Below are 42,742 nucleotides of genomic sequence, written 5' to 3'. Positions count from 1 at the left end.
TAATTCCACTGCTTTTTTAATAAAAATAAAACTGCGCCACAGCCTTGGCAGGCCATCGCGCAGCGATTTTGTTCAATCGGAATTTCAGGAGGTGTTTTTATGCCACAAATGAATAAGGGAGGAAAATTTATTTTCGGGAAATCACTCATTCGGACGGATGGAACATTGCGGATTCCACCGCAGGCAATGGAAGAATATCACATTGCAGATGAAGGAAAAGTATATCTTTTTACCGGAAGTAAGATTACCGGTGGCTTCTGCGTCACCCGGAAAGGCCTTTTGCATCCGTCAAAACTTGGTCACATTTTGGACGATACTCCACCGTTGCTTGACTACTCAGCAGGTTCTGGCGAATTTATCAAATACAAGGGGCGTTCCTACTGCTGGGTAGAGATTTCACAGGAGGGGCAAATTCTTCTTACGAAGAAAATGATGGATTTTTTGAAGGTGAGACCCGGAATGGAGCTGCTCTCTATCCGCAGTAGCGACATCGCGTTTACGATGGGAGCTAAAGGACCGCTATTGGAAAAAGCAGAAAACTATGATGGTGAAATTCCGCTTTTTTAAGTGTAACAATTTGAATTTGTGGAGGATAACTATTGTGGATAAAGCAGTTATTTATATACATGGAAAAGGTGGTAATGCTGAAGAAGCTATTCATTACAAACCGCTCTTTAGTAATTGTGATGTGATTGGTCTCGACTATACTGCACAGTTTCCATGGGAAGCAAAAGAAGAATTTCCATTACTTTTTAATTCAATTTATAGAAACTACAAGACTGTTGAAGTAATTGCCAATAGCATTGGAGCGTATTTTGCTATCAATGCCTTATCAAATCAGCAAATAGAGAAAGCATATTTTATTTCGCCCGTTGTAGATATGGAAAGGCTTATTGCTGATATGATGATTTGGGCAAATGTTACAGAGGATGAACTCAAAGAGAAAAAAGAAATTCAGACAACCTTTGGAGAGACTCTTTCATGGGATTATCTTTGCTATGCAAGAGAAAATCCTATTATATGGGAAATCCCAACGCACATTTTGTATGGTGAAAAAGATAATTTTACCGCTTATGGAACGATATTTGAATTTGTACAGAGGACTAATTCAACACTTTCTATTATGAAAAATGGAGAGCATTGGTTTCATACGGATGAACAAATGAAATTTCTTGATGAATGGATAATAAAATCTTCCAAATAAATTCAAGTTTTATTGATTAGGAAATTGGGGAGTTATGCATTTTGTAAAGGGGGATCTATAAATGAAAACGTGTTGTTTGGTATGGGAAATTCCTGTAATAGAGGGAGAACATTATAATCCAATTATGAATGTCATTTATATGCAAAAAGCAAAGAAATTTTTGAATCAACTAAATCGATATTTTCAGGATGAGAATATGGATTGGAAGTGTGTTTTAGACCGTTCAGCATGTACTTATAATGAGATTTTTTCCAGTGAAAATCAAGCAGTTATTTTTGTTCCGGAAGCTAAAACAAGACAATGGTTATATAAAAAAGAAATTCAGGCTGTAAGTATTCCAAAATATTATTTGGATTTTGCAGAATATAATGAAGGAAAGTTGGATAAAATAGCAATTTTTTTTATGAACTTAAAAAATGATATACAATAGATTTACTTGTTATGGAGCAATGATATGTTTTGAAGGTAGAAAAAATTACAGGGAAAAGAAAGAAACCAAAGTAAAAAGCCGATGCAGGACTTTTGAATCCAGTATCGGCTTTATTGATCTTACAGAGGTTTTGAAAAATTTACTTTTAATGGTTCATCAATGCTTTGATATTTGGGGCTGTGTGGATTTTTTTCGATACAGCAGGAATAACATAAACAATAGAATTACTGGAAAAATAAGTCCGAATCCCATGCCGATCCTAATATTATTTCCGGCATTCTGGGTGATACGACCAACAATTCCAGGTCCAATGCTGCCACCTAAATCTCCTGCCATGGCAAGAAGAGAAAACATAGCCGTTCCACCTGTTGGAAAAGTTTTTGAGGAAATACTGATTGTTCCAGGCCACATGATTCCAACTGAAAATCCACATGCAATACAACCGATAAGTCCGATAATCGGGCTGGATGACAAAGCGGCAAGTAGATAACAGACAACGCATAATATGCCTGAACCACTCATAAACTTCATTAAATCTAACTGTTCTCCATATTTTCCAAAAATTATACGGCTGATTCCCATTGTTACTGCAAACATACATGGACCTGCTAAATCTCCCAGGGCTTTTGACAATCCCAGTGCAGCTTCTGCATAAGCAGATGCCCATTGAGCCATTGCAAGCTCAGAAGCTCCGGAACAGATCATCAGACATATTGCAACCCAGAAAAATGGTCTGGAAAACAGATTCTTAATTCCCATTCCGGAACCATTGTCAACCAGAGGTTCAATAGGACAGGTCATGAAGTTATAAGTATTAACTGCAGGAATGATTGCCCATATTACGGCGAGCCATTTCCAGTTGTCTATTCCAAATATCAGGAAAAATAAGCTGGAAATCAAAATTGTCCCAACAGCTCCCCAACAGTAAAAGGAATGGAGCAGACTCATAGTTGCTTCTTTGTTTTCAAATGGACAGGCCTCGATAATAGGGCTGCAAAGTACTTCTATTAAACCACTTCCGATGGCATAAACAATAACACTACATATAATTCCAATAAAAGGATCAGGTAAAAAATCAGGTAAAAATGCCAGTCCAAGCAGACCCAGTGCAGAAAATATTTCTGATGTAACAATGCACACACGATATCCGATATGATCTACGAATTTGGCACAGAACAGGTCAACCAGAAGCTGTGTGAAAAAGAAGAAAGTGGATATCAGAGCAATGTTACCGAGAGAAATATGGTAGTCACTGTGAAATTTCAAAAAAAGAAGCGGTGCGAAGTTTGCAGCAATAGCCTGTGTGATAAAGCCCATATAACAGGCAAGTTTTGTCTTATGGTAGTCAGCTTTTTTTATAGAATTCCCCAATTTAAAAATCATAAGAATACCTCTTTTCTTTTTTTGCTTGATTATATAGCAAATATTAGATATATACATTGAATTAAATTGTAGAAATACTGTATAATATCGTAAAAAAGAAAGAATGTGATATGGAGATGGATTATAATAAAATATATAATAAGATACTTACAGACGAGGAGTTCATGGAAATTAAACAGCATGGAAGTAGTGACTATCCATTCCAGTATTATTATGATAATCTGGAATTGTTTGATTTTCATTGTATTGAGTGGCACTGGCACAGAGAATTTGAGTTTTTATATGTGGAGTCCGGAGAAGTTACATGCGGAATAGGAGAAAAACAGATTATATTGTCAGAAGGAGAAGCAATTTTTATTAATTCTAAAATATTGCACCGCTTTTACGCACCATCAGGTGGTATCATTCCTAACTTTGTATGTATGCCGGAATTTATTGCACCGGAGAACAGCCTGATCTATAAGAAATATATCTTGCCAATCATTTCATCGAATATATATTTCCAGCGTTTTCAGACTGATGAACTATGGCAGACAAAGATTATACAAACTATGATAAAAATAATGGAAATACAGGGAAATGAGAAAATAAGAGAACTTGCTACTTTGGCATTGATGCAGGATTTATGGCTGACTTTTTATGAAAATGTAAAGTTATCTGATAAAGGAGATGTACAGACAGTTGATGAAGTTGCACAGAAAAGAGTGCAGTTAATCATGCAATATATACATGAAAACTATAATCACAATTTGTCTCTGGATGAAATTGCTTCACATATAGGAATCAGCAAAAGTACTGCACTTAATTTGTTCCACCGGTTTTTACATACTACACCGGTTAATTATCTGATAGGATATCGACTTCAGGCAGCTTCCTGGTTATTGAAAAATACGAATAAAAAAGTAAAAACGATCGCCTATGAAAGTGGATTTCATAACGTTGATTATTTTTGCAGATTGTTTAAAAAACGTTATCATTTAACCCCATCAGAATATCGCTGCACATGTTTAAAATTGTTGTCGGCAGATCCGAGTCTTCAGACCCATAAATAAAGCCGATGCGGGACTTTGGAATCCTGTATCGGCTTTGTTAATTTGCGAAGATTTTGAAAAATTTATTTTACTGGTTCATTAGTGCTTTGATGTCTTCTTCCGGTGTGGTGATAGGTGCAATACCATAATTTTCCACCAGATAGTTCAGAATATTAGGAGACAGGAACGCCGGAAGAGAAGGACCAAGACGGATGTTCTTGATACCCAGGTGTAAAAGTGTCAGCAGGATACAGACTGCTTTTTGTTCATACCAGGAGAGAACGAAGGAAAGCGGAAGCTCATTTACAGAACATCCAAATGCATCCGCAAGTGCCACAGCAACCTGGATTGCACCATAAGCATCATTACACTGGCCCATATCCATCAGTCGTGGCAGACCACCGATTTCTCCCAGCTCAAGATCATTGAAACGGAATTTTCCACATGCCAGGGTGAGAACGATACTGTCAGAAGGTGTCTGTTTCACGAATTCCGTATAATAGTTTCGACCCGGTTTGGCACCATCACAGCCGGCAACCAGGAAGAAATGGCGGATAGCGCCTGATTTTACTGCTTCTACTACAGTATCTGCATGGGACAGAATGGCTGCATGTCCGAAACCGGTTGTTACTTTCGTACCGCCGTTGATGCCTGTGCGTGTCTGATCTTCTTTGTAACCACCCAGTTCCAGTGCTTTTTCAATAACCGGTGTGAAATCTTTCTTCTCGTCGATATGAACAGCGCCTGGGAAAGCAACCACTTCTGTTGTAAATACTCTGTCAGCATAACTGCTTTTTGGCGGCATCAGACAGTTGGTGGTGTAAAGGATCGGAGCCGGAAGATGATCAAACTCTTTCTGCTGATTCTGCCATGCAGTTCCGAAATTTCCTTTTAAGTGAGAGAATTTCTTTAAGAGTGGATAGGCATGGGCAGGGAGCATTTCACCGTGGGTATAGATGTTGATTCCTTTTCCTTCTGTCTGTTCAAGTAAAAGCTGCAGATCCTTCAGATCATGACCGGTTACTACAATAAATGGTCCTTTTTCTACGGTAAGTGTAACTGCAGTCGGTTCCGGTGTTCCATAGGTTTTGGTATTTGCCTTGTCAAGAAGTGCCATACATTTCAGATTGATTTCCCCTACTTTCAGTACAGTAGGAAGCAGTGTATCCATACTTTCTTCATAACCAATCTTAAATAATGCTTCGCAGAAGAAACGGTTTACTTCGGCATCTTCATAATTCAGAACATTTGCATGATAAGCATAGGCTGCCATTCCGCGAATCCCGAAAAGAATAAGGGACTTCAGGGAGCGGATATCTTCATCTGCATTCCACAGCTGCTGCATGTCATATTCGTCTGATTTACCGCAAGGTGACTGACATTTACTGCAACCAGGAACCAGTCTTTCTTTTTCTGCTCTGACTTTTTGTATCATATTTTCGATTGCTGCATCGTCAAAACTCACATTTGTAACGGTAGTAAACAGTCCTTCAATTATGATCTGACTGGTACTTTTGGAAATAGCTGCTGCGCTATCGACAGCCCTTGCCAGACCGATCAACGCACCTGTCAGCTCATCCTGTAATTTGGCAGTGCCTGCCTTTTTTCCGCAGACACCTGCATTTCCTGTGCAGCCGGTGCATCCCACTGTCTGTTCACACTGATAACAAAACATTTTTTTATCCATTGTCGTATCCTCCTTTATTCTATAATATTTCCATCAATACCTATGGTTATAACCTGCCAGGGAATGAATTTTCCACTATTCTGAAGTGCTTTTCTGGTTGCCATCTCAAGTCCGCCACAGCATGGAACTTCCATTCTTACAATCGTCACACTTTGAATATCGTTATTTTGGATTATTGCAGTCAGTTTCTCGCTATAATCCACCTGATCCAATTTAGGACAGCCGATTAATGTTACCTTATTTCGGATAAAATCCTGATGAAAGCCTGCGTAAGCGTAAGCAGTACAATCGGCTGCGATTAAAAGCTTTGCGCCGTTAAAATATGGGGCACTGACAGGTGCCAGCTTAATCTGTACCGGCCAGTTTTGAAGATTGGATACCTGACCTGTGGTTGAAGATGTTTTTTCTGATTTGGGTATTTCTGATCGCTGAATCTGCATGCTTTTAGACCCGGGACAGCCGGCATGAGCAGTTATTGCCTGATTTTTGGCAAATATTTTTTTCTGTGCTTCTTTCACAGCCGCTTCATCATATTCAGGTGCTTCCCGTTCCTCAAAGGAAATGGCACCTGTGGGACACTCCGGGAGGCAATCCCCCAGTCCGTCACAGAAATGTTCTCTCACCAATTCTGCTTTTCCATTAATGATATCAATGGCACCTTCGTGGCAGGCATCTGCACAGGCGCCGCAGCCATTGCATTTTTCTTTATCGATTCGAATAATCTTTCTTATCATTTTACCTCCGTCAATAGATTTAACTTTTGTTTCTGTCAGCATTATAGTATGATAAATACAACTTGTATGTTTGATTTCCAACAAGGAGGAATGATTTTGAAAAAATATTTACCCATTCTAAAAAACAGTCCATTCTTTACAGGCCTTACTGATAACGAGATATTATCTATACTGCATTGTGTAAAAGCAACAGCAGTTTCCCAAAAACGAGATTCTTATATTTTCAGAGCAGGAGATTCTACTGAGGTAATGGGACTTGTGGTGTCTGGCTGTGTTCTTGTTATTCAGGAAGATCTTTGGGGGCATCGGAATATTCTGTCGAAATGTCATACCGGTGATTTCTTTGGTGAGCCATATGCAGCAAGCCCGGGTGCTGTTCTGAATGTCAGTGTGGTGGCAGATACGGATTGTGAGATTATTCTGCTAAATGTCCAAAGGCTTCTGATTTCCTGCCCGACTGCATGCGAACACCATCAGAAGCTGATCCGCAACCTGGTCAGTGTTCTGGCAAATAAGATACTGATCCTGAACGACAAAATCACACATGTGGGCAAGCGAACGACAAGGGACAAACTATTGTCCTATCTGTCGGCAGAGTCTATCAGACATTCGTCGTTATCCTTTGATATTCCCTTTGACCGGCAGCAGCTGGCAGATTATCTGTGCATTGACCGTGCGGCAATGTCTACGGAGATATCAAAGTTACAGAAAGAAGGTTATATAAAAACAAATAGAAATCATTTTGAATTGACTGTTTGTAATAATTCGGATTCTGAAATAAAAGTGTGATATCCATCATGAAAATTTGTGTATTACAGTTATGTCAAGCGGATATTCGCAATTGAAGCAGGGGACTTACTTGATTTGGTTAAACTTTCGTGTGACAAACGTAGCTGTCTGTGATATTATGAAAGTGATATAAGCGAAAATGACTTTTGCAGAAACGAAAGTATCTTTAAATGATATTTACAAATATACTTCCTCTAATGGCTTAAAGGGAAGTTTTATGGATACGGAACGGTATGAGTACAAATGAGCAGGAAGCAGTAATGTCAATGCTGTATGGACTTCAGAAGTAGGAGAACAGTTCGAACATATGTATCGGCTGTTCTTTTTTTGTTTTCAGGCATTAATGCGGTAGTATTTTCTATAATAAGTGTTGGGAGATTATATGAAAAAGTTTAAGGCAAACGATAATAAGAGTGAAGAACATGAGATCAACTACAGACAATTCAACAAAAAGCTGGAACTGCTGAATCAGATCCTGTCTCTGATATCAGACATCAATCAGGCATCAGATGAGAAAGAAGTGAAGGACTGTATTCCTGCATTGCTTCAATACACCGGCGAATATACAGATGCAGACAGAGTATATATTTTTGAACTGATGTCTGAAAAACAGGATTATTACAGCAATACCTTCGAATGGTGCAGAGAGGGGATCGTCCCCCAGATTGACAATCTGATTCGTATTTCTGCCGATAGTATGCCGGTGTGGCATGAGAAATTTCTTCGTGGAGAAACTATAATTATTCATGATCTGGAGAAAATATGTGAAACTATGCCTTCGGAATATGACATTCTGAAGGTTCAGGATATTCATTCTCTGCTGGTTTTACCTTTGTTTGCAAATACGCAGTTGAGCGGTTTTATCGGTCTGGATAATCCGGATCTGGTTAATCCCGGTGTTTCCATATCGCTTCTTTCCAATGCAGGCGGACATCTTGCCAGTACATTGAACAATCTGCGCATGTTCAGGATGCTTGAGGAAAAACAGAAAACACTGGAGAGCAATCTGGAGGAACTTCAGAAGGAGAAGCATATCCTGGAAGCTCTCTGCGTAGATTATACCTCATTTTATTTATGTGATCTGGCAAATGATACTCTGGAAACGATCAAACAGAGCATACTTTCCAATGGTACAGAGATTGATGAGATGACGGAGCAGAAATCCAGTTATACCTCCAGAATCAGATATTATTATGATCATTACGTAATCCGGGAATCAGCACCGGATTTCCTCCGGAAGATGGAACGTCACGCTCTCATAGAGTATCTGCAGAATCACAAGCGTTTTGCGTATCGTTATCAGTCAGTGAAAAACCATGCCGGACATGAGTATTTTGAATTACAGGTGATCCGCCTGGAGACAGGCAACAGGGATGATTATAAGATCATTATGGGATTTCGCTATATTGATGATATTGTGCAGGAGGATATGAAAAAGAAGCAGCAGATGGAAGAGACTATGGCTGACCTGAAACTGAATAATGAGATTATCTCTGCAATCAGCAAAATGTACCGGATCATTTACCGGATGGATCTGATCCATGATACCTATGAGGAGATTTCCAGCCAGGAATCCATGCACCGTCTGACCGGCAGAAGTGGAAAGACTTCTGTTCAGTTTACAAAAGCCAGAGAAAAATTCATAGCCCCCGAATTTCAGGAAAGAATGAGAGAATTTCTGGATGTTTCCACTCTGGCAGAGCGTCTGAAGAACAGAGAGGAGGTTTCCACAGAATACAGAGCCATAACCGGAGTCTGGTATCAGGCAAGATTTATTGTAAAGCTTCGAAATGAAGCAGGGGAAGTGACTAATGTTCTCTATGTGACGAGAGATATTAATGACCAGAAAATATCTGAGCTGGAGAGCCGGGAAGAACTGAGAAGAACCGCTCAGGAGGCAGAGAAAGCCAATCTGGCAAAGACAGATTTCCTGAGGAGAATGAGCCATGATGTCCGTACACCGATCAACGGGATCCAGGGCTGTGTGGATATTGCGGACCGTTATCCGGATGATCTGGAGCTTCAGCAGGAAGCACGTACCAGAATCAGGACTGCTTCCAGTTATCTTTTAAATCTTGTCAATGATGTGCTGGATATGAATAAGCTGGAATCCGGCAATATACAGCTTGAGAGAAAGCACTTTAATCTGCTGGAACTTTTGCATAATACGAATGAAATCATCAGGATGCAGGCAAATGAAGCTGGTGTTAATTATTATGTAGAAGCTGGAGAAATCATCCATACACAGCTGATAGGAAGTCCGGTACATTTCCAGCAGATATTGATGAATATCGGCAGCAATGCAGTAAAATATAATCATGATGGCGGTTCTGTGACAGTTACCTGTCGTGAGATTTCCTATACGGATACCATTGCGGAATATGAACTGACCTGTACAGATACCGGGATCGGCATGAGTGAGGAATTTCAGAAAAGGGCATTTGAGCCTTTTGCCCAGGAGGGGCAGTCAGCCAGAACAAAATATGCAGGTACCGGTCTGGGTCTTGCCATTGCCAGAAAACTGACAGAACTGCAGGAAGGAACTCTTTTCTTTGAGAGCATACAGGGAAAAGGAACCAAATTTATTCTCCATATTTCTTTTGAAATCTCTGCAGAGGAACCGGAAAAGAAATCTCATATGTATCAGAACTGTTCAGTAGAGGGGATTCAGGTTCTGCTGGTGGAAGACAATGAGCTGAATATGGAAATTGCTGAGTTTCTGCTGAAAGAAGAAAAAATGATAGTGACAAAGGCATGGAATGGACGGGAAGCCGTAGAAATCTTTGAGAATTCAGAGCCCGGATACTTTGATGTGATTCTGATGGATCTGATGATGCCACAAATGGGAGGTCTGGAAGCTACCCGCAGAATCAGAAAAATGGATCGAGAGGATGCGGAATCTATCCCCATTTTTGCTATGACAGCCAATGCCTTTCTGGATGATATTGCACAGAGTAAAGCAGCAGGAATGAACGAACATTTTTCAAAACCCCTTCAAATGGAGAAAGTGATAGATACCATACGATTTTATTGCACAGCCCGATGAGAAACAGTTGGAAGAAAACATAACGAGGAAAATTCAATGAAAATAAATAGTACAGCTGCTAAACATATTAAAAAATACTGCTATATTATAGGACTTCTCTCTTTCCTGATCGCATTTTTTGCGTGTAGTCAGATGCTCCGATATCAGGAAAAGGAAAAAAAAGCATCGGGAACTTATATGGCACAAAGCACGATAAGGAGAGTCAAGGCAAAGCTGGACAATTATATAATGATTTCTGATTTTCTGGGAAATTATATCATTGATGGATCGGATATGGATGAAAACACTTTTTCAGAACTGGCAGAAAAGATTCCTAATGAGGAAGGTGTGGTAAAGGCGTTTGAGCTGGCACCGGAAGGAATCATAACCGAAATCTATCCTATGCAGGGAAATTCAGAGGCTCTTGGACTGGATGTTCTGAGGGAACACGAACGGAAAAAAGATGCAGTTCTGGCTAAGGAAACCGGGGAATATACACTTGGCGGTCCCTATCAGTTAAAGCAGGGAGGAACCGGAGCATTACTTTTTAAACCGGTTTATCGAACCGATAATTTCGGAGAGAGTAGTTTCTGGGGATTTGTACTCCAGGTAATTGACTGGGATCGTTTCATGAGTGATATAAATCTGAAATCTTTAAGTGAGGCAGATTTCAGTTATAAGATCTGGTCTTATGACAGAAGCAGTGGAGATAAGGTTATTCTTGCCCAGAGTCAGGATGATATGCCGGAAAACAGCCTGACGATAGAATGTGAGATCCCGAATAACACATGGTATTTTGATATTGCGCCTTCCAATGGGTGGACTCCGGTTTCTCAATGGATTCTTTCCATAATTGCTTCTTATATATTCTCGTTGCTGATCGCTATGGTTTTTTATCAGATATCCAGCAAAAAACACAGAGAAAAACAATATGCTGCTGAGCTTGAGAAAGCGGCAGAACTGGCGAAAAGTGCCAATGAAGCAAAAACACGATTTCTGTTTAATATGAGCCATGATATCCGGACGCCAATGAATGCGATCATAGGTTTTTCCGGATTACTGGAAAAGAACCTTCAAAACGAGGAAAAGGCAAAAGAATATCTGGGAAAGATCTGTTCTTCCGGAAATCTGCTGATGACGATTATTAACCAGATCCTGGAGATAGCCCGTATTGAAAGCGGCACTACAGCTCTGCAGCTGAAAGCAGAGGATATAAACACATTATTTCATACGGTAAACACAGTATTTGAGGAAGATGTAAGGAAGAAGAACCTGCAGTATTCGGTAGATTTGGATGTATATCATACCTTTATCCTTTGTGACAGGGTGAAACTTCAGGAGATAATGCTGAACATCATCAGCAATGCGATAAAGTATACGTCAGATGGGCATGGGGTTCATGTAAAGATATATGAGAAGGATTCAGAGGATCCCCGGAAAGCCCGGCTCATTTTTACCTGTGAAGATACAGGCATTGGCATGAGCGAGGAATATCTTCCACATATCTTTGAAGAATTTTCCAGAGAGCATACAACCACAGAGAACAAGGTCGCTGGTACAGGACTGGGTCTTCCTATTGTAAAATCCATGATCGAGTTGATGGGAGGAAGTATCCGGGTAGAAAGTACGCAGGGCGCCGGGACAAAATTCACTGTAGATATTTCTTTTGATACAGCATCAGAAGAGGATGTATACAGGAATCAGATATCTGAACAGCCGGATGCATTAAAGAGGATGGAAGGAAAACGTATTCTTCTTGCAGAAGATAATGATCTGAATGCAGAAATTGCGATAGAACTGCTTGCGGAACAAAAGATTATTGCAGACCGCGCAATGGATGGAGCTGATTGTCTGGATAAGCTGGAGAAAGCAGCTTCCGGATATTATGATATGATTCTTATGGATATTCAGATGCCGGTGATGGATGGATATGACGCTACAGCCAGGATACGCAGAATGAAAGATGAGGAGAAAGCTTCCATACCCATTATAGCAATGACAGCAAACGCCTTTGCAGAGGACAGACAAAAGGCGATATCGACCGGAATGAATGATCATGTGGCAAAACCAATTGATATGAAGGTACTTTTACCGGTGATGGCAAAATATATCAGATAGAATAAATCCGCCGATATGATTACACAAGTTGATCGTATCAGCGGATTTTTTGTCAAAATCTGTGGACTTATATAGTATTAAAAACTATATAAACTGGTTTCTCTTGACAAGAACAAATATTATGATATACTTTGAATATCAAAATATTTAAAACACAAACAAAATAACAGGAGAAGAATCACAATGAAGAATTTCAAAATAGGAGATAAAATCACAAGAGTTCCATTGATCCAGGGGGGAATGGGAGTTGGGATCAGTCTTGGCAGACTTGCAGGTTCTGTTGCGAAAGCAGGAGGAGTTGGTATTATTTCCACTGCACAGATCGGCTACAGGGAAGAAGATTTCGACAGAAATCCGGCAGCAGCCAACGAACGCGCCATTGCCGGTGAAATGAAAAAGGCCCGTGAGATTTCAGGAGATGGAATTATAGGATACAATATTATGGTTGCACTGAAAGAATATGCATCTCACGTAAAGGCTGCAGTAAAAGCCGGTGCAGACATCATTATCTCCGGTGCGGGGCTTCCCACAGAGCTTCCGGAACTGGTAAAAGGAAGTCTGACAAAGATTGCCCCTATCGTATCTACAGAAAAATCTGCAAAAGTAATCCTGAAATACTGGGACAGAAAATACAAAAGAACTGCAGATCTGGTAGTGATCGAAGGTCCTCAGGCAGGCGGACACCTTGGCTTTCATAAAGAAGAGCTGGAGAAATATACTGAAGAATCCTACAGTGAAGAAATAAAGAAAATCATCACAACAGTAAAAAGTTACGCAGAGAAATATGGGACAGAAATTCCAGTGATCGTAGCAGGTGGTATCTATAACAGAGAAGATGTCCAAAAAGTGGATAATCTGGGTGCTGACGGCATTCAGGTAGCTACCCGTTTTATTACAACGGAAGAATGTGACGCAGACATCCGCTATAAAGAAGCTCATTTAAAAGCAAAAGAATCCGACATTGCCATTGTAAAAAGCCCTGTTGGAATGCCAGGTCGTGCCATTATGAACAAATTCATGACCCGTGTCATGAACGGCGAACAGATTCCACACAGTTCCTGTCATGGATGTCTTGTAAAATGCAGCCCCAAAGAAATACCTTACTGTATTACTGACGGACTGATCAATGCAGTAAAAGGGAATGTAGATGAGGGACTTCTCTTCTGTGGTGCAAAAGCATGGAAAGCAGAGCGTTTGCAGACAGTACAGGAAGTAATTAATGACTTGTTTTAATCAATCAAGTAGCGAAGCGGATTGTGAATATCCGTTTGACTATAGAAATGCATAATTTAAGGGGTGAACGTTTTGTAATGTTCACCCCTTATTATGGATTTGTACAGTATTTAATTCTGAATTTCTGCCAGTGCCTTTTTAAACTGAAATGTAAATAAAACAGAGGTAAAGATCACAGCAGTAATATCTGCAATGGGTTCTGCCATATATACGCCTGTTGTTGAATCAGATATCATATGAGGCATAATATAGATCAGCGGGATCAGCAGTACAAACTTGCGGACAACAGCAACAATAATAGAGTTTACTGCCTTTCCAAGGGAGGTAAAGGTCATCTGACAGGCAATCTGGATACCGAAGAGGAACAGACCACCCAGATAGATCTTCAGCATTGGTGCAGTAAATCCAATAAGATCTGTATCAGCAGTAAAAATACTTACAAATACTCTGGGAACAAGCTGTACAGCAGCCCAGAGAAGTACAGAATATGACAGACAGGTGATCAGAAGCAAACGGAATGTTTTCTTTACTCTGTCTGCATTTTTTGCACCGTAATTATAACTGGAAATTGGCTGTGCTCCCTGCGCAATTCCCTGAAGAGGAAGCATGGCAAACTGCATAACACTGGTCAGGATGGTCATGGCTCCTACTGCAATATCACCGCCGTACCGAAGCAGGGATGAATTGAAGCAGACAGTTACAATACTTTCGCTTGACTGCATGATAAAAGCAGCAAGTCCCAGCGCGATACAGGGAAGAACGACCTTTGCCTCCAGGTGGAGATGCTTTTTCCTGAGGTGAAGCAGTGTCTTTTTGCCGCAGAGGAATGAAACTACCCAGAGTGTGGAAATCGCCTGTGAGATAACAGTTGCCAGTGCAGCACCGCGTACTCCCATATGAAAAACAAAGATAAATACAGGGTCTAAAACAATATTGCAGACAGCACCGATCAGGACGGAAACCATGGAAAATGTGGTAAATCCCTGTGCAGTGATGAATGCATTCATACCAAGGGTTAATTGTACGAACAAGGTACCGAAAGCGTAAATATGCATATAATCTGTTGCATAACTGATGGTGTTTTCACTGGCGCCAAAAGCCAGTAATAAATTTCTGCCCCAGATCAGTAAAATGGCAGTGAGGATAACAGAGATAATAATCTGAAGAATAAAACAGTTGCCTAATATATTCTCAGCAGATTTATTATCCTGTTTTCCCATGTAAATAGAAGCCCTTGGTGCGCCGCCGGAACTGACCAGTGCCGCAAATGCGGAGACGATCATGATGATGGGCATACAGACTCCCACACCTGTAAGTGCCAGGCTGCCTTCCCCCGGGATGTGGCCGATGTAAATACGGTCTACAATGTTATAAAGCATGTTGATGAGCTGGGCGATCACTGTTGGAATGGATAGCTTTAAAAGAAGCTTTCCAACAGGTTCTGTGCCCAGAAAATTTTTGTTATCCTGCATGGATGATAACCCCTTTCTTAAAAATGTTTTTGAATGAATAATATTTAATGATACGATATAAAGAAAGGAAAGTCAACTCAGGATAGAGAATTTGGGCAACGTTACTGAGAACGGAGTGAACAGTAACAGTTCCGGGACATCTGGCAGATACAGATACCCGGAACTTTTTGGATTAAGATGCGTTATTTTAGAGGATTACTATAAATCAGGTAGCGAAGCGTATAGTTTTATCTGCCTGATATGTCAGAAAATGTCCGGATGAGATCAGATTGTAATTACATACGCCCTGTTTCCTCTATAATAGGGACGTCCGTCTACACCGCTGAGGTCATAACTCATACGGTAATATCTTTCGATATGTCCTGTGCCTTTTGCCCAGTTCGGATCGCAGACTTCTCCTTTGATCTCAGCCCATCCATGACCGCCTGATGAGATAACCTTGGCTTCAAATCCGACTGCGTTAGCCAGGTAAGCAAATGCAGATGCAAAAGCGAAACAGTCGCCATGCCCCCGGTAGAACATATCCTCCGCATAGCTGACATCCCAGTTTGAGTAATAGTAACGGAAATCGTAGTCATTGCCGGTGCCACCGTATCCGTAGCTGACTGCCTTCAGATAACATCTCCATAATTTCTCTGGTTTGGACATATTTCTTTTGGTCACACGCCGCATGACCTGGTTAGCTGTGACCATAAGGTTCAGTTTTCTTTTTTCTTCACTGTTATAGCGTGCTTCTCCACTTTTGGTAAGATAAATACCATTTACACGCCGGGAAGTTACCATGGAGGCATAACAGCCGTTGCGGATTTGGAAGAAATAATAATCTCCCTTGATCTTCTGCCAGCCGTTTTGCTGGATTCCCTTTTCATTAAAATAATATTTCTTTCCGCGGATTGTGACAAGTCCCTTTACAGTATGTCCGTTTTCATCATAGTAATAAATGTTTCCGCTGGGTTTGTGGTCAAATTTGTTACGTTTTTTTGATGCTGCGGATACTGAAGCTGAAAATAAAAAAGAGCAACAGATAGCAATAAGAATTGCTGAGATAGAAAATACTTTTAATTTTTTCATAGAGCACCTCCGTTCTTTATGAGCAGATACTTATTTCTGATAAATAATGTACAATGAAGAAATTATCTGCTCTAATCATAAGATATATTTTATTATATAAGACAATTTAACTGTGCGCAATATTAAATTAAGGAGAAAAAGCGTTACTGTTCACACGCCACTATCCCGCGAGGTGTTTTGGCATGAATATGCCAAAATCCCGAGACATACAAGCCAAAATTCCATTGCCGCAGGCAATCTGGAATGAATTTTGGCTACGTTACTGTGAACGGAGTAAACAGTAACGAAAAAGCTGAAGAGCGGATTGTTGCGCGGATGTGTTTTGTGGTGTATAATTAAATGCAATAGGCTTGTGAACAGTAGCTCTGTAATTTAAGCAAGGATATAAGGTGAACAATTTTGAAAAAGACGATAGAAGAACTATTAAGTGGAAATTTCAGACATGAACATCCGCAGCTCCTTTTTTCGCAGGACAAAATAGAAGTGACTCTGAAAGCAGGTGATGTGTACAAAGGGGAACTGTATTTCGGAACAGAGGATAACCAGAAAATACGTGGATATATTACATCTTCCAACAGGCGCGTGGTACCGGGAACCGAGAAATTTTCGGGAACTACGGTGAGACTGCAGTATGGAATTGACGGTGCGGGGATGCACCCGGGTGAGAGACATGAGGGATGGCTTTGTTTTACCACAGACATTGGAGAATATAAGCTGCCATTTCTTATTCAGACAGAGAAAGCAGAACTGAAAAGTGCAGCCGGAGATGTGCCGGATATGGATACCTTTGTGAATATTGCAAAGGACGATTTTAAAGAAGCATATCGTGTTTTTACAGACCGCAGATTTGAACTTCTGTTAAGAAATGCCGGACAGAAAGAGAAAGCTCTTTATAAGGGACTCTCAAAACAGCCTGTGACATTTCAGCATGTAGAAGAGTTTCTGATCGGAACGGGAAAAAAGGATCCTGTAAAAATTGAACTGAAGGCAGATCAGAATAGCTTTTATGATATCAGTGAATCTGTCCGCGAAACTTTTGCAGTCCAGAGGAGCGGATGGGGACATCTCAGGCTGGAGGTAGAGGCGAAAGGCGATTTTCTGGAAGTTTCCAGGCATGTGGTCACAGATGAGGATTTTATAGGAAGCTATTATCAGGTGGAATATGTAATCCGTAAAGAAAAGCTGAAAAAAGGACGTCAGTTTGGTGAGATCACTGTGAAGAGTCCTTATCAGCAGCTGACTTATCAGATCACTGCATCCATGGAATCGAAAGTGCAGCTCAAAACAGAGATTCATGTGAAACGGCATAAGCTGGAACTGTTACGTGACCTTGCAGAATACTCCTGCAAAAGAATGGACAGTAAGACATGGATCGGCAGCAGCAGATTTGTCCTTAATCAATTAAGGGAAGAAGGCTGTGATTATCCGGAATATCAGATGTATGAAGCATACATTCTTCATATGGAAGAAAAGGATGAGCAGGCAAGAGAAATCCTGAAGAAATTTAAACATCAGAACTTTGTCAGAGAGAATCTGGAACTGGCAGGTGCTTACCTTTATCTCTGCGTTCTTACAGGATTGCACAAAGACAGAGAACAGGCGATAAGACGTCTGTACAATTTCTTTCTGCAGAAGGAAGACAGTTTCCTGTTGTTCAAACTCTGGCTGGAGATGAATCCGGAGGATAAGGGTTCCCCTTCAAGGCTGGTATTTATGATGGAGGAACTTTTTGAGAAAGGCTGCAGGAGTCCGTTTCTGTATCTGGAAGCATGGAATTATATCAGCAGTGATACAACACTTCTTCACAGAATGAGCAGTTTCTGGACACAGGTATTTTTATTTGCGGGAGAGAAAGGTCTTCTGACAGAAGAGCTGGTGATGAGATTTGCCTATCTTACAGGGTATGAGAGAGAATTTTGTACCAGTATGTACAGAGCACTGGCAATGGGATACGATGCTTTTGAATCCGATGATACGCTGGAAGCAATCTGCAGATATATCATGCTTGGAAATCCGAGAAAACCGGAATATTTCAGATGGTTTTCCCTGGCAGTGGAGAAAGGGATCCGTCTGACAAGGATATATGAATATTATGTGGAAACAATGGATACATCTTATCAGAGAGAACTTCCAAAGCCCCTTCTGATGTATTTTACCTATAATAATACTTCTCTTGCAGATGATAAAAAGGCATTTATTTATGCAAGTATTGTGGGAAACAGAGGCCGTCAGCCACAGACATATGCGGATTACAGGGATCATATGAAGATTTTTGCTATGCGCAAGGCGAAAGAAGGACGGATGAATGAGAATTATGCGGTCCTTTATCAGGAATTTTTAAGCAATCCCAAAACAGAAGGACAGGCAAAACTGCTCGCACAGAAGCTGTTTACACACAGACTGTACTGTGATGATAAGAAGATACGCTATGTGATCGTGCGCCATGAACAGCTCAGGGAAGAAGAAATTTACCCATGTATCCAGGGCGTAGCTTATCCAAGAATTTATACAGATGATGCGGTGATCCTGTTTCAGGATGGGAAGCAGAGAAGATATGTATCAACAGTAGATTATAATATCAAGAAATTATTCGATGAGCGTGAACTGACAGATAAGGTTCTTGGTTTTCATATTGAAGAGCCGGGACTGGTACTTCACTGCAGTGAGCATACAGAACTGAAACCGGAGAATCTTGAGGCATTCCAGAGGATCCCGGAGTCAGAGGAATTTTCAGATGAATATCAGAAATGTATCAGAGAGAAGCTGCTTTCTTATTATTCCGAACACACCAGAGCAGAAGAAGCAGATAATTATCTGAGACAGATGGATTATAAGAAATATGCGGCTGTAGACAGAACAGCTCTTCTGGAAGTACTGATCTCCAGAGGAATGTATCAGCAGGCAATGTCCATTGTTTCCCAATTCGGATATGAAGGAATCCGCATAGAGAGCCAGCTGAAGCTGACCAGCAGAATGCTGACAAGATGTGAGATGGAGGAGGATGACGAATTGCTTGCCCTTGCATCGGATGTATACAGACGCGGAAAATATGATGAAGTGATCCTGAAGTATCTTATGGAATACAGATTTGGTCCTGTAGATGAACTGATATCTGTATGGAAAAGTGCGCAGGGCTTTGAGATGGATACTTATGAACTGGAAGAGAAGCTTCTTGGCCTTCTGATGTTTACTTCTGATTACAGGAAAGAGGGAGAGAAGATCCTGGAGGATTATGTTCATCACAGCGGAAAGGAACGTATTACAGGAGCATATCTTACGCAGACTGCATATGGTGCATTTGTAAAAGAATATCCGATGAGTGTTTTTGTAAGAAGTCTGCTGGAGCGGGCTTATGATGAGAAATGGCCGGTTGATTTTGTATGCAGTCTTGCTCTTCTGGAAGCGTATTCCAAAGAAAAAAAACTGGAGAAAAAACAGCTTTGCAATGCAGAGGAGATTCTTCAGAAATGTGTGAAACAGGGAATGTACTTTGCGTTCTTCGGGAAACTTCCGGTATCTGTCTTAAGTCCTTATCAGTTGGATGATAAAACCTTTGTGGAATACCATGCAGATCCGTCTGCAAAGGTGACACTCTATTATGCACTGGATGCAGGCCTCGGAAATCAGGTGAAATATCAGACAGAGCCTCTGCGTGATTTATATGAAGGTATTTTTGCAAAATCATTTACATTGTTCTACGGGGAGACATTGCGGTATTATTTTGAATCAGTAACAGGAGAGCGGGTAAATCGGACACAGGAGAGGGTACTTACAATGAATAAGATTGAGGGTACACCTGTAAGCAAATATCATATGATCAATCAGATGCTCTCTGCACGCAGACTGGATAAAAAGAAAGAAGTGTTTTCACAGGTGAAGAAGTATCTTCGCCAGGAACAGTATGTGAAGAAGATGTTTGTGATCGAGAAAGAAGAGCAGGAACAGATTGTCCTGAAACCGGGAGGAACAAATGAACGAAATTCGTGATTTGATCGTGGGAATTGATTTTGGCAAAGAGTATTCTCAGATATGTTATTATGACAGAAAAGGAGACGAGGCACGTTCTCTTTCTATGAAAGCGGGTGGAAATCAGTATGAGGCTCCCTGTATTCTGTGCTGGAGACCGGAGCAGAAAGACTATTGCGTAGGACTGGAAGCAGATTACTTTGTCCGGGAAAAGGGCGGAGTCATGATCGATGATGTCTATGGAATCTGTGAAAAAAGTGATTCTGTGCTGGTGGAAGGACAGGAACTTGCACCATGGGAGATCCTGGCTCAGTTTCTGCAGGGAATGCTTAAATTTCTGGGAGTGGCAGAACTGGTCAAAAATACTAAATGTGTGGCGGTGACACTGCCCGGGCTGACGGAAATTCAGGTTGAGAATTTCCAGAAAGCATTTGAGATAATTGGATTTCCACATGAGAAATATATGCTGCTGGATTATGGGGAAAGCTTCTATTATTATGTGCTCTCACAGAAAAGAGAAACCTGGAACCGTAGTGTGGGATGGTATGCCTTTACACCGGAGAACGTGTCTTTTCGCAAGATGACAATGAACGGTGCAACAAAGCCTGTCACTGTAAAACTGGAAGAAGCTGTGGAGACAGAACTTCCTGCTGAGGGACAGGAGAGAGATTCGGAATTCAGTAAGTTTGTCCAGAAAACACTTGGCAGAGATCTGTTTTCCAGCATTCAGATCACAGGAGATGGATTTTCACAGGACTGGGCAGAGCAGTCTGTAAGGTTACTCTGTTATCAGAAAAGAAAGGTTTTCTATGGAAATAATCTTTTTGCAAAGGGTGCCTGCGCTGCAGGAAAAGAGAAAACAGAGAACAAGGCATTAAAGGGATATCGCTTTTTAAGCGATTCTCTGGTTATGGCTGATGTGGGGATGGAAATGAGAGTGATGGGTTCTCCTACCTATTATCCGCTGATCGAGGCAGGAAATAACTGGTATGACAGTAAGGCATCCTGTGAATTTATTCTTGATGATACAGAGGAGCTTGTGTTTATTGTAAGCACGTACCACAGACCGGAGAAAAGAAGGGTAGGAATGATGCTGCCCGGTATTCCGTTGCGTCCGGACAAGACTACCAGATTACGGCTGGAATTACAGTATGTCTCATCTGCAGAATGTAAAGTGACGGTTACAGATCTGGGATTCGGAGAAATGTTCCCTTCCAGTGGGAAAACCTGGACAGAGACAGTAGAATGGTAAAGGAGATGGAGCAATGAGCGGATATATTTTATGTCAGACAAAAAAAGCACAGCGTCCTTATTTTATAGAGAATATCAGTATGAATATTTATTCTATAGAAGAACTCTGTTATTATCTGTACCACAATCTTTACCTTGCTGATCATACTGTTTTTAATGAAGAATTATGCAACTGGCTCAGAGATGAGCTTGAACTTGTGCATCTGGCTGCAAAGCTGAAACAGAATCTGGAGAGAAATGTAAGTGTGGAAGAGATGATCTATCCTGTTTTCAAGGAGATCAATTACCTTACCTATGAGGAGATGAAAGGCTTTAACAGCAGGATTGTGACTTATGGAAAAGAAAAAGCGGCAGTCCGTCAGAAGAGAAAGGGAGATGCACTGACAGAAAACGGAATGTATGTGAACGCCATCCGGGTATACCAGAAACTCCTGGAAAGAGAGGATCTGTCTGAGCAGAGAAAAGGATTCGCAGCTTCAGTGCGCTATAATCTTGGCTGTGCATACAGTTATCTTTTTCAGATGGAAAAAGCACAGGAATGTTTTCTGGAAGCATACAGAGAAGCACATTCAAAAGATGCCTTAAAAGCTTATATCATAGCATACAGCAGTGTTCATGATAAGACAGATTATGATAAGGTTATGGAAGAACTTGAAGTAGATGAAGAACTGAAGAAAGATATAAAAGAAGAAATCAGGCAGTCTCTGAAAGCTTTCGAGTCTGTACCGGAAGAGAAAACAGATGAAAAAAATCTGGATGCCCTTCTGGAGAGACTTATGAAAGATTATCACAGAAGTACAGGTTCATAACTTACTCTTGACAGAGGCGGAGGTGTGTGATAGGATTAACACATACTTTCACATGGTAGAGTGGCTGTGTGATAAATAACAAAACAGATAAAGAGGAGATATTTATCATGAAAAAGAGATCTTTAGCAGTACTCATGGCAGGAGTTATGGCAGCTTCTATGATGACGGGTGTTGTTTCTGTATATGCAGATGCTGACAGTAAGACATTAACTGTAGGATTTGATGCACAGTATCCTCCTTTCGGATATAAAGACGATAATGGAGAGTATGTTGGTTTTGACCTTGACCTTGCACAGGAAGTATGCGACAATCTCGGATGGGAGCTTGTGAAGAAACCGATCAACTGGGATTCCAAGGATATGGAACTGAATTCCGGTTCTATCGACTGTATCTGGAACGGATTTACCATTAACGGACGTGAGGATGACTATACATGGTCAGATCCATATCTGAACAATGAGCAGGTGATGGTTGTTGCAGCCGATTCAGGGATTGAGAAGCTGGATGACCTGGCAGGCAAGAATGTAGTAGTTCAGGCCGCTTCCGCAGCACTGGATGCATTAAACAGCGATGATAATAAGGATCTTACAGCAAGCTTTGCATCACTGACAGAGAATCCTGATTACAATACAGCATTCATGAATCTGGATTCCGGCGCTGCAGATGCCATCGCAGTAGATATCGGTGTTGCCAAATATCAGCTTTCCCAGAGAGAAGAAGGCAAATATGTGATCCTCGACGAGCCAATCCAGAGCGAAGAGTATGGAATCGGCTTTAAGAAGGGTAACGATGAGCTGAAAGATACTGTATGGGAAGAAGTTCTGAAACTTTATGATGCAGGTGAAGTTGATAAACTTGCTGAGAAGTATGAAGTAGCAGATATGCTCTGCATTGGAGATGATGAGAAATCTGATGATAAAAAAGATGATGCAGCAGAGGATGATGCTTCCGATGCAGACACAGCAAAAGAAGATACAGCTGATACAGCGAAAGATGCTGAATAGTCAGCCGGAACAAAAACAGTTATGATACAAGAGGACAGATCTGTGCAGGCTGTCCGCATTATAAAGGAATGGAGGGTACATTTTGTGCACCCTCTTTTCTTACTGTACAGGAGAAATTTTTCAGGAGGAAAGCTTATGTCTTTAAGTGTAATGCTGCAGCAGCTTGCCAGTGGTATGGTAGTTTCTGTAGAGATTTTTGTAGTGACATTACTTTTTTCACTTCCGCTGGGACTTCTGATCTGCTTTGGCAGAATGTCCAAGAATCCGGCGATACGTGGAATTGTGTCTGCCTACATATCAGTTATGCGTGGAACCCCGTTAATGCTGCAATTGATGGTTGTGTATTTCGGACCATACTTTATTTTTGGAATCCGTATTTCCATGGGATACAGCCTGATCGCTGTGTTTATTGCATTCAGTATTAACTATGCTGCATATTTTGCGGAGATTTACAGAGGAGGAATCGAATCTATTTCAGCGGGACAGTATGAGGCTGCAAAGATCCTGGGATACAGCAAAGCCCAGACATTTTTCAGGATCATCCTGCCGCAGGTGATCAAGAGAATCCTTCCATCTGTGACAAATGAGGTTATCACACTGGTAAAGGATACGTCACTGGCATTTGTTGTTGCTGTTTCGGAGATGTTTACAATTGCAAAACAGATTGCAAGTGCACAGACGACTATGATGCCTTTTGTGATCGCTGCTGTTTTCTATTTTGTGTTCAATCTTCTTGTTGCGATTGTAATGGATAAGATTGAGAAAAAACTGAATTATTATCGCTGACAGGCGGCTGGGGTTATAAAATATTTTTTGACTCTGACATCATTTAATTTAAGAGGAATATTTGCTATGGTATTATTTGAAATGAAAAACATAAAGAAGAGCTTCGGCAGCCTTGAAGTATTAAAAGACATTTCACTTCAGGTAGAGGAGGGTGAGGTTCTTAGTATTATCGGACCTTCCGGTTCCGGTAAATCCACACTTCTCCGCTGTGCCACCGGTCTTGAGACACCGGACAGCGGTGAGATCATCAAGCAGGGGGATGTGGGACTGGTATTTCAGAACTTTAATCTTTTCCCCCATTTTTCCGTACTGAAAAATATCACAGATGCTCCGATCAGAGTGCAGAAGAGAAAGAAAGAAGAGGTTTATGCACAGGCAAGAACTCTGTTAAAGCAGATGGGGCTTGCAGACAGAGAGAATGCATATCCGTTTCAGCTTTCCGGCGGCCAACAGCAGCGTGTCTCTATTGCCAGAGCATTATGTATGAATCCGAAGATCCTGTTTTTTGATGAGCCTACTTCTGCCCTTGATCCGGAGCTTACGAGTGAAATTCTTAAGGTAATCAAAGATCTGGCAGCAGAACACATCACTATGGTGATCGTCACTCATGAGATGACATTTGCAAGAGATATCTCTGATCATATTATTTTTATGGATAAGGGACTGATCGCAGTTGAGGGGAGTCCAAAAGAGGTATTTGAATCAGAACATGCGAGAATGAAAGAATTTCTTGGTAAATTCCATCAGGGATAAGGTTTTTGTGGTTGCTTTTAGAGGAATGATGTTATATAATTTCAACGTACGTGGTTGAGAAAAACGTACGTACAGAAGTGAAATAAAAGGATTAAAAATAATATCCTATAAAAAACAGGAGAGTGAAGATGAGTACAGACAGATATGTAAGTCCTTTATCAGAACGTTATGCCAGCAAAGAAATGCAGTATATTTTTTCCCCGGATATGAAATTCCGCACATGGAGAAGACTCTGGATCGCACTTGCTGAGACAGAGAAAGAGCTTGGCCTTAACATTACACAGGAGCAGATTGATGAACTGAAGGCACATGCAGAGGATATCAATTATGACGTTGCAAAGGAACGTGAACGTCAGGTGCGTCATGATGTTATGTCTCACGTATATGCGTATGGCGTACAGTGCCCGAAAGCAAAAGGGATCATCCATCTGGGAGCAACCTCCTGTTATGTAGGTGATAATACAGACATTATTGTAATGACAGAAGCATTAAAGCTTGTGAAGAAGAAACTGGTCAATGTTATTGCCGAGCTTTCTGCTTTCGCAGATAAATATAAAGATCAGCCTACTCTGGCATTTACACATTTTCAGCCTGCACAGCCTACTACAGTAGGTAAGCGTGCAACACTCTGGACACAGGAATTCCTGCTTGATCTGGAGGATCTGGAGTATGTTCTGGGAACAATGAAGCTTCTGGGATCCAAAGGTACAACCGGAACACAGGCAAGCTTTCTGGAACTGTTTGACGGAGATCAGGAGACTATCGACAAGATTGATCCGATGATCGCAGAGAAGATGGGATTTAAGGAATGCTATCCGGTATCCGGACAGACCTATTCCCGTAAGGTAGATACACGTGTTGCCAATATTCTTGCAGGAATTGCAGCAAGTGCACACAAGATGTCCAATGATATCCGCCTTCTTCAGCATCTGAAGGAAGTAGAAGAACCATTTGAGAAATCTCAGATCGGCTCCTCCGCAATGGCGTATAAGAGAAATCCTATGAGAAGTGAGCGTATTGCTTCCCTTTCCAGATATGTAATGGTAGATGCCCTTAACCCGGCGATCACATCTGCAACTCAGTGGTTTGAGAGAACTCTGGATGACTCTGCAAATAAGCGTCTGAGTATTCCGGAAGGTTTCCTTGCTATTGACGGAATCCTTGACCTCTGTCTTAATGTTGTAGATGGATTGGTTGTTTATCCGAAGGTTATCGAGAAACATATGATGGCAGAGCTTCCGTTCATGGCTACAGAGAATATCATGATGGATGCTGTAAAAGCAGGCGGTGACCGTCAGGAACTTCATGAGCGTATCCGTGAGCTTTCCATGGAAGCCGGAAAGACTGTCAAGGTAGAAGGCAAAGATAATAATCTGCTGGAACTGATCGCAGCAGATCCTGCATTCAACCTTTCTCTGGAAGATCTGCAGAGATCCATGGATCCGAAGAAATATATCGGACGTGCCAAAGAGCAGACAGAGAGATTTGTAAATACAGTAGTTCAGCCGATCCTCGATTCCCATAAGGAACTTCTGGGAGTGAAAGCTGAGATCAATGTCTGATCAGTAAATACTTAACATAATGGTTTGGAATATTACAGAATCTGATATAAAGATAATAAGCGTTGCTGTTTCCTGATGATATCCGGCAGGTCATTCTGCAAGGTCGGGTAAACAGTAAGCGGTAAATACAGGAGGAATTATATAATGGTAAAAGCAGTTGTTGGTGCTAACTGGGGAGATGAAGGTAAAGGTAAGATTACCGATATGCTCGCTGAGAAGGCTGATATTATCGTAAGATTTCAGGGTGGTGCAAATGCAGGTCATACAATCGTAAATAACTATGGTAAATTTGCCCTTCATACTCTGCCGTCAGGTGTGTTTTATGATCATACTACAAGTGTGATCGGCAACGGTGTTGCACTGAATATCCCGGTATTTTTCAAAGAGTACAATGAAGTGGTAAGCAGAGGTGTTCCGGCTCCGAAGATCCTTATCTCCGAGAGAGCACAGATGGTTATGCCATACCATATTCTTTTTGACCAGTATGAGGAAGAACGTCTGGGCGGCAAATCTTTCGGATCTACCAAGTCAGGTATTGCTCCGTTCTACTCAGACAAATATGCAAAGATTGGTTTCCAGGTAAGTGAACTTTTTGATGAAGAACATCTGAAAGAAAAACTTGCAAGTGTATGTGCGACAAAGAATGTTCTTCTTGAACATTTATATCACAAACCGCTTCTTAATGTGGATGAATTATTTGCTGAACTTATGGAATATAAGAAAATGGTTGAACCATATGTATGTGACGTATCCCTGTATCTGTGGAACGCATTAAAAGAAGGTAAAGAAGTTCTTCTTGAGGGACAGCTTGGTTCTCTGAAAGACCCGGATCATGGAATTTATCCGATGGTTACATCTTCCTCTACCCTGGCAGGATATGGTGCAGTAGGAGCAGGTCTTCCACCATATGAGATCAAACAGATTGTTACTGTATGCAAGGCATACTCCAGTGCAGTAGGAGCAGGTGCATTTGTTTCTGAAATCTTTGGCGATGAAGCAGATGAACTGAGAAGACGTGGCGGTGACGGCGGTGAATTTGGTGCTACTACAGGCCGTCCAAGACGTATGGGATGGTTTGACTGTGTTGCTTCCAAATACGGATGCCGTCTTCAGGGAGCTACAGATGTTGCTTTCACAGTTCTTGATGTTCTTGGATATCTGGATGAAATTCCGGTCTGCACAGGATATGAGATTGATGGAAAAGTAACAACAGAATTTCCGACAACTACACTGCTTGAGAAAGCAAAACCGGTTCTGGAGACTCTGCCGGGATGGAAATGCGACATCCGCGGAATCAAAAAATATGAAGATCTGCCGGAGAACTGCAGAAAGTATGTTGAGTTCGTTGAGAAACATATCGGATTCCCGATTACTATGATCTCCAATGGCCCGGGACGTGACGATATCATCTACAGAAATAAATAATAAGGATAAATTTACCTGTCTGATCGGCAGACGGTAAATAAGACTATACGCCGGGGAATTTCTCCGGCGTGTCTTTTATATAACTGGAGGCTTATGAAAAAAGATAATAATAAGATAAAAAAAATCGGGGCATGGATCGCAATCATAATCCTGCTTCTTGCATGTTGTATGCCGATGATTTTTGCATTCGGGAATGGAGAAGATTCGCAGGTCTATTTTAAAGCCTCGCTTGCAGTGGCGATCATGGTTCCCATCATGGCTTATGCAATATGGATGGTTTATAAATTACTGAACAGGAATAAAAAGGTGGTGGGTTCGGATATGGAGAATATTATTTTTGACGTTGGACAGGTTCTTGTAAAATATGACTGGGAGACCTATCTGGACAGTTTTGGTTTTCCGAAGGAAGAGCGTGATAAAATTGCGGAAGTGGTATTTCAGAGCAATACCTGGAATGAGAGAGACAGAAGCAGCGAGACTGAGCAATATTATGTAGATCAGATGGTAAAAGCTGCACCGGAGTACGAAAAGGATATCCGGGAGGTAATGCGCCGTTCTGACGAGACAATTGAGAAAACAGATTATGCGGAAACCTGGGTGAGATATCTGAAAGATAAAGGATATCATGTTTATATTCTTTCCAATTATGCAACTGACACACTGGAGAGAACGGAGGATAAACTTACGTTTCTTAAATATGTAGACGGAGCAGTGTTCTCCTGTCAGGTGAAGCAGATCAAACCGGAACCGGAAATTTACAAAACCCTGCTCGGACGCTACCATCTTGACCCGGAGAAATCCGTATTTCTGGATGACAGAGCGGAGAACTGTGAGGCAGCCAGAAAACAGGGAATCCATGCAATTCAGTTTAAATCTTTTAAACAGGCAGCAGCAGAACTGGAGAAACTGGGCGTCAATTAAAATTGTTACTGTTCACTCTGTTCTCAGTAACATAGCCAAAATTCATTCTAGTACAGCGTTTCGTAAATAACTATACCAATCGCGTAGGATGCGGATTCGAGTGTGCTGGTATAAAAACGCAGGCGTAGCGGGCTACGCTGAGGCTTTTAGACCTGTGCAATCGGATTCGCAGACAAGTGAGTGGTATAGTTATTTCGAAAATGATGTACTAGATTGCCTGCGGCAATGGAATTTTGGCTTGTATGTCTCGGGATTTTGGCATATTCATGCCAAAACACCTCGCGGGATAGTGGTGTGTGAACAGTAACTTAAAATTCACTAAAAATACAAAGAATATCATTTGTATTTTTAACTGAAAGATGATATAATAATAAAGCTTGTGGAAGGAATATTTTCCATATGTTTCCGCACAGGCATAATACCTATGAAATATTGGAAAAGAGGATTAAAGGAAATGAGCGATAAAACAATCTTAGAGCAGTGGCGTGCCATCGCCTATGACCAGCAGGCAGACCGTAATAAACTTCAGAGATTTTGGGCAAATTATTTTAATATTGAAAAAGGAATTTATGAGCAGCTTCTTAGCAACCCGGATGAGGTAGTAACCGGTACAGTTAAGGAACTGGCTGAGAAATACGGACAGGAAGTTCTGACAATGGTTGGTTTTCTTGATGGAATCAATGACAGTCTGAAGATTCCGAATCCGATTGAGACAATGGATGAGAACACAAAGGTTTCTCTGTGCTTTGATAAAGAACTTCTTTATAAGAACATGGTAGATGCAAGAGCTGACTGGCTGTATGAACTGCCACAGTGGGATGCGATCTTCACACCGGAGAAGAGAAAAGAACTTTATCTTGAGCAGAAGAAATCAGGAACAGTTGTCAAAGCAAAGAAAATCGGACGTAATGATCCTTGTCCTTGCGGAAGCGGCAAGAAATATAAATATTGCTGCGGTAAGAATGCGTAAGCATCCAAATCTGGAATATATTATCGTGCTTGGTGCCCATGTAGAAGGTACCCGGCTTACAAAAGCCCTTCTGGAACGTACCAGGAGGGCTTTACAGTATATGGAAGAGAATCCTGAGACTAAGGCTGTTCTGTCCGGAGGAAAAGGGGACGGGGAATCTATCACAGAAGCTCAGGCAATGTGCAATTATCTTGTGGAACATGGAATTGACAGAGAACGACTGATCCTGGAAGAGAAATCTACCAGCACAACAGAGAATCTGAAGTTCAGTCTGGGAATGATCGGACTGAATCATTCGGTTGGCATTGTCACCAATAATTTTCATGTTTTCCGGGGAACGGCCATAGGAAAGAAATGTGGATGCAGAGAAATTTATCCCATTCCTTCCAGATACCGTTCATGGAGACTTCTGATATATATTCCAAGAGAAATCCTGGCAATCATCAAAGATAAGCTGATGGGAAATATGTGACTGTTATGCGAATCACTATTTGACAGAGAAATATTTTTCCTTAATAACAGAAACCGGCATTTCCTGTCCGGTCCAGATCTGGAAAGCTTTAGCCCCCTGATGAAGAAGCATATACATGCCATTAAAGGTCTGGCATCCGGCTGCTTTAGCCTCTCTGAGCAGTCGGGTTTCCTGTGGCTCATAGACAACATCTGCCACTACAAGCTCAGGACGGAACAGAGATGTATCTTTGATGATGGTATCGTCGATATCCGGAACCATGCCTACAGAGGTTGCATTGATCAGCAGATAACTCTGTGCAATGGAATTTCGCAGTGCAGTATGATCATCATTGTCGAAGAGGCAGACCTGGCAGCCTGTTTTAGCAGAGAGATTCTCAGCGAATTTCTGTGTGCGATTCCAGTATCTGCTGGTGCGGCGGGCAAAAATATGTACGGAAGCCGCACCGTCCAGGGCAGACTGTGCACAGATGGCCATCGAAGCTCCTCCTACTCCCATGACAGTTATATTTTTACCGGTAATATCATGTCCCGCATCACGTACAGATTGCATAAAACCGTACCCGTCTGTATTGTATCCGATTAACTTTCCGTTATCGTTCAGTACAGTATTGACAGCACCGATCAGTTGGGCTTCAGGGGAAAGCTCATCCAATAATTCTACAATTTTATTCTTATTCGGCATGGTAAGGTTGAAACCGCGAATGCCGCAAGTCTTTAATCCTGCAACTGCTGCAGGAAGAGTTTCTTCATTTACATCAAAACATAAATATACATAGTCAAGCCCGAGAAGGCGAAATGATTCATTATGCATCAAAGGGGAAATGCTGTGTGCCACCGGGCTTCCTAAAAGCGCGGTAAGACCTGTGTGTCCGGTAATATTATTCATGTTAAAATCCTCCAGTCTGTTTTGTAGCAGAGACATAAAATACTGTCTGAATTGTGACAGTATAGAAGATGCCCTTCTAAAACATAGAAATTATCTATCATTTTATTCTAACTTCAATTATATGTCAATACATGTTCATTTTGGTTTATATGATAAAAACTGTCGATTTAGTGCGACAAATAATAAGACATAATTCCTCCGTTTTGACAAAATCCGCATACTTTATCACGTATAATGAATCTCACTTACCGAAGTGAAGGAGAAGTCAGAGGCAGTATCAGACGGAGGGAAGGAAATGCATTACGAAATATACATAGATGTAGTTTTTTTCACAAATCTCCTGATAGATTACATATTGATCAGATTTACAGGAATATTATTCCGATGTGGAAGAAGCAGAAAAAGAGCTCTTCTGGGAGCTGCTGCAGGTGCGGTGTTTTCCTGCTGGATCATTTATCTGCAATCTTTTCTGGAGTCTGGGATTTTTCTTCCGGCACTTGTCCTGCTGCATGGTGGCTGTGCTGCAGGAATGCTTGTGATCGGATGTAATCTGAAAAGGGGAAGTCTGCTGCTTAAAGCAATACTTACACTGTATTTTGCCGCATTTCTGTGTGGAGGGTTCTGGGAAGTGATCGTCAGTGATAAGTTGACAGTCAAAATGTTTCTGATCCTTGCAGCAGCAACGTGGTCCGGCATTACAGCGTTGTCATATCTGATGGATTCCATGAGAATACGGACAAAGAATATCTATCCGATAACCATATACTATAAAGGATGTGGATATCCTTTTCAAGGATTTTATGATTCCGGAAATCTGCTTATGGATTCTGTAAACGGAAAACCTGTATCTGTAGGGACAGAAAAAGTTTTATCTGAAATATGTTCAGAAGAAACCGTAAGCTGTTTAAAACACCTGAAAGAAAATCCCGGAGAGTCTGGGAAACCGGGAACTGCCGGGCTTCATCCACATTTTACTTTTTTTCACAGTATAGGAAAAGAACAGGGGATGATGCTGGCTGTTACTTTTGAGAGACTCTGCATTCAGACTCCAGCAGAGGTTGTCTGCATAGACAATCCGGTATTTGCATTTTCATTTGAAACATCCGCTTTTGGTAAGGAATACGAGGTACTTTTGAATTCCAGATTACTTTAACGGGAGGGGTTGTGACTATGAGCTGTTATCCATTACAGGTAGTGTCAAGAATGGTGATGAACCGTTCAGGAGAAGTTTTTTATATTGGTGGAAATGATGTGCTGCCGGCACCACTGGAGCCGAAGCGTGAGGCGTTTATACTGCAGAAGCTTGGAACAGGGCAGGAAGAAGAAGCGAAGTCTGTTCTGATCGAACATAATTTAAGGCTTGTGGTGTATATTGCAAAGAAGTTTGATAACACAGGAGTCGGGGTGGAGGATCTGATTTCAATCGGAACGATTGGGCTGATCAAGGCGATCAATACCTTTAATCCTGTAAAAAACATCAAGCTTGCCACTTATGCATCCAGATGTATAGAGAATGAGATCCTGATGTATCTTCGCCGCAACAGTAAGACAAAGATGGAAGTGTCCATAGACGAACCGCTGAACGTAGACTGGGATGGAAATGAACTCCTGCTTTCTGATATTCTGGGAACTGATGAGGATGTGATTTCAAGACGTCTGGAAGATGAAGTGGAGATTTCGTTGTTATCAAAGGCAATTAGAAAGCTTTCACCGCGTGAGCAGACGATCATCCGCCTTAGATTTGGTCTGGGAAAGGAGAATGCTGCAGAGAAAACACAGAAAGAGGTTGCAGACCTTCTGGGAATTTCTCAATCATATATTTCTAGGCTGGAAAAAAGAATCATGAAGAGACTGAAAAAGGAAATTGTGAAATATGAATAGACGTAATTGGGGAATGTAGTATAATGATATAAAGAATAGTAACTATTCAGCAATCCGCCTGTAACTGTGAAAGCACTGAACGGTTATGATATAAGCAAACTGTGGGAACTGTTTTGCAGTGGGTGATTCACAGATATCAAGTCGGGGAAAGAAAAAAGGACAGAAGAGAAAAGTGAAGGTAAATAAAATACAGACAGAAGAAAACAAAGATAAAACTCTGAGGCATGATACAGAAAGCTGCATACTGGAAGATTGCAGTTTATGTCCGAGAAATTGCCATGTAGACAGAACAGCCGGAAAAACCGGATACTGTGGAATGGATCAGAAGGTTAAGATTGCAAGGGCAGCTTTGCATATGTGGGAAGAACCATGTATTTCGGGAACCAGAGGTTCCGGGGCAGTCTTTTTTACAGGATGCAATCTGAGATGCTGTTTCTGCCAGAACCGGGAAATTGCCATTGGTGACAGTGGCCTTGAGATCACTGAGGAAAGACTGGCAGAAATATTCCTGGAACTGCAGGAAAAGGATGCTGCAAATATCAATCTGGTAACCGGAACACATTATATTCCACAGATCATCACAGCTTTGGACTGTGCAAAGAAGCATGGGCTTAATATTCCGGTTGTCTATAACTGTGGTGGATATGAGAACACAGAGACATTGAAACTTCTGGACGGATATGTGGACATTTATCTTCCGGATTACAAATATGCGGAGAGCGAATTGGCGGTGAAATTTTCACATGCAAATGATTATCCTGAAAGGGCTATGGAAGCAGTTAATGAGATGGTACGCCAGACAGGAATGCCACAGTTTGATGCAGAGGGATATATGAAACGTGGGACTATTGTGAGACATCTTATATTGCCGGGGCATACAAGAAATTCAAAGAAGGTTCTGAAACTTTTACATAAGACTTTTGGAAAGCAGATTTATATCAGTATCATGAATCAGTATACGCCGGTTTTTGAGCAGAAAGAATATACAGAACTGAATCGTTGTGTAACCAGAAGAGAATATGAAAAAGTTCTGGACTATGCATTTGAGCTTGGGATTGAAAATGGATTTTTTCAAGATGGTGAAACTGCCAGAGAGAGTTTTATTCCTGCGTTTGATTATGAAGGTGTGAGAAAAATGCCATAAAATAAAAAACTCCCATAAATGGAAGGAGGCCGGTACTTTCGTACCGGCGCGTATGAAAAAGAAAAATATTTATAAGAAAGATTCATCATCTTTCTAAAATTCATTATATCCAATAAATATGAATAAAATATGAATACGGTGTAAAAAAATAAAATTTGTTTCACCAAAATATTTTTAGAATTTCTTCCATGTATCCCTTACAAACAATATCAGTAACGGGAAAATCTCAAGACGTCCTGCCAGCATATCAAAAGTAAGGATAAGCTTTGAAAACCAGGAGAACATGCCGAAGTTTCCGGTAGGTCCTACCAGTTCCAGACCAGGTCCGATATTATTAAAGGTTGCCGCAACCGCCGTAAAATTCGTGATCAGATTGAAATCGTCAAAGGCAATCAGGAATATGGAGGATGCAAAAATCAGCATATATACAATGAAGAAAATATTTGTGGAACGAACAACTTCATGTGGGATGGCTTTGCCGTCCATTTTTATTTTCTTTACCGCATTTGGATGCAGAAAAATATGAAGCTCCTTGCGGACTGTTTTGCAGAGAATCAGGATCCTGGATACTTTAATGCCGCCGCCTGTACTTCCGGCACATGCACCGATAAACATCAGCAGTACCAGGATTGTCCGCGAAATTTCCGGCCAGGTATTAAAATCTGTTGTTGCATATCCGGTTGTTGTGATAATGGAACCAACCTGGAAAGCTGCCTGCTGAAAAGCTTTGGCTGCACTTCCGAAAATATGGTAAATATTGCAGGTGATGATAAGAATTGCAATACCGATGATTCCGAAATAATACCGCACTTCTTCCATTTTAAAAGCCTGAGCAAATTTTTTTGTGATAATGAAAAAGTAAGCATTAAAGTTAACGCCAAATAAAATCATAAATACAGTAATGACTACCTGCAGATATGTACTGTAACTGGCCATGCTGTCATTTTTAATACCAAATCCTCCGGTACCTGCAGTACCGAAAGCTGTACATATGGAGTCAAACAGCGGCATACCACCGACCAGAAGAAGCAGGATCTGGATCACTGTCATTACGAAATAAATAGAATACAGAATTTTGGCAGTTGACTGTACTTTTGGCGCAAGCTTGCTTACAGATGGTCCGGGACTCTCCGCTTTCATAAGATTCATATGATAACCGCCGGTAAGTGGAAGAAGGGAGAGGATGAAAACCAGAACACCCATTCCGCCGATCCAGTGCGTGAAGCTTCTCCACATCAGCATACAATGAGGAAGTGCCTCCACATCGCTGAGAATACTGGCTCCTGTTGTAGTAAAACCCGAAACTGTTTCAAATAATGCATCTACAGGATTTGGAATGCTTCGGCTGATCACAAAGGGGATTGCTCCTATGATACTCAGAACGATCCAGCTTAATGCTACAGTCACGAAACCTTCTTTTGTGTAGAAAGCCTTTCTTGTCGGCTTTTTCCTGGTGAGAGGAAGCCCGATGACCAGGCATAAAGCAATCGTGATCAGAAAAGCTACACCGGAAGTTTCCTGATAGATGAGTGCCGTAATTGCGGGCAGAGCCATAAATACAGCTTCAATTTTCAGAATCATTCCGATGATATAGATAATAATGGAATAGTTCATGATTTGGCTCCTTTATTTTTCCAGAATATCTGTGATATCGCGAAGGCCCTTCTGAGAAGTTACTATGATAACGGTATCTCCGACCTGAATGGTATCCTGGCCTCTGGGAATCCTGACCTGACCATTTCGGTTCAGGTAACCTACAAGAAGGTTTTTCTTCAGGTTCAGTTCAGATAATGGAATGCCTGTTACCGGTGAATTTTCGCGGATGGCAAATTCCAGAGCTTCTGCCTGATTATCCAGGATATGATAAAGGGTTTCAATATTGCTGCCGATGCTGTTCTGCATGGCACGTACATACTGCAGGATATAGTCGGCTGTGATATATTTCGGATAAATGACGCTTCCGATGTCAAGGTTATCAATGACATCATCAAAGGCAAGGCGGTTTACCTTGGCAACCAGTTTGGCATTGGAAACTGTTTTGGCAAAGAGTGAAAGGAAAACATTTTCCTCATCCATGTTTGTGAGTGATACAAAAGCCTCTGTGCGTGAGAGTCCCTCTTCCATAAGGAGAGAACGGTTAGTTCCGTCTCCGTTAATGATAGTTGCCTCCGGAAGCAGATCACTTAAGGTTTCACAGCGGGACTCATTCTGTTCGATGATCTTAACGGAGATGTTCATATCAAGCAGGGCTTTTGTAAGGTAATAGGAAATGGTTCCTCCGCCGACAATAATGGCGTTTTTTACCTGATTGGTTTTCAGGCCGATCTTTTTGAAAAAGGCTGCTGCATTCACCGGGGAAGCAAGAATGGAAACCATATCTCCGTCGTGGATCACCTGATTACCGCCGGGAATAGATACATGATCCCGGCTTTCTACTGCGCAGAACAAGACGTCGCATTTCAGGGCTTCCGTAATGCGTGAGATTGTCATGCCATCCAGATTAAATTCAGGAAGCACTTTGAATTTCAGCATTTCCACACGACCACGTGCGAAAGTATCAATCTTGATAGCTGAAGGAAAGCGTAAGAGACGGGAAATTTCCTGTGCAGCTGCAAGCTCCGGGTTAATGATCATAGTAACACCCAGACGCTTCTTGATGAAGCTGATCTCTTTGGCATAGATAGGATTGCGGACACGGGCAATCGTCTGGCAATGGCCGGTTTTCTGTGCGATCAGGCAGCAGAGGAGATTCATTTCATCAGAGCCGGTTACGGCAATCAGGATATCTGCATTCTCAATACCTGCTTCCACCAGCGTGTTGATACTTGCACCGTTTCCCACGATACCCATGGCATCAATGTCATCCTGAAGGGAAGTGATCACATTAGAAGAAACGTCTATAAGAGTAATGTCGGATTCTTCTTCCTGAAGCTGTTCTGCCAGGGTACGTCCAACTTTACCGCACCCAACAATAATTATCTGCATAATTCCTCCAATAAGGGGGCTGTCACATAATATCTATGTGAGACAGCCCCTTTTATATCATATTTTTGTTTGTAATTGCTCAATATTTTTGGCAATTACTTTTGTGGCTATTAAGCTAAGAATACTATAGCACCACCAGATATATTTGTAAAGCAAATATGAAATTTCTGTGATTTTTAAGATGGAGCGTATTACTGTTCATTCCGTTCTCAGTAACACGCTTCGCGATGCTAATCGCATAAATTCGCGCAGCATGTCGCAGGTTTTGGCTGCGTACGTTATTTATTGCTGTTGCATGATGCAGTGCAGGGATTATCAAATCCCGGGGTAAAAGCATAGAAGTTTTTGGCATCAAGTTCTTCCTGAATGGACTGAAGAGCTTCCCCAAATCTCTGGAAATGAACAACTTCTCTGGCACGCAGGAATTTGATGGGATCCGCAATCTCAGGTATATTGCGGACTACTCTGAGAATATTGTCATAAGTAGAACGGGCTTTTTGCTCTGCAGCAAGATCCTCGAACAGATCAGTGATCGGATCACCTTTACTCTGAAATTCACATGCATTAAATGGTACGCCACCTGCTGCCTGTGGCCAGACTCCCACTGTGTGATCGATATAATACGGTCCAAATCCGGATTTCTCAATTTCCTCCATGGAAAGGTCCCGGGTAAGCTGATGTACAATAGTGGATACCATTTCCAGATGACTGAGTTCTTCTGTTCCTATGTCGTTGAGCAAAGCAGAAGTCGTTCGGTTCGGCATGGTAAAACGCTGGGAAAGATAACGCAGGGAAGCGCCGATCTCCCCGTCCGGGCCACCGGAGTGCAGTACCCTATAATAGTCCCGAAAGCCCAGTGTTTATGCGGGTTTGCGGGATTTTTAATTCTGAAAAAATATTACGAAAGTGTTAAAATGACCGAAATGGCACTTTTTATAGAGGTCTGAAATTCAGGAAATAATGATGTCAAAAGACATTTTTCCGGATTCTTTATCATATATGATCTGCTCTACAACACTTCTGATCAGATTTCCCTTTTCTTCATAACCTACGTCTGGATTCTTCAGGACGTCCGCAACAGAACGGATCTCTTTCAGGATTTCTTCTGTGTCAGGCTGCTCTGCCTGTTCTTCCTGTAATAGCTGTGAAAGGGCAGCAGTCAATTCTAATCGATCTGATACCAGACGGTCCTTATTATTCTTATATTCCTCCAGAGTATCTACTCCTGCCTCATAAGCCTCTTTGATTCTGCCTTCTCTCATGGTGAGCTTACCGATCTCTTTTTGTAGCTGCTCGATCTGCAGTGAATGATCGGTCTTTTTCTTTTTGCATACATATGTAAATTCTGCCCCATCTAAGATCTGATCAAAATAACTTATCACAGCTTCTTCAGCCTTTTTGACCGATAAGGCAACAGAAGTCTTATGAAATCCCTTTGCGTACTTCCAGCACTGGAAATAAGGACACTTATTATTACCGGTGTAAGAAAGCGTGGCCCCGCAGACAGAGCACTTCAAAAGACCGGATAGCCAGTGCTTACAGGCAGAGACATTCCGTGCCTTGACCGGGCGTTTCCGGGAAGTGATCAGCTTCTGACGTTTTTCGTACCGTTCCCTGGAAAGACGTACCTCATGGTTTCCTTCAAATTCCACTCCGTTCCAGACAACAGTTCCGCAATAGAAGGGATTTCCAAGAATCCGGTCAACGCTGCGCCGTTCAAAGAGTTTTCCCCGTTTTGTCCGGTATCCGAGATCATTGCAACGCCTGGCAATAGCTGTTTCATCTAAGTTCTGATTATCATACAGGTCCATGATATAAGAGACAATGGCATATTCAGCTTCATTAATGATATAAGGTTTTCCATGTCCAACTGCAGTATAGCCAAGACAGGGAGATGTCTGATAGCCTTTTTGCAGGGCTTTTTCTTTCATGCCACGCAAGACCTCACCCGACAATCGAATGGAATAGTATTCATCCATCCATTCGATGATGCGCTCGATCAGGCTGCCAAAAGGTCCCTCGATCAATGGTTCAGATACACTGATCACGTCTACATTATCCTTCTTGAGCATACTCTTGTATACGATAGACTCTTCCTGGTTACGGGCGAAACGACTGAATTTCCATACCAGGATCACATCAATGGGGTGAGAGGGCTGCTTCGCCAGGGCAATCATCTTCTGAAACTCCGGGCGCTTCTGTGCATGCCGGCCGGAAACACTCTCAGTAAAGATAAAGTCTCCGGAAACAATCATGTCATTCTTCTGGGCATAATCCAGCAAAAGACGTTTCTGCGCATCAGGAGAAAGTTCTGTTTGGTCCTCTGTCGAGACGCGGATGTAAAGACATGCCACTTTACTGCTCATAAATATCACCTCGGTTTTATAAAATATGTAATTTTAAGTATAAAAATAACAGCCACACAAATGTTCTGATTGTGTAACTGCTCCGAAGATGATACAATATCTTTGCCAAAGTACGGAATCTCTTCGGAGATTCTTGAGCCGTCCCTGCTACCAACAGGGGCGGTTTTTATTATAATAATTCAGAGATCACAATTGATAAATCGGGATATATACATACTAGAATTTCATCATCAAAAGAGTATAATCCGGTACCCGATTCATTTTCAAAATCGTAAACGTTTACAATCCCCTTCATAGGATTAATGATCCAGTATTCCCTGACTCCGGACATACGGTATTTAAACAGCTTTATTCCGTAATCTTTACTCTGGGTAGCAGGAGAAACAACCTCAATTACCCAGTCAGGTGCACCATGACAACCTTTTTCATCTACTTTGTCCGGTGAGCAGACAACTGTTAAGTCTGGTTCGACATAGTTCTTGTTATCTTCATTCAGGAACACTGCAAATGGAGAAACATATGGTTTACAGGATCCGTTTTTACTTTTAATGTAATTGCGGATAGTAGCATACAGTTCACCGACGATTACCTGATGTCTGGTATTAGGCGGTGCCATCATATAGATCTGCCCATCAATCAGCTCTGCACGTTCGCCATCCGGAAGAGCGTAGATGTCATCTATTGTATAAATCCGTTCTTTGGGTAATGGCATAATGAAAACTCCTTTCGTTAATCCATTGATGTGATCACATATATACAAATGTTCGACTTGTGTAACTGCTCCGAAGATGATACAATATCTTTGCTAAAGTACTGGATCTCTTCGGAGATTCTTGATCCGTCCCTGTTACCAGCAGGGGCGGTTTTTATATGAATTTTTGTGTGATTAGCTGATTTAAACGTTCAAGCAAATCGTTTGGAAAACCCAAAACATCAAATATGCTTTGACCATTGAAATGTATGTCTTTATAAGGTGAAAGAATATTAAATAATTCGGATCTAAATCTGAATTATTAGATATTCTCAATTCAATCAATTTCTGGTGATTCCCCGTCATTCGAGGCATCTGTTCAAACGAGAATGTTTGGTTGCTGTTACCAGTAAGGGCACTTTTTGAAGACATTATTGAATGCAATGATAATTAAATAAACAGGGATTCTTCAAAAAATCTGCTTGTATAGGAATTAGGGCATCTTACCCATCCAGAAATATCAGCATCCTCAGCCCGGATATATATATAGGCACTGCCGCCAGAATATTTAATTTTATTTACAGTACATACTTCGTAAGCATCTGTTGTATAGATAATATTTCCGTTAGGGGCGTTCTTTATATTCAATGATTTTGCACATTTCCACATATTTTGTCCACCAAGAAGGGGATTGTATGATTTGGAATAAGTGACAGGATATGTAGTTTTGGAAAGCTTCAGAGAGCTTCCGGAAAGTTTATAAGTTATGGTATATTGAATAGAACCGACTCCTCCTGGCATTGACTGCATACGGATTTGAATGTAATTTGCACCAACTTTTTGAGTAAAACTATTATGGCGAGCATTGAAAGCACCTTTACGATGCGACATTAAATTGACAGCAGATACAAGTTTTCCAGATTTATAAGTCAATAATTTGTCGTAATCAATGTGATCATTATCAATGTCTTGGCATTTTAGCTTCAAAAAATGTTTATTTCCATTGAGAGTATAAAGATCTGCATTTACAAGATATATGTTTTGGGCGTTTAAACTAAAACTTTTTTTGCCATTCACCTCAATGTTCAGATAAGATTCCGACTTGAAATTTATTCGAATTTTATCAGCCTTGCCATCACCGGTGATGTCATATTTAGAGTATGCTACATTTGGCCGAATGGAAATGTTACTTTTTTGAGCTGCTTTAACAGTTAGCGGCATAGATATGGTGCTGATTGTAATTAGGGCAACTGTAAAATATTTTAATAATGTCTTTTTCATGTGAAAAACCTCCTGTATTCAAGAACTCATTCGCAGTTCTATGAGCTTTTGGTGATATCCAGTCATTCTAGACATCTGTTCAATAGTAAAATCTCTATATTCTTCCAATAGCGAATCTGGTAATAACAGCTCCGTTCTTTAATCTGCTGATGAAATCATATGTATCACCGCAAATGGTTCAAAATAAATAACATAATTATCAACAACAGCGTATACACCGTATTTAGAATGATAACACTGTATAGCCTCTTTTAAATATTCTTCCGTAGCGTTCAGATATTCAGCCATCTCATAAAGATTCCCACATCCTGCTTCATAAGCGCTGATCAGACCGGTAAGTCCAATCTTTAGATTATACCCATAAAGCCGAGCTCGATATTCCTGCTTTCGGCTTTCTACCTTATTCTGGTCTAAAATGTTTCCGGAGCTGGTGCGATAATGCCCGATTTCTTCGGCAAGCACACAGGATTTTTCTGCTTGTGTTTCTATATCCTTTCGGATTGCTATGCGACTGCCGCGGATCAGGCCATCATGTTCAGTAAGAGGTTGTTCTTTAACAAGTAACCCTTCTTGATCGGCAGCAGTCAGTAATTGTTCGTAATTCAATTGGGATCACCCCTTTAGCGATTAAAATAAAACGGTTCTCTCTAAGCTGTTTGCTTGTAGTCAACAACTGCAATTTCAGTCAGCATACCTTTAACTTTTTGAATAATTTCTTCAATTCGTTCAAGTGTTTCACCATTTAAGTATTCTTCCCCACATTGAGAACACTTTTCACAAGGAACATTCTTGATAATGATATAGCATCCCTGATAATCAGTCATGTAAGTTGTTGTAGAAGATTCAATATTACCTTTGCAGTAAAAACAAGTCATTATGCATTCTCCTTTCTGGTTTTGAAATCAGATTCCCATTTATCAAAACTGGGGAAATAAGCTGTTATAAGGAACAAATCCGATTCGTGATTTCCGATGACTACATGAAGATATTTATCTTCGATGTTCATTCCCAGAATCAAACAACTGGGGTAAGGATAATCATCTGGATATTGTTCGATGATTTCTCCATTCATAATACAGGCTATTACATCTTTTAAGAATATCCTACGCTGTTCCAGCCTTTTAGCTGCGTGGAGTGTAATACGAATGTTTTTAGGTATACATAGTTTACGCAATTCCAATATATCTAATGCCATGTCATTCCTCCCATTTTGAATCATCATTCATAATATCCAAATCATGCTGAACACCTTCGGGTGTTTGCTCAACATCCGTCCGGGTATGAGCTGCAAGAAGATCTTCTTCCATCTGCTGGGCGGAGAGAAGGTTCTTAGAGTAGGCGAGAACCTTTCTCTGGTTATGAGGAGACAACTGATTGCAGATTTCTATGATTTCCTTGCACTGAGCAGAG

General features: G+C 41.2%; 37 protein-coding genes and 1 pseudogene (1 of these 38 only partly in view). 22 read left to right on the top strand and 16 right to left on the bottom strand.

The genetic code is table 11. The features are described from left to right. The first annotated feature begins 99 nt into the window (after positions 1 to 99). From ACESZG_RS02640 to ACESZG_RS02630, 3 genes are all read left to right on the top strand, one after another. A complete protein-coding gene (locus tag ACESZG_RS02640; protein WP_005340973.1) occupies positions 100 to 567 on the top strand; it encodes a hypothetical protein in 468 nt (155 codons plus the stop codon). 34 nt (positions 568 to 601) lie between these two features. Continuing rightward, positions 602 to 1,204, top strand: a complete 603-nt coding sequence (locus ACESZG_RS02635) for an alpha/beta hydrolase (RefSeq protein WP_008707489.1) — start codon at positions 602 to 604, stop codon at positions 1,202 to 1,204. A gap of 61 nt (positions 1,205 to 1,265) precedes the next feature. Continuing rightward, on the top strand, positions 1,266 to 1,634 hold the full coding sequence (locus ACESZG_RS02630) for a hypothetical protein (RefSeq protein ID WP_008704212.1): 369 nt from the start codon (positions 1,266 to 1,268) through the stop codon (positions 1,632 to 1,634). A gap of 156 nt (positions 1,635 to 1,790) precedes the next feature. Here ACESZG_RS02630 and ACESZG_RS02625 read toward each other — a convergent pair whose 3' ends face one another. Then, positions 1,791 to 3,017: a sugar MFS transporter gene (locus ACESZG_RS02625; RefSeq protein ID WP_020994092.1), complete on the bottom strand. Its 1,227-nt coding sequence runs from the start codon at positions 3,015 to 3,017 to the stop codon at positions 1,791 to 1,793. Positions 3,018 to 3,181: 164 nt separating this feature from the next. Here ACESZG_RS02625 and ACESZG_RS02620 point away from each other — a divergent pair, with 164 nt between their 5' ends. After that, entirely contained in the window at positions 3,182 to 4,069 is an 888-nt protein-coding gene (locus ACESZG_RS02620) for an AraC family transcriptional regulator (protein ID WP_020994091.1), read from the top strand. Between the two features lie 67 nt (positions 4,070 to 4,136). On the opposite strand, the gene hcp is transcribed toward ACESZG_RS02620, so the two are convergent. Both hcp and ACESZG_RS02610 read right to left on the bottom strand, forming a co-directional pair. Then, on the bottom strand, positions 4,137 to 5,735 hold the full coding sequence (gene hcp / locus ACESZG_RS02615; RefSeq protein WP_368211098.1) for a hydroxylamine reductase: 1,599 nt from the start codon (positions 5,733 to 5,735) through the stop codon (positions 4,137 to 4,139). A gap of 14 nt (positions 5,736 to 5,749) precedes the next feature. Next, a complete protein-coding gene (locus tag ACESZG_RS02610; RefSeq protein ID WP_161234347.1) occupies positions 5,750 to 6,469 on the bottom strand; it encodes a 4Fe-4S binding protein in 720 nt (239 codons plus the stop codon). 96 nt (positions 6,470 to 6,565) lie between these two features. Here ACESZG_RS02610 and ACESZG_RS02605 point away from each other — a divergent pair, with 96 nt between their 5' ends. From ACESZG_RS02605 to ACESZG_RS02590, 4 genes are all read left to right on the top strand, one after another. Further along, positions 6,566 to 7,258: a Crp/Fnr family transcriptional regulator gene (locus ACESZG_RS02605; RefSeq protein ID WP_161234348.1), complete on the top strand. Its 693-nt coding sequence runs from the start codon at positions 6,566 to 6,568 to the stop codon at positions 7,256 to 7,258. A 382-nt stretch (positions 7,259 to 7,640) separates the two neighbouring features. Then, a complete protein-coding gene (locus ACESZG_RS02600) occupies positions 7,641 to 10,304 on the top strand; it encodes a GAF domain-containing hybrid sensor histidine kinase/response regulator (RefSeq protein ID WP_008704206.1) in 2,664 nt (887 codons plus the stop codon). A 36-nt stretch (positions 10,305 to 10,340) separates the two neighbouring features. Beyond that, entirely contained in the window at positions 10,341 to 12,401 is a 2,061-nt protein-coding gene (locus ACESZG_RS02595) for an ATP-binding protein (RefSeq protein WP_008704205.1), read from the top strand. 183 nt (positions 12,402 to 12,584) lie between these two features. Further along, entirely contained in the window at positions 12,585 to 13,634 is a 1,050-nt protein-coding gene (locus ACESZG_RS02590) for a nitronate monooxygenase family protein (protein WP_008704203.1), read from the top strand. A gap of 110 nt (positions 13,635 to 13,744) precedes the next feature. Here the strand turns inward: ACESZG_RS02590 and ACESZG_RS02585 are convergent, their stop codons facing one another. Together ACESZG_RS02585 and ACESZG_RS02580 are read right to left on the bottom strand one after the other, a co-directional pair. Then, positions 13,745 to 15,106, bottom strand: a complete 1,362-nt coding sequence (locus ACESZG_RS02585) for an MATE family efflux transporter (protein WP_373217480.1) — start codon at positions 15,104 to 15,106, stop codon at positions 13,745 to 13,747. Positions 15,107 to 15,370: 264 nt separating this feature from the next. Beyond that, positions 15,371 to 16,177: a transglutaminase domain-containing protein gene (locus tag ACESZG_RS02580; RefSeq protein ID WP_025579600.1), complete on the bottom strand. Its 807-nt coding sequence runs from the start codon at positions 16,175 to 16,177 to the stop codon at positions 15,371 to 15,373. Positions 16,178 to 16,576: 399 nt separating this feature from the next. Between ACESZG_RS02580 and ACESZG_RS02575 the strand changes: the two genes are divergently transcribed. The 11 genes from ACESZG_RS02575 (at position 16,577) to ACESZG_RS02525 (ending at position 30,096) form a co-directional block, all read left to right on the top strand. Then, a complete protein-coding gene (locus tag ACESZG_RS02575) occupies positions 16,577 to 20,164 on the top strand; it encodes a DUF5717 family protein (protein ID WP_226852873.1) in 3,588 nt (1,195 codons plus the stop codon). Beyond that, complete coding sequence (locus ACESZG_RS02570; RefSeq protein WP_118611051.1) at positions 20,148 to 21,395, top strand: DUF5716 family protein; 1,248 nt, start codon at positions 20,148 to 20,150, stop codon at positions 21,393 to 21,395. The genes ACESZG_RS02575 and ACESZG_RS02570 overlap by 17 nt, the downstream gene beginning before the upstream one ends. 13 nt (positions 21,396 to 21,408) lie before the next feature. Continuing rightward, positions 21,409 to 22,203: a hypothetical protein gene (locus ACESZG_RS02565; RefSeq protein ID WP_062807882.1), complete on the top strand. Its 795-nt coding sequence runs from the start codon at positions 21,409 to 21,411 to the stop codon at positions 22,201 to 22,203. Positions 22,204 to 22,310: 107 nt separating this feature from the next. Beyond that, positions 22,311 to 23,207 carry an amino acid ABC transporter substrate-binding protein gene (locus ACESZG_RS02560; protein WP_022380908.1) on the top strand — a complete coding sequence of 299 codons (897 nt, stop codon included), beginning with the start codon at positions 22,311 to 22,313 and terminating at the stop codon, positions 23,205 to 23,207. Positions 23,208 to 23,342: 135 nt separating this feature from the next. Beyond that, on the top strand, positions 23,343 to 23,993 hold the full coding sequence (locus tag ACESZG_RS02555) for an amino acid ABC transporter permease (RefSeq protein ID WP_020994087.1): 651 nt from the start codon (positions 23,343 to 23,345) through the stop codon (positions 23,991 to 23,993). Positions 23,994 to 24,059: 66 nt separating this feature from the next. Continuing rightward, entirely contained in the window at positions 24,060 to 24,746 is a 687-nt protein-coding gene (locus tag ACESZG_RS02550) for an amino acid ABC transporter ATP-binding protein (RefSeq protein WP_008704195.1), read from the top strand. Between the two features lie 128 nt (positions 24,747 to 24,874). Continuing rightward, positions 24,875 to 26,308: an adenylosuccinate lyase gene (gene purB, locus ACESZG_RS02545; protein ID WP_020994086.1), complete on the top strand. Its 1,434-nt coding sequence runs from the start codon at positions 24,875 to 24,877 to the stop codon at positions 26,306 to 26,308. 144 nt (positions 26,309 to 26,452) lie between these two features. Continuing rightward, positions 26,453 to 27,733, top strand: coding sequence for an adenylosuccinate synthase (locus ACESZG_RS02540; RefSeq protein WP_022380910.1), 1,281 nt, complete (start codon positions 26,453 to 26,455; stop codon positions 27,731 to 27,733). Between the two features lie 93 nt (positions 27,734 to 27,826). After that, positions 27,827 to 28,654 carry an HAD family phosphatase gene (locus ACESZG_RS02535; RefSeq protein ID WP_243259876.1) on the top strand — a complete coding sequence of 276 codons (828 nt, stop codon included), beginning with the start codon at positions 27,827 to 27,829 and terminating at the stop codon, positions 28,652 to 28,654. A 454-nt stretch (positions 28,655 to 29,108) separates the two neighbouring features. Beyond that, on the top strand, positions 29,109 to 29,624 hold the full coding sequence (locus tag ACESZG_RS02530; protein ID WP_020994084.1) for an SEC-C metal-binding domain-containing protein: 516 nt from the start codon (positions 29,109 to 29,111) through the stop codon (positions 29,622 to 29,624). Beyond that, positions 29,617 to 30,096 carry a YdcF family protein gene (locus tag ACESZG_RS02525; protein ID WP_025577363.1) on the top strand — a complete coding sequence of 160 codons (480 nt, stop codon included), beginning with the start codon at positions 29,617 to 29,619 and terminating at the stop codon, positions 30,094 to 30,096. Before ACESZG_RS02530 ends, ACESZG_RS02525 begins: the two co-directional genes overlap by 8 nt. Before the next feature lie 15 nt (positions 30,097 to 30,111). Here ACESZG_RS02525 and ACESZG_RS02520 read toward each other — a convergent pair whose 3' ends face one another. Next, positions 30,112 to 30,984, bottom strand: a complete 873-nt coding sequence (locus tag ACESZG_RS02520; RefSeq protein ID WP_195284244.1) for a shikimate dehydrogenase — start codon at positions 30,982 to 30,984, stop codon at positions 30,112 to 30,114. Positions 30,985 to 31,279: 295 nt separating this feature from the next. On the opposite strand from ACESZG_RS02520, the gene ACESZG_RS02515 reads away from it, so the two are divergent. From ACESZG_RS02515 to ACESZG_RS02505, 3 genes are all read left to right on the top strand, one after another. Continuing rightward, positions 31,280 to 32,137, top strand: coding sequence for a sigma-E processing peptidase SpoIIGA (locus ACESZG_RS02515; RefSeq protein ID WP_008704184.1), 858 nt, complete (start codon positions 31,280 to 31,282; stop codon positions 32,135 to 32,137). A 17-nt stretch (positions 32,138 to 32,154) separates the two neighbouring features. After that, positions 32,155 to 32,865: an RNA polymerase sporulation sigma factor SigE gene (sigE, locus tag ACESZG_RS02510; RefSeq protein WP_020994083.1), complete on the top strand. Its 711-nt coding sequence runs from the start codon at positions 32,155 to 32,157 to the stop codon at positions 32,863 to 32,865. A 217-nt stretch (positions 32,866 to 33,082) separates the two neighbouring features. Next, on the top strand, positions 33,083 to 34,009 hold the full coding sequence (locus ACESZG_RS02505) for a radical SAM protein (protein ID WP_195284313.1): 927 nt from the start codon (positions 33,083 to 33,085) through the stop codon (positions 34,007 to 34,009). A 174-nt stretch (positions 34,010 to 34,183) separates the two neighbouring features. Here ACESZG_RS02505 and ACESZG_RS02500 read toward each other — a convergent pair whose 3' ends face one another. From ACESZG_RS02500 to ACESZG_RS02455, 10 genes and pseudogenes are all read right to left on the bottom strand, one after another. Then, entirely contained in the window at positions 34,184 to 35,623 is a 1,440-nt protein-coding gene (locus ACESZG_RS02500) for a TrkH family potassium uptake protein (protein WP_025577356.1), read from the bottom strand. A 12-nt stretch (positions 35,624 to 35,635) separates the two neighbouring features. Continuing rightward, positions 35,636 to 36,994 (bottom strand): Trk system potassium transporter TrkA, encoded by a 1,359-nt coding sequence (gene trkA / locus ACESZG_RS02495; protein ID WP_025577354.1) that lies wholly within the window; start codon positions 36,992 to 36,994, stop codon positions 35,636 to 35,638. Between the two features lie 278 nt (positions 36,995 to 37,272). Next, a pseudogene (locus tag ACESZG_RS02490) lies at positions 37,273 to 37,815 on the bottom strand (manganese catalase family protein); the annotation flags it as partial. Between the two features lie 129 nt (positions 37,816 to 37,944). Further along, a complete protein-coding gene (locus tag ACESZG_RS02485; RefSeq protein ID WP_368210315.1) occupies positions 37,945 to 39,360 on the bottom strand; it encodes a recombinase family protein in 1,416 nt (471 codons plus the stop codon). 169 nt (positions 39,361 to 39,529) lie between these two features. Next, complete coding sequence (locus ACESZG_RS02480; RefSeq protein ID WP_008704149.1) at positions 39,530 to 40,072, bottom strand: Uma2 family endonuclease; 543 nt, start codon at positions 40,070 to 40,072, stop codon at positions 39,530 to 39,532. A gap of 429 nt (positions 40,073 to 40,501) precedes the next feature. Next, complete coding sequence (locus ACESZG_RS02475; protein WP_008704148.1) at positions 40,502 to 41,332, bottom strand: hypothetical protein; 831 nt, start codon at positions 41,330 to 41,332, stop codon at positions 40,502 to 40,504. Between the two features lie 138 nt (positions 41,333 to 41,470). Further along, positions 41,471 to 41,938, bottom strand: coding sequence for a hypothetical protein (locus ACESZG_RS02470; protein ID WP_118329965.1), 468 nt, complete (start codon positions 41,936 to 41,938; stop codon positions 41,471 to 41,473). A 41-nt stretch (positions 41,939 to 41,979) separates the two neighbouring features. Beyond that, on the bottom strand, positions 41,980 to 42,207 hold the full coding sequence (locus ACESZG_RS02465) for a type II toxin-antitoxin system MqsA family antitoxin (protein WP_008704146.1): 228 nt from the start codon (positions 42,205 to 42,207) through the stop codon (positions 41,980 to 41,982). Further along, positions 42,207 to 42,527 (bottom strand): DUF4258 domain-containing protein, encoded by a 321-nt coding sequence (locus tag ACESZG_RS02460; RefSeq protein WP_118669866.1) that lies wholly within the window; start codon positions 42,525 to 42,527, stop codon positions 42,207 to 42,209. Before ACESZG_RS02460 ends, ACESZG_RS02465 begins: the two co-directional genes overlap by 1 nt. A gap of 1 nt (position 42,528) precedes the next feature. After that, positions 42,529 to 42,742, bottom strand: the 3' portion of a protein-coding gene (locus tag ACESZG_RS02455) for a helix-turn-helix domain-containing protein (protein ID WP_118669867.1). 284 nt of this gene lie beyond the right edge of the window; 214 of the gene's 498 nt are visible here — the last part of the coding sequence; its start codon lies beyond the right edge, outside the window; the stop codon is at positions 42,529 to 42,531.

Source organism: Blautia sp. Marseille-P2398 (assembly GCF_964240315.1).
Taxonomy (GTDB): domain Bacteria; phylum Bacillota; class Clostridia; order Lachnospirales; family Lachnospiraceae; genus Blautia_A; species Blautia_A wexlerae.
Note: the sequence above shows the minus strand (reverse complement) of the source record. Positions and strands in the feature narration are given on the sequence as shown.

Excerpts from the sequence above, each read along its gene's own strand:
- ACESZG_RS02640 (WP_005340973.1), top strand. The coding sequence starts at position 100 with ATGCCACAAATGAATAAGGGAGGAAAATTTATTTTCGGGAAATCACTC.
- ACESZG_RS02630 (WP_008704212.1), top strand. The coding sequence starts at position 1,266 with ATGAAAACGTGTTGTTTGGTATGGGAAATTCCTGTAATAGAGGGAGAA.
- ACESZG_RS02625 (WP_020994092.1), bottom strand. The coding sequence starts at position 3,017 with ATGATTTTTAAATTGGGGAATTCTATAAAAAAAGCTGACTACCATAAG.
- ACESZG_RS02620 (WP_020994091.1), top strand. The coding sequence starts at position 3,182 with ATGGAAATTAAACAGCATGGAAGTAGTGACTATCCATTCCAGTATTAT.
- hcp (WP_368211098.1), bottom strand. The coding sequence starts at position 5,735 with ATGGATAAAAAAATGTTTTGTTATCAGTGTGAACAGACAGTGGGATGC.
- ACESZG_RS02610 (WP_161234347.1), bottom strand. The coding sequence starts at position 6,469 with ATGATAAGAAAGATTATTCGAATCGATAAAGAAAAATGCAATGGCTGC.
- ACESZG_RS02600 (WP_008704206.1), top strand. The coding sequence starts at position 7,641 with ATGAAAAAGTTTAAGGCAAACGATAATAAGAGTGAAGAACATGAGATC.
- ACESZG_RS02595 (WP_008704205.1), top strand. The coding sequence starts at position 10,341 with ATGAAAATAAATAGTACAGCTGCTAAACATATTAAAAAATACTGCTAT.
- ACESZG_RS02590 (WP_008704203.1), top strand. The coding sequence starts at position 12,585 with ATGAAGAATTTCAAAATAGGAGATAAAATCACAAGAGTTCCATTGATC.
- ACESZG_RS02585 (WP_373217480.1), bottom strand. The coding sequence starts at position 15,106 with ATGCAGGATAACAAAAATTTTCTGGGCACAGAACCTGTTGGAAAGCTT.
- ACESZG_RS02580 (WP_025579600.1), bottom strand. The coding sequence starts at position 16,177 with ATGAAAAAATTAAAAGTATTTTCTATCTCAGCAATTCTTATTGCTATC.
- ACESZG_RS02570 (WP_118611051.1), top strand. The coding sequence starts at position 20,148 with ATGAACGAAATTCGTGATTTGATCGTGGGAATTGATTTTGGCAAAGAG.
- ACESZG_RS02565 (WP_062807882.1), top strand. The coding sequence starts at position 21,409 with ATGAGCGGATATATTTTATGTCAGACAAAAAAAGCACAGCGTCCTTAT.
- ACESZG_RS02560 (WP_022380908.1), top strand. The coding sequence starts at position 22,311 with ATGAAAAAGAGATCTTTAGCAGTACTCATGGCAGGAGTTATGGCAGCT.
- ACESZG_RS02555 (WP_020994087.1), top strand. The coding sequence starts at position 23,343 with ATGTCTTTAAGTGTAATGCTGCAGCAGCTTGCCAGTGGTATGGTAGTT.
- ACESZG_RS02550 (WP_008704195.1), top strand. The coding sequence starts at position 24,060 with ATGGTATTATTTGAAATGAAAAACATAAAGAAGAGCTTCGGCAGCCTT.
- purB (WP_020994086.1), top strand. The coding sequence starts at position 24,875 with ATGAGTACAGACAGATATGTAAGTCCTTTATCAGAACGTTATGCCAGC.
- ACESZG_RS02540 (WP_022380910.1), top strand. The coding sequence starts at position 26,453 with ATGGTAAAAGCAGTTGTTGGTGCTAACTGGGGAGATGAAGGTAAAGGT.
- ACESZG_RS02535 (WP_243259876.1), top strand. The coding sequence starts at position 27,827 with ATGAAAAAAGATAATAATAAGATAAAAAAAATCGGGGCATGGATCGCA.
- ACESZG_RS02530 (WP_020994084.1), top strand. The coding sequence starts at position 29,109 with ATGAGCGATAAAACAATCTTAGAGCAGTGGCGTGCCATCGCCTATGAC.
- ACESZG_RS02525 (WP_025577363.1), top strand. The coding sequence starts at position 29,617 with ATGCGTAAGCATCCAAATCTGGAATATATTATCGTGCTTGGTGCCCAT.
- ACESZG_RS02520 (WP_195284244.1), bottom strand. The coding sequence starts at position 30,984 with ATGAATAATATTACCGGACACACAGGTCTTACCGCGCTTTTAGGAAGC.
- ACESZG_RS02515 (WP_008704184.1), top strand. The coding sequence starts at position 31,280 with ATGCATTACGAAATATACATAGATGTAGTTTTTTTCACAAATCTCCTG.
- sigE (WP_020994083.1), top strand. The coding sequence starts at position 32,155 with ATGAGCTGTTATCCATTACAGGTAGTGTCAAGAATGGTGATGAACCGT.
- ACESZG_RS02500 (WP_025577356.1), bottom strand. The coding sequence starts at position 35,623 with ATGAACTATTCCATTATTATCTATATCATCGGAATGATTCTGAAAATT.
- trkA (WP_025577354.1), bottom strand. The coding sequence starts at position 36,994 with ATGCAGATAATTATTGTTGGGTGCGGTAAAGTTGGACGTACCCTGGCA.
- ACESZG_RS02485 (WP_368210315.1), bottom strand. The coding sequence starts at position 39,360 with ATGAGCAGTAAAGTGGCATGTCTTTACATCCGCGTCTCGACAGAGGAC.
- ACESZG_RS02480 (WP_008704149.1), bottom strand. The coding sequence starts at position 40,072 with ATGCCATTACCCAAAGAACGGATTTATACAATAGATGACATCTACGCT.
- ACESZG_RS02475 (WP_008704148.1), bottom strand. The coding sequence starts at position 41,332 with ATGAAAAAGACATTATTAAAATATTTTACAGTTGCCCTAATTACAATC.
- ACESZG_RS02465 (WP_008704146.1), bottom strand. The coding sequence starts at position 42,207 with ATGACTTGTTTTTACTGCAAAGGTAATATTGAATCTTCTACAACAACT.
- ACESZG_RS02460 (WP_118669866.1), bottom strand. The coding sequence starts at position 42,527 with ATGGCATTAGATATATTGGAATTGCGTAAACTATGTATACCTAAAAAC.